Source organism: Streptomyces sp. NPDC058812, from assembly GCF_042744565.1.
GTDB classification, from domain to species: domain Bacteria; phylum Actinomycetota; class Actinomycetes; order Streptomycetales; family Streptomycetaceae; genus Streptomyces; species Streptomyces thinghirensis.
On record NZ_JBHYOB010000003.1, the window covers coordinates 24,496 to 81,917 of the forward strand.

Annotated in this window: 47 protein-coding genes, 1 tRNA gene and 1 pseudogene (1 of these 49 running past the window's edge); 23 read left to right on the plus strand and 26 right to left on the minus strand. The window is 71.7% G+C overall.

Translation table 11 applies throughout. From position 1 onward, the window contains the following. Positions 1–262: 262 nt before the first annotated feature. From ACFW48_RS07020 to ACFW48_RS07040, 5 genes are all read left to right on the plus strand, one after another. On the plus strand, positions 263–1,516 hold the full coding sequence (locus tag ACFW48_RS07020; RefSeq protein ID WP_386311169.1) for an LCP family protein: 1,254 nt from the start codon (positions 263–265) through the stop codon (positions 1,514–1,516). A 271-nt stretch (positions 1,517–1,787) separates the two neighbouring features. Further along, entirely contained in the window at positions 1,788–3,584 is a 1,797-nt protein-coding gene (locus ACFW48_RS07025; RefSeq protein WP_386311170.1) for an LCP family protein, read from the plus strand. Between the two features lie 197 nt (positions 3,585–3,781). After that, the gene (locus ACFW48_RS07030) at positions 3,782–5,482 is read left to right on the plus strand and encodes an LCP family protein (protein WP_386311171.1); all 1,701 of its coding nucleotides are present in this window, start codon (positions 3,782–3,784) and stop codon (positions 5,480–5,482) included. A gap of 205 nt (positions 5,483–5,687) precedes the next feature. Then, a complete protein-coding gene (locus ACFW48_RS07035) occupies positions 5,688–7,421 on the plus strand; it encodes an LCP family protein (RefSeq protein ID WP_386311173.1) in 1,734 nt (577 codons plus the stop codon). A 77-nt stretch (positions 7,422–7,498) separates the two neighbouring features. Next, complete coding sequence (locus ACFW48_RS07040) at positions 7,499–9,121, plus strand: LCP family protein (protein WP_386311175.1); 1,623 nt, start codon at positions 7,499–7,501, stop codon at positions 9,119–9,121. Between the two features lie 18 nt (positions 9,122–9,139). Here the strand turns inward: ACFW48_RS07040 and ACFW48_RS07045 are convergent, their stop codons facing one another. Next, complete coding sequence (locus ACFW48_RS07045) at positions 9,140–10,192, minus strand: glycosyltransferase family 2 protein (RefSeq protein WP_386311177.1); 1,053 nt, start codon at positions 10,190–10,192, stop codon at positions 9,140–9,142. 273 nt (positions 10,193–10,465) lie between these two features. Between ACFW48_RS07045 and ACFW48_RS07050 the strand changes: the two genes are divergently transcribed. Then, complete coding sequence (locus tag ACFW48_RS07050; RefSeq protein ID WP_386311178.1) at positions 10,466–11,842, plus strand: LCP family protein; 1,377 nt, start codon at positions 10,466–10,468, stop codon at positions 11,840–11,842. A 22-nt stretch (positions 11,843–11,864) separates the two neighbouring features. Here the strand turns inward: ACFW48_RS07050 and ACFW48_RS07055 are convergent, their stop codons facing one another. Further along, a complete protein-coding gene (locus ACFW48_RS07055; RefSeq protein WP_386311179.1) occupies positions 11,865–13,151 on the minus strand; it encodes an LCP family protein in 1,287 nt (428 codons plus the stop codon). Between the two features lie 119 nt (positions 13,152–13,270). On the opposite strand from ACFW48_RS07055, the gene ACFW48_RS07060 reads away from it, so the two are divergent. Then, positions 13,271–13,837, plus strand: a complete 567-nt coding sequence (locus ACFW48_RS07060) for an acyl-CoA thioesterase (RefSeq protein ID WP_386311181.1) — start codon at positions 13,271–13,273, stop codon at positions 13,835–13,837. Between the two features lie 32 nt (positions 13,838–13,869). Here the strand turns inward: ACFW48_RS07060 and ACFW48_RS07065 are convergent, their stop codons facing one another. Then, complete coding sequence (locus ACFW48_RS07065; RefSeq protein ID WP_386311183.1) at positions 13,870–15,027, minus strand: acyl-CoA dehydrogenase; 1,158 nt, start codon at positions 15,025–15,027, stop codon at positions 13,870–13,872. A 181-nt stretch (positions 15,028–15,208) separates the two neighbouring features. Between ACFW48_RS07065 and ACFW48_RS07070 the strand changes: the two genes are divergently transcribed. Next, on the plus strand, positions 15,209–16,552 hold the full coding sequence (locus ACFW48_RS07070) for a UDP-glucose dehydrogenase family protein (RefSeq protein ID WP_386311185.1): 1,344 nt from the start codon (positions 15,209–15,211) through the stop codon (positions 16,550–16,552). A 113-nt stretch (positions 16,553–16,665) separates the two neighbouring features. Here ACFW48_RS07070 and ACFW48_RS07075 read toward each other — a convergent pair whose 3' ends face one another. Next, the gene (locus ACFW48_RS07075; protein ID WP_386311187.1) at positions 16,666–17,172 is read right to left on the minus strand and encodes a CGNR zinc finger domain-containing protein; all 507 of its coding nucleotides are present in this window, start codon (positions 17,170–17,172) and stop codon (positions 16,666–16,668) included. Between the two features lie 99 nt (positions 17,173–17,271). On the opposite strand from ACFW48_RS07075, the gene ACFW48_RS07080 reads away from it, so the two are divergent. Both ACFW48_RS07080 and ACFW48_RS07085 read left to right on the plus strand, forming a co-directional pair. Then, positions 17,272–17,643, plus strand: a complete 372-nt coding sequence (locus ACFW48_RS07080) for a VOC family protein (protein ID WP_386311189.1) — start codon at positions 17,272–17,274, stop codon at positions 17,641–17,643. A 35-nt stretch (positions 17,644–17,678) separates the two neighbouring features. Beyond that, complete coding sequence (locus ACFW48_RS07085; RefSeq protein WP_386311191.1) at positions 17,679–18,071, plus strand: VOC family protein; 393 nt, start codon at positions 17,679–17,681, stop codon at positions 18,069–18,071. Positions 18,072–18,100: 29 nt separating this feature from the next. Here the strand turns inward: ACFW48_RS07085 and ACFW48_RS07090 are convergent, their stop codons facing one another. Both ACFW48_RS07090 and ACFW48_RS07095 read right to left on the minus strand, forming a co-directional pair. Beyond that, complete coding sequence (locus tag ACFW48_RS07090; RefSeq protein WP_386311193.1) at positions 18,101–19,231, minus strand: dipeptidase; 1,131 nt, start codon at positions 19,229–19,231, stop codon at positions 18,101–18,103. A gap of 92 nt (positions 19,232–19,323) precedes the next feature. Continuing rightward, the gene (locus tag ACFW48_RS07095; protein ID WP_386311194.1) at positions 19,324–19,683 is read right to left on the minus strand and encodes a MerR family transcriptional regulator; all 360 of its coding nucleotides are present in this window, start codon (positions 19,681–19,683) and stop codon (positions 19,324–19,326) included. 126 nt (positions 19,684–19,809) lie between these two features. On the opposite strand from ACFW48_RS07095, the gene ACFW48_RS07100 reads away from it, so the two are divergent. Then, positions 19,810–20,883 carry an alkene reductase gene (locus tag ACFW48_RS07100; RefSeq protein ID WP_386311196.1) on the plus strand — a complete coding sequence of 358 codons (1,074 nt, stop codon included), beginning with the start codon at positions 19,810–19,812 and terminating at the stop codon, positions 20,881–20,883. On the opposite strand, the gene ACFW48_RS07105 is transcribed toward ACFW48_RS07100, so the two are convergent. The 3 genes from ACFW48_RS07105 to ACFW48_RS07115 are packed head-to-tail and all read right to left on the minus strand — an operon-like array spanning position 20,832 to position 23,691. Next, positions 20,832–22,010: a dipeptidase gene (locus tag ACFW48_RS07105; protein WP_386311198.1), complete on the minus strand. Its 1,179-nt coding sequence runs from the start codon at positions 22,008–22,010 to the stop codon at positions 20,832–20,834. The two genes, ACFW48_RS07100 and ACFW48_RS07105, sit on opposite strands and share 52 nt — an antisense overlap. 5 nt (positions 22,011–22,015) lie before the next feature. After that, positions 22,016–22,555, minus strand: a complete 540-nt coding sequence (gene purE, locus ACFW48_RS07110) for a 5-(carboxyamino)imidazole ribonucleotide mutase (RefSeq protein WP_386311200.1) — start codon at positions 22,553–22,555, stop codon at positions 22,016–22,018. Further along, on the minus strand, positions 22,552–23,691 hold the full coding sequence (locus tag ACFW48_RS07115; RefSeq protein ID WP_386311202.1) for a 5-(carboxyamino)imidazole ribonucleotide synthase: 1,140 nt from the start codon (positions 23,689–23,691) through the stop codon (positions 22,552–22,554). The genes purE and ACFW48_RS07115 overlap by 4 nt, the downstream gene beginning before the upstream one ends. 166 nt (positions 23,692–23,857) lie before the next feature. Here ACFW48_RS07115 and ACFW48_RS07120 point away from each other — a divergent pair, with 166 nt between their 5' ends. Then, entirely contained in the window at positions 23,858–24,439 is a 582-nt protein-coding gene (locus tag ACFW48_RS07120) for a GtrA family protein (RefSeq protein WP_386311204.1), read from the plus strand. Positions 24,440–24,468: 29 nt separating this feature from the next. Here ACFW48_RS07120 and ACFW48_RS07125 read toward each other — a convergent pair whose 3' ends face one another. Both ACFW48_RS07125 and ACFW48_RS07130 read right to left on the minus strand, forming a co-directional pair. Continuing rightward, positions 24,469–25,761 carry an ATP-binding protein gene (locus tag ACFW48_RS07125; protein ID WP_386311206.1) on the minus strand — a complete coding sequence of 431 codons (1,293 nt, stop codon included), beginning with the start codon at positions 25,759–25,761 and terminating at the stop codon, positions 24,469–24,471. A 31-nt stretch (positions 25,762–25,792) separates the two neighbouring features. Beyond that, complete coding sequence (locus tag ACFW48_RS07130) at positions 25,793–26,470, minus strand: response regulator transcription factor (protein ID WP_386311208.1); 678 nt, start codon at positions 26,468–26,470, stop codon at positions 25,793–25,795. A 555-nt stretch (positions 26,471–27,025) separates the two neighbouring features. Here ACFW48_RS07130 and ACFW48_RS07135 point away from each other — a divergent pair. After that, the gene (locus tag ACFW48_RS07135; protein ID WP_386311210.1) at positions 27,026–28,522 is read left to right on the plus strand and encodes an MFS transporter; all 1,497 of its coding nucleotides are present in this window, start codon (positions 27,026–27,028) and stop codon (positions 28,520–28,522) included. 720 nt (positions 28,523–29,242) lie between these two features. Here ACFW48_RS07135 and ACFW48_RS07140 read toward each other — a convergent pair. Both ACFW48_RS07140 and ACFW48_RS07145 read right to left on the minus strand, forming a co-directional pair. After that, positions 29,243–29,917 (minus strand): ATP-binding protein, encoded by a 675-nt coding sequence (locus ACFW48_RS07140; protein ID WP_386311212.1) that lies wholly within the window; start codon positions 29,915–29,917, stop codon positions 29,243–29,245. A 189-nt stretch (positions 29,918–30,106) separates the two neighbouring features. Next, on the minus strand, positions 30,107–30,484 hold the full coding sequence (locus ACFW48_RS07145) for an STAS domain-containing protein (RefSeq protein ID WP_386311214.1): 378 nt from the start codon (positions 30,482–30,484) through the stop codon (positions 30,107–30,109). 252 nt (positions 30,485–30,736) lie between these two features. Here ACFW48_RS07145 and ACFW48_RS07150 point away from each other — a divergent pair, with 252 nt between their 5' ends. Together ACFW48_RS07150 and ACFW48_RS07155 are read left to right on the plus strand one after the other, a co-directional pair. Continuing rightward, positions 30,737–31,651 (plus strand): RNA polymerase sigma factor SigF, encoded by a 915-nt coding sequence (locus tag ACFW48_RS07150; protein ID WP_386311216.1) that lies wholly within the window; start codon positions 30,737–30,739, stop codon positions 31,649–31,651. A 248-nt stretch (positions 31,652–31,899) separates the two neighbouring features. Next, a pseudogene (locus ACFW48_RS07155) lies at positions 31,900–33,454 on the plus strand (ricin-type beta-trefoil lectin domain protein). Positions 33,455–33,515: 61 nt separating this feature from the next. On the opposite strand, the gene hutI reads toward ACFW48_RS07155, so the two are convergent. Genes hutI through hutU form a run of 4 tightly spaced genes read right to left on the minus strand, consistent with a single transcriptional unit; the run spans position 33,516 to position 38,990 of the window. Beyond that, complete coding sequence (hutI, locus tag ACFW48_RS07160; RefSeq protein ID WP_386311217.1) at positions 33,516–34,691, minus strand: imidazolonepropionase; 1,176 nt, start codon at positions 34,689–34,691, stop codon at positions 33,516–33,518. A 50-nt stretch (positions 34,692–34,741) separates the two neighbouring features. Next, positions 34,742–36,091, minus strand: a complete 1,350-nt coding sequence (locus ACFW48_RS07165) for a formimidoylglutamate deiminase (RefSeq protein ID WP_386311218.1) — start codon at positions 36,089–36,091, stop codon at positions 34,742–34,744. Next, positions 36,088–37,311, minus strand: coding sequence for an allantoate amidohydrolase (locus ACFW48_RS07170; RefSeq protein WP_386311219.1), 1,224 nt, complete (start codon positions 37,309–37,311; stop codon positions 36,088–36,090). The genes ACFW48_RS07165 and ACFW48_RS07170 overlap by 4 nt, the downstream gene beginning before the upstream one ends. Then, a complete protein-coding gene (gene hutU / locus ACFW48_RS07175; protein ID WP_386311220.1) occupies positions 37,308–38,990 on the minus strand; it encodes a urocanate hydratase in 1,683 nt (560 codons plus the stop codon). The genes ACFW48_RS07170 and hutU overlap by 4 nt, the downstream gene beginning before the upstream one ends. Positions 38,991–39,192: 202 nt before the next feature. On the opposite strand from hutU, the gene ACFW48_RS07180 reads away from it, so the two are divergent. Continuing rightward, positions 39,193–40,569, plus strand: coding sequence for a diaminopimelate decarboxylase (locus tag ACFW48_RS07180; protein ID WP_386312056.1), 1,377 nt, complete (start codon positions 39,193–39,195; stop codon positions 40,567–40,569). Positions 40,570–40,646: 77 nt separating this feature from the next. On the opposite strand, the gene ACFW48_RS07185 is transcribed toward ACFW48_RS07180, so the two are convergent. Next, positions 40,647–41,231: a hypothetical protein gene (locus ACFW48_RS07185; RefSeq protein ID WP_386311222.1), complete on the minus strand. Its 585-nt coding sequence runs from the start codon at positions 41,229–41,231 to the stop codon at positions 40,647–40,649. Positions 41,232–41,351: 120 nt separating this feature from the next. Further along, positions 41,352–42,203: a MurR/RpiR family transcriptional regulator gene (locus ACFW48_RS07190; RefSeq protein ID WP_386311224.1), complete on the minus strand. Its 852-nt coding sequence runs from the start codon at positions 42,201–42,203 to the stop codon at positions 41,352–41,354. A gap of 166 nt (positions 42,204–42,369) precedes the next feature. Between ACFW48_RS07190 and ACFW48_RS07195 the strand changes: the two genes are divergently transcribed. Further along, a complete protein-coding gene (locus ACFW48_RS07195) occupies positions 42,370–42,801 on the plus strand; it encodes a hypothetical protein (RefSeq protein WP_386311226.1) in 432 nt (143 codons plus the stop codon). A gap of 386 nt (positions 42,802–43,187) precedes the next feature. On the opposite strand, the gene ACFW48_RS07200 is transcribed toward ACFW48_RS07195, so the two are convergent. Further along, positions 43,188–44,576, minus strand: a complete 1,389-nt coding sequence (locus tag ACFW48_RS07200) for a cystathionine beta-synthase (RefSeq protein WP_386311227.1) — start codon at positions 44,574–44,576, stop codon at positions 43,188–43,190. Positions 44,577–44,744: 168 nt separating this feature from the next. Between ACFW48_RS07200 and ACFW48_RS07205 the strand changes: the two genes are divergently transcribed. From ACFW48_RS07205 to ACFW48_RS07215, 3 genes are all read left to right on the plus strand, one after another. Further along, complete coding sequence (locus tag ACFW48_RS07205; protein ID WP_386311229.1) at positions 44,745–45,770, plus strand: SGNH/GDSL hydrolase family protein; 1,026 nt, start codon at positions 44,745–44,747, stop codon at positions 45,768–45,770. 240 nt (positions 45,771–46,010) lie between these two features. Continuing rightward, a complete protein-coding gene (locus ACFW48_RS07210) occupies positions 46,011–47,231 on the plus strand; it encodes an acetyl-CoA C-acetyltransferase (RefSeq protein ID WP_310873012.1) in 1,221 nt (406 codons plus the stop codon). Between the two features lie 292 nt (positions 47,232–47,523). Next, a complete protein-coding gene (locus ACFW48_RS07215) occupies positions 47,524–48,324 on the plus strand; it encodes a hypothetical protein (protein ID WP_386311231.1) in 801 nt (266 codons plus the stop codon). A gap of 40 nt (positions 48,325–48,364) precedes the next feature. Here the strand turns inward: ACFW48_RS07215 and ACFW48_RS07220 are convergent, their stop codons facing one another. Beyond that, entirely contained in the window at positions 48,365–48,676 is a 312-nt protein-coding gene (locus ACFW48_RS07220) for a hypothetical protein (RefSeq protein ID WP_386311233.1), read from the minus strand. A 103-nt stretch (positions 48,677–48,779) separates the two neighbouring features. On the opposite strand from ACFW48_RS07220, the gene ACFW48_RS07225 reads away from it, so the two are divergent. Then, positions 48,780–49,010 (plus strand): DUF4287 domain-containing protein, encoded by a 231-nt coding sequence (locus tag ACFW48_RS07225; RefSeq protein ID WP_055417294.1) that lies wholly within the window; start codon positions 48,780–48,782, stop codon positions 49,008–49,010. An 82-nt stretch (positions 49,011–49,092) separates the two neighbouring features. On the opposite strand, the gene ACFW48_RS07230 is transcribed toward ACFW48_RS07225, so the two are convergent. From ACFW48_RS07230 to ACFW48_RS07240, 3 genes are all read right to left on the minus strand, one after another. Beyond that, positions 49,093–50,013, minus strand: coding sequence for a Bax inhibitor-1/YccA family protein (locus tag ACFW48_RS07230; protein WP_386311235.1), 921 nt, complete (start codon positions 50,011–50,013; stop codon positions 49,093–49,095). Between the two features lie 168 nt (positions 50,014–50,181). Next, entirely contained in the window at positions 50,182–51,357 is a 1,176-nt protein-coding gene (locus ACFW48_RS07235) for a 4-hydroxybenzoate 3-monooxygenase (protein WP_386311237.1), read from the minus strand. 158 nt (positions 51,358–51,515) lie between these two features. After that, a tRNA-Leu gene (locus ACFW48_RS07240) sits at positions 51,516–51,598 on the minus strand. A 405-nt stretch (positions 51,599–52,003) separates the two neighbouring features. On the opposite strand from ACFW48_RS07240, the gene ACFW48_RS07245 reads away from it, so the two are divergent. Both ACFW48_RS07245 and ACFW48_RS07250 read left to right on the plus strand, forming a co-directional pair. Further along, on the plus strand, positions 52,004–52,774 hold the full coding sequence (locus ACFW48_RS07245; protein ID WP_386311239.1) for an ABC transporter ATP-binding protein: 771 nt from the start codon (positions 52,004–52,006) through the stop codon (positions 52,772–52,774). A gap of 65 nt (positions 52,775–52,839) precedes the next feature. Beyond that, complete coding sequence (locus ACFW48_RS07250) at positions 52,840–55,368, plus strand: ABC transporter permease (RefSeq protein ID WP_386311241.1); 2,529 nt, start codon at positions 52,840–52,842, stop codon at positions 55,366–55,368. A 63-nt stretch (positions 55,369–55,431) separates the two neighbouring features. Here ACFW48_RS07250 and ACFW48_RS07255 read toward each other — a convergent pair whose 3' ends face one another. Together ACFW48_RS07255 and ACFW48_RS07260 are read right to left on the minus strand one after the other, a co-directional pair. Continuing rightward, the gene (locus ACFW48_RS07255; protein WP_386311243.1) at positions 55,432–56,733 is read right to left on the minus strand and encodes a class I SAM-dependent methyltransferase; all 1,302 of its coding nucleotides are present in this window, start codon (positions 56,731–56,733) and stop codon (positions 55,432–55,434) included. Between the two features lie 246 nt (positions 56,734–56,979). Beyond that, positions 56,980–57,422 carry the end of an NAD(P)/FAD-dependent oxidoreductase gene (locus tag ACFW48_RS07260; RefSeq protein WP_386311245.1) on the minus strand. Its footprint extends 976 nt past the window's final position, so 443 of the gene's 1,419 nt are visible here — the last part of the coding sequence; the start codon falls outside the window, past its right edge; it ends in the stop codon at positions 56,980–56,982.

Here is a 57,422-nt window from a genome sequence, read left to right on the forward strand (position 1 = left end):
GTACCCCTGGGCGTCGAGGCGAGCGCGTGCCCGTGAGGGGGATGAGGCGTACCCGTGGACGTCGAGGCGGGCGCGCACCCGTGACCGTCCGAGCGAGCGCGTGCCCGTGAGCGGGCGGGGCGAGCGCGTACCCCTGGACGTCGAGGCGAGCGGGTGTCCCTGGCCGTCCGAGCGAGCGCGTACCCGTGAGCGGCCCTGGGCGTCGGGGCGGGCGTGCCCCGTTCGGCTCAGGCCCGCTCCGCCTCTGGCGCTCGCTCGGGTCATGGTCGTAGGAGCGCACGTGTGCGGGACGGAGGGAGACGTGAGCGATGACGACGCAGGCGCGCCCTTCGACGGGGGCGGTGGCAAGGGGGGCCCGACGTCCGGGGCGGGGGCGTCCGCGACCGGGGACGGGCTGCGGCGGCGGCGGCGCAGGCGGCTGCTGGGGCGTTCCGGGATCGTGGTCGCCGTGCTGGCCGTCGGAGCCGTGGGGGTCGGATGGGCGGTGTACGCCAAGCTGGACGGCAACATCACGTCGGACGAGGCGGCGGCGGCCGAACTGGCCCGGTACGAGAAGGAGCGGCCCACCTCGCTGGTCCGCGGCGCCCAGAACGTGTTGCTGATCGGGTCGGACTCGCGGTCCGGTGACGGCAACGAGCGCTACGGGCGGGACGACGGGACCGAGCGGTCGGACACCACGATCCTGCTGCACCTGGCCGCGGGCCGGGACAGCGCCACCGCAGTCTCCCTCCCCCGCGACCTGATGGTGGACGTGCCCGACTGCCGCCGCCCCGACGGGTCACGCACCGAGCCCGTCTTGGCGCAGTTCAACTACGCCTACGAGGTAGGCGGTTCGGCGTGCTCGATCCGTACGGTCGAGAAGCTGACCGGTGTTCGGATCGACCACCACGTGGTCGTCGACTTCCAGGGTTTCAAGGAGCTGGTCGACGCGCTCGACGGCGTCGAGGTGTGCCTGCGGAAACCGGTCGACGACGAGGACGCCAAGCTGAAACTGCCCGCCGGCCGGGTCACGCTCGACGGGGAGCAGGCACTCGGCTACGTCCGCGCCCGCAAGTCGCTCGGTGACGGCAGCGACACCGATCGGATGGACCGGCAGCAGCGTTTCCTGGGGGCGCTCGTCAACAAGGCGCAGAGCAATCACGTACTGCTGAATCCGGTGAAGTTGTATCCCGTTCTGGACGCGGCCACGTCGTCCCTCACGACGGATCCGGACCTGGCGAGTCTGCGTGGTTTGTACGACCTCGTTCGGGGACTGCGCGGCATTCCCACCGAACGCGTGCAATTCCTGACCGTCCCCCGGGAGTCGTACGCGGGCGACGCCAATCGCGACCAACTCGCGGAGCCCGACGCCGAGAAGCTGTTCACCCGCCTGCGGACGGACGAACCCGTGGCGATCGCGGCGGCGGCCGAGCCGGACGCGCCGGCCGGTTCCGGGAACCCCCGCGAACCCGGCGGCGGTGATTCCCCGGCACCGACGTTCAGCGGGAACACCGCCGCGGAGGACATCTGCGAGTAAAGCGCATTCCAAGACGACGCAAGGTGGGCGCGAGGCGGGACGCGGTCGGCACGAAAGAGTGGACAATTGTCCAATAAATGCGCCGGATTGCCCAGTTGTAAGATTCGTGGAATGTGACACTGCCGTCGCCTCGCACCGAATCGGGCGGTTAATGTGAGCGCTCCGGTGTGCCCGGCCACGAGGTTCTGCCCGAGGCCGCGTACCGAGTGAGCGAGACCGTGCGCCTTGAGGGGAAGGCGCCGCGTGGCCCCGACGGAGGATTCGGACAACCGTGGACGCGCAAAGCCGTGGGCGGGCGGAGAACATCGACCCCGCAGACCAGTGGGTACTCAATCCGGACACCGGCGAATACGAACTGCGACTGAGCCCTTCCGCACCGCAGTCGACGGTCCCGGGCCCCCGAACCGCCGCGCCCGGCGGAACCCGCGGTTCCCGCGCTCCCGGCGGATCACGCGCACCCGGCGGGTCACGCGGCCGCGGCGCACAGGCGTCGGCGGCCGCTCCCTCGTCCGCCCCGGACCGTGAGGTCCCCCCTCCCCGCAGACGCCGTGCCGCGCCCGAGGAGCCGCCGCCCGGACGGCGCGGTCGCCGGCGGCCCGCCAAGAAGAAGTCGAAGGGCAAGAAGGTCCTGCTGTGGACCGGCGGCACCACGGCGTTCGTCGTGCTCGCCGTCGGCACGGCCGGATACCTCTACCTGGAGCACCTCAACGACAACATCAAGTCCGTCGCCGACGACGGCGCGAGCACCGGTGGCTTCCAGAAGGACAGGGCGATCAACATCCTGCTGATCGGCACCGACAAGCGCACCGGCGCCGGCAACGAGGGCTACGGCGACACGGGCAGCGCGGGCCACGCCGACACCACGATCCTGCTGCACGTCGCCAAGGACCGCTCCAACGCGACCGCGCTCAGCATCCCCCGCGACCTGATCGTCGACATCCCCGACTGTCCGACCACGCAGGAGGACGGGTCCACGAAGGTCATCCCCGGCTCCACCGGCGTCCGTTTCAACTCGAGCCTCGGCCAGAGCGGCCGTACGCCCAGTTGCACCATGCGGACCGTCACCGAACTGACCGGGGTCACGCCCGACAACTTCATGGTCGCCGACTTCAACGCCGTCAAGACGCTCACCACGGCGGTCGACGGAGTCGAGGTGTGCCTGGCGAAGGACATCGACGACCCCGACTCGCACCTGAAGCTGCCCGCGGGCGAGCACACGATCGAGGGCGAGCAGGCGCTGGCCTTCGTGCGCACCCGGCACTCCGTGGGCTTCGGCGGCGACCTGAGCCGCATCGAGATCCAGCAGCAGTTCCTCAGCGCCCTGATGCGCAAGCTCAAGTCCAACGACACGCTCACCAGCCCGTCGAAAATGGTGAAACTGGCCGAGGCGGCGACCGAGGCGCTGACCGTCGACTCCAAGCTGGACAGCATCGGCAAGTTGAAGGACCTCGGGCTGGAGCTGGGCAAGCTCGACACCAAGAACCTGACCTTCGCCACGGTGCCGGTGAAGGACAACCCGGCCGAGAAGGTCAAGGCGACCGTCGTCCTCCAGGAGGAGCCCGCCCAGCAGGTCTTCGACATGCTCAGGAACGACGTCTCCTTCACCGAGGTCAAGAAGAAGGAGTCGGAGAAGGAGAAGAAGGAGAAGGCCGCCGTCGCCGCCCGGCTGGAGGGCGAGAAGTCCGACCCCTCCGAGATCCGCGTCCGCGTCCTCAACGGCGGCGCCTCCGGCGGCAGCGCCCAGCGGGAGCTGGCCTACCTCCAGACCGAGGCCGGCGTCACCAAGTCCGAGAACGCGGGCAACGCCGACGCGCAGCTCGCCAAGACCACCCTCGAATACGCCCCCGACCAGGCCGATCAGGCCCGCGCCCTCGCCGAGATCCTCGGCCTGTCCGGCGCCGCCATGAAGCCCGGCGAGAGCGTCACCAACGCCCAGGGCCTGCCCACCATGACCCTCACCCTCGGCAAGGACTTCAAGGGCGCCGGGGTCAAACTCGACGCCGCCTCCGCCAAGGCGCCCGAAGAGGTCCAGAAGTCCACGGCGGACAAGGTCGAGTGCGCGAAGTGACCTGACGGGCTCCACGTGCGTCTGACAGTACGACAGTCCATCGGCGCGCCCGGGAGACGGCTGGGACGGAAGCAGCCCTCCGGGACGCGAGCAATTCGTCGGGACCGCCGTACAGCCAACGAGGGGGCCCGTACGTCCAACTGTGCGAACGGGCAGTGCGCAGCGGGGCGTTCGCGGGTCCGCGGGTGGGGAGAGGCATGACGCAGAGTGTGCACGGGGAGGGGACACGACCGGGCGCCGTCCGGCGCGCCCGGGGCGCCCGGGGCGCCCGGGACGGGGGTGGCGGGAGTGGCGCGGGCCCGGGCGGCCAGGGAGGCCCGGGCGGCGGGAACGGCAGGCGGTCCGGGCGGCGGCGGGCCGGACGCCGGCACCGCGCGCTCCGATGGTCCGCGACGACCCTCGCGGTGCTGATACTCGGGACGGCCGGCGCCGGATACCTCTACTACGAGCACCTGAACGGCAACATCGAGAAGGGCGAGCGCAGCAGCGGCGACTCCAAGGCGCACAAGGCCGAGCCGAACGCGGCCGGACAGACGCCGCTGAACATCCTGCTGGTCGGCTCCGACAGCCGCGCCTCCGACGCCAACGTGTCGCTGGGCGGCGGCAAGAACAACCGCGACAACCCGCCGCTGGGCGACGTGCAGATGCTCATCCACCTGGCCGCGGACCGCAAGAGCGCCGCGGTCGTGAGCATCCCCCGCGACACCCGGGTCGACATCCCCGAGTGCACCGATCCGGACAGCGGCGAGAAGTACCCGGCGACCAACACGATCATCAACGAGTCGCTGGGCCGCGGCGGCGCCGGCTGCACCCTGGCCACCTGGGAGAACCTCACCGGCGTCTACATCGACCACTGGATGACGATCGACTTCGCGGGCGTGGTGTCGATGGCGGACGCCGTCGGCGGGGTCGAGGTCTGTGTGAACCAGAACGTGTGGGACCGCCCGCTGCCCGGCGTGCCCGGCGGCTCGGGACTGAAGATGGAGGCCGGTCGGAAGAAGGTGCAGGGCGAGCAGGCGCTCCAGTGGCTGCGCACCCGGCACGCCTGGGGCAGCGACCTGCTGCGGGCCCGGGCCCAGCACATGTACATGAACTCGATGATCCGCACCCTGAAGGGGCAGAACGTCTTCACCGACACGGGCAGGCTGATGGACCTGGCCGAGGCGGCGACGAAGTCCCTGACGGTCTCCGAGGAGATCGGCACGGTCAAGAAGCTCTACGACCTGGGCATGCAGCTCAAGACGGTGCCGACGGACCGCATCACCATGACGACGATGCCCACCGTTCAGGACTCGCGGAACGCGAACCACCTGCTCCCGGCCGGCGACGACGCGGAGCGGGTGTGGGCGATGCTCCGCGACGACGTGTCCTTCGACGACAAGGGCGCCAAGGGCGGCGGCAAGGACGCCGCCGCCGGGGAGGACGCCGGAGAGGGCAGCGGGAAGGACTCCGGCGAGAAGCCCTCCGAGGGCTTGGCCGCCCCCGACTCCGAGATCGGCGTCACCGTCCAGAACGCCACCCGCTCCGCCACCCTCGGTCCGGTCGGCGGCCGTGCGGGCGCGGTCGCCCAGGCGCTGGTGCGCAAGGGCTTCGGCAAGGCGACGAAGGACACCTCGGCCGCGCTGTCCGAGGAAAGGACCGTGGTCCGTTATCCGAGCGCCGAGTTGGCGGGCGACGCCCGGCGCGTCGCCGAGTCACTGGGAATTCCGGCGAGCGCGGTGCGGAAGTCGGCCGACGTGTCCGGGATCACGCTCGTCGTGGGAGCGGACTGGCGCTCCGGCACGTCATACCCGGAACAGAAGACGCCCGAGGCCGGAGACCTGCCGGACACCAGCGACGCCATCAACGGCTCGGACACCAGCAAGTGCATGGACGTGTACAAGCCGTACCGATGGTAGGAGTTCCGGAAAATAGGAGGGAATGCCCTGTTGTAGGGGCGTCGAATGTGGCACCGGTGTCGTTCGACACCGAACTGGACGGATAGTGTGAGCGCTCCAGTGCCCCCGCCGCGAGGTCCGCCCTGGCGTCGTGCACATGTTGACCCTTTATCGTGCGCCTTCCGGCAGAAGGTGCCGCGTGGCCCCGACGGAGGATTGGGAGACCGTGGACGCGCAAGGACGTGGGCGGGCAGATGACGTCGATCCCGCAGATCAGTGGGTACTGAATCCGCGCACCGGTGAATACGAACTGCGACTGCCCCCTTCCGCACCGCAGTCGTCCGTGCCGGGCGCCCGCAGGCCCGCCCCCCGTGACACCGATGCCTCCTCCGCCGGCGGCGGCACCGCCCGTTCGGCACGGCGTACGGCCGCGCCGGGCCGGGAGGTCCCGCCCCAGCGGCGGCGCCGTCCGGCGCCCGAGGAGCCGGGGCGGCGCGGACGCCGGCCGGCGAAGAAGTCGAAGGGCAAGAAGGCCCTGCTGTGGGTCGGCGGCTCCACCGCGTTCGTCGTCCTCGTGGCCGGCGTCGGCGGCTACGTCTACCTCAAGCACCTCGAGGGCAACGTCTCGACGACGGACGTCGGCAACGCCGGAAGCAGCAGCTTCAGCAAGGACGAGGCCTTCAACATCCTCATCATCGGCACCGACAAACGCACCGGAGCCGGCAACGAGGGCTACGGCGACGCCGGCAGCGTCGGCCACGCGGACACCACGATCCTGCTGCACGTCGCCAAGGACCGCTCCAACGCGACCGCGCTCAGCATCCCCCGCGACCTGATCGTCGACATCCCCGACTGCGAGACCACGCAGGAGGACGGCTCGTCGGAGATCGTCCCCGGTGAGCAGGGCGTCCGCTTCAACCGGAGCCTCGGCGAGGGCGGCCGGAACGCGGGCTGCACGATGCGCACCGTCAAGGAGGCGACCGGCATCAAGCCGGACCACTTCATGATGGCCGACTTCAACGCGGTCAAGACGCTCACCACCGCCGTCGACGGCGTCGACGTCTGCGTGGAGAACGCCGTCGACGACCCGAAGTCCCACCTCAAGCTGCCCGCGGGCGAGTCCAGGGTCGAGGGCGAGCAGGCCCTCGCCTTCGTCCGTACCCGGCACGCCTTCGGCAACGAGGGCGACCTGGACCGCATCAAGGTGCAGCAGCAGTTCCTGGGCTCGCTCATGCGGAAGATGTCCTCCAGCGACACTCTCACCAGTCCCACGAAGCTGGTGAAGCTCGCCGAGGCCGCCACCAAGGCGCTGACCGTGGACGAGCCCATCGGCAACGTGGGCACGCTCAAGGACATCGCCCTGGAGCTGAAGAAGGTGCCGACGAAGAACATCACGTTCCTGACGGTGCCGGTGATCGACAACCCCGCCGAGAAGGTCAAGGCGACGGTCGTCCCCAATCCGTCGGAGGCGCCCCAGATCTTCGACATGATCAGGAACGACATCTCCTTCACCGAGGTCAAGAAGCAGGAGAAGAAGGAGAAGGCCGCCGTCGCCGCCCGGCTCGAGGGCGAGAAGTCCGACCCCGCCGAGGTGCGCGTCCGCGTCATGAACGGCGGCGCCCCGGCCGGCAGCGCCCAGAAGGAGCTCCAGTACCTCCAGACGGAGGCGGGCGTCACCAAGTCCGAGAACGCGGGCAACGCCGACGCGGAGGTCGCCAAGACCACCCTCGAATACGCCCCCGACCAGGCGGCCCAGGCCCGCGCCCTCGCCGAGATCCTCGGCCTGTCCGGCGCCGCCATGAAGCCCGGCGAGAGCGTCACCAACGCCCAGGGCCTGCCCACCATGACCCTCACCCTCGGCAAGGACTTCAAGGGCGCCGGAGTCAAACTCGACGCCGCCTCCCTCAAGACGCCGGACGTGGAGAAGTCCACAGCCGACCAGAAGCAGTGCGCCAGTTGACCTGACGGGCCTGCCGTACGTCTCACAGGACGGCGACGGGCCCGCGCGGTGGCGCGGGGGTGGGGAGGGACGCGGACATGACGCGGAGCAGTGTGCGGGGGGAGGACACGCGACAGGGCGCACCGGACGCCCCCGAGCGTGCCGAGGCGGACGGGAAGGCGGAGAGCGAGGAAGGCGACGGCGGCGCCGAGGCGGGCAGACGCCGGCCCCGCAGGGGACGCCGGGTGCTGCGCTGGACGGCGGTGACGCTCGCCGTGCTCATGGCCGGTACGGCCGGCGCCGGTTACCTCTACTACGAGCACCTCAACGACAACATCAAGAAGGACCCCCTGAACCTGGGCGACAACAAGGTCGCCGCCCCGACGCCGAACGCGGCCGGGCAGACCCCGCTGAACATCCTCGTCATCGGATCGGACGCGCGGGACAGCGAGGCGAACCAGCAACTCGGCGGCGCCCGCGAGACGTTCGGCTCCACGCCGCTGGCGGACGTGCAGATGCTGGTGCACCTGTCCGCCGACCGCAGCAACATGTCGGTCGTCAGCATGCCGCGCGACACCCTCGTGAAGATCCCCAAGTGCACCGACCCGGACGACGGGAAGGTCTACCCGGCGAGCGAGGGCCGGGTGATGACCAACCGGAGCCTCGGACACGGCGGCCCCGGCTGCACGGTGGCCACCTGGCAGGAGCTGACCGGCATCCACATCGACCACTTCGTGATGGTCGACTTCGCGGGCGTGGTGTCGATGGCGGACGCCGTCGGCGGCGTCCCGGTCTGCGTGGACGCCAACATCCACTCGCGCGACGGTCAGGGCCACGGCTCCGGCCTGAAGCTGGAGAAGGGCACGCACCCGGTCAAGGGCGAGCAGGCCCTGCAGTGGCTGCGCACCCGCTACGGCTTCGAGGACGGCAGCGACCTCGCGCGGGCCAAGGCCCAGCACATGTACCTGAACTCGATGGTCCGGACGCTGCGCGAGAACGCCACCCTGAGCAGCCCGAACAAGCTGCGCAGGCTGGCCGAGGAGGCCACCCGGGCGCTCACGGTCGACCCGGGCCTCGACACCGTCAAGAAGCTGTACGACCTCAGCGACGAGCTGCGCGAGGTGAAGCCGGAGCGCATCACCATGACCACGATGCCCAACCGGTACGTGGGCGCCCGCGTGGAGCCGACCGAGGACGCGGAGCAGCTGTTCCGGCTGGTGCGCGAGGACATCGCGCTGGACGGCAAGGACGCGAAGAAGAAGGCGGCCGACGAGGAGGCGGCGGACGTCTCGGACGACCCGGCCGCCGCCGACGACGAGATCGCGGTCCAAGTGCGCAACGGCACCCGCACGGACCGCCTCGGCGTGGCCCGCGGGCGCGCGAACACGGTCGCCGGGCTGCTGGTGGAGCAGGGCTTCGCCAAGGCCGTCGCGGACCCGTCGGTACTGCCGAGCGAGGACCGTACGGTCGTCCGCTACCCGAGCGCCGACCTGGAGGGCGACGCACAGCGGGTCGCCAAGGCCCTGGGGATTCCGGTGGGTTCGGTGCAGCGGTCGACCGACGTCTCGGGTGTCACGCTCGTCGTGGGCGCCGACTGGCGCGAGGGGACGACGTACAGGGCGCCCGCGTCCGACGACCGGACCCCGGAGTCGGCCGAGGCCCTCAACGGCGCGGACGAGAGCGCCTGCATGCACGTGAACCCGGCGTTCACCTGGTCCTGAGCCTGATCCGGCCCGGCGTCACCTGGTCCCGGCGGCGTCGGTGTCGGCGGCCGGCCGCACCGCCGGGCGCCGTGAGGCGATGACCCGCTTGGCCAGCGACCGCGGGCTGGTCAGGAAGCCCCAGCCCCAGGACATGTGCATGGTCGCCAGCGCCACCGGGATCTGCGCCCGCGCCTTCAGCCCCAGGCCCCTGCCCGCCGGGACCGAGCCGGCGGCGATCGCGACCAGGTAACCGCCGGGGATCACGAAGCCCCACGGGGTCAGCGCCGCGCCCACCACGACGCCGGCCGCGATGGCGCACACGGCCGTCGGCGGGGCGAGGTAGCGCAGGTTGATGGAGCCGGAGTGGTAGCGGGCGACGACGTGCCGCCAGCGGCCGTAGTCCTTGTACTGCTTGGCCAGCGCCCGCACGCTCGGACGCGGGCGGTAGGACACCTTCAGCTCCGGCGAGAACCAGATCAGGCCGCCGGCCTCGCGGATACGGAAGTTCAGCTCCCAGTCCTGGGCGCGGATGAACTCCTCGTTGTAGCCGCCCTGCCGCTCCAGCGCCTCGCGGCGGAACACCCCCAGGAACACGGTCTCGGCGGGGCCCGCCTGGCCGCCCGTGTGGAAGGCGGCGTTGCCCACGCCGATCTTCGACGTCATCGCGGCGGCGACGGCGTCCTCCCAGGCGTTCTCACCCTCGGCGTGCATGATGCCGCCGACGTTCTGCGCGCCGGTCTCCTCAAGGAGCCGTACGGCCGTGGCGATGTAGTTCGGCGAGAGCATGCCGTGGCCGTCGACGCGGACGACGACCGGATGGCGGGAGGCCTTGATCGCGGCGTTCAGCGCGGCGGGCGTACGGCCGGTGGGATTCGGCACGGTGTGCACGCGCGGATCCTCGGCGACGAGCTCTGCGGCGATCTCGTCCGTACGGTCCGCGGAGGGACCGAGGGCGATCACGACCTCCATCTCGCCGGCGTACTCCTGGGCGAGGATGGCGCGGACTGAGCCGCGCAGATGCCGCTCCTCGTTGAGGACGGGCATGATCACGGAAACGGCGGGCAGCCGCACGTCGGACTTGGCGTTCATCGGTGCTCACGTTACCGCGAACGGGGGACACGGGTGCGCGCCGCGGGGGTCACAGCCCCGGGCAGCAGATCGTATGGGCCTACGGTGCTCACGGATCCCACGTCCGGCCGCACGGCCCGTCCCCGCGGAGGTGTCACCTTGCCCACGCCGCCCCGCTCCCCCCGGGTCCCGGCCTCGTCCCCCCGTGGCGGCCCGCCACCGCAGCGCGGCGGCCCGCGTCCGTCCCGCCGCCCGCCGAGGCCCCCCGTACGGCGGAAGAAGCCGCGCTGGGCCATGCGGGCGGTGACCGCCCTGTCCGTGGTGGTGCTCGCCTCCGCCGGAATCGGGCACGCGGTGCTCTCCGGCCTGGACTCGGACATCTCGCGGGTCGACGCCTTCAAGGACATGAAGAACCGGCCGCGGGCGGGCGACGGCATGAACGTCCTGCTGGTCGGCACCGACGGCCGCGACCGGATCAGCGAGGAGGAACGGCAGAAGTACCGCCTCGGCGGCGCGCCCTGCCACTGCACCGACACGATCATGATCGTGCACATCTCGGAGGACCGGGAGCGCGCGAGCGTGGTCAGCCTGCCGCGCGACTCCTACGCCGAGACGCCCGACCACACCGACCGCACCACCGGAGAGCACCACAAGGGGCACCCCCTCAAGCTGAACGCGGCCTACGCGGAGGGCGGCCCGCAGCTGACCATCCGCACCGTGGAGAGCATGACCCGCGTGAAGATCGACCACTACCTGGAGGTCGACTTCACCAGCTTCATGAAGACGGTGGACGTCCTCGGCGGTGTGCAGATCTGCACCGTCCAGCCGCTCAAGGACAGCTACACCGGGCTCGACCTGCCGGCCGGCACCCACGAGCTGACGGGCGGGCAGGCGCTGCAGTACGTCCGCGCCCGCCACCTCGACGGGGCCTCGGACCTCAGCCGGATGAAGCGCCAGCAGCGCTTCCTGGCCGCCCTGATCGACCGGGCGACCTCCTCGGGGCTCCTGCTGAACCCGCTGAAGTTCCGCGACGTCACCCAGGCGGTGCTGGGCTCGGTGCGGGCCGACGAGGGCTTCGGCACCGACGAGCTGCTGGCGCTCGGGCGGGCTATGCGGAACTTCTCGCCGTCCTCGTCCGAGTTCACCACCGTGCCGATCGGGCAGATGGGCTACGCCGTCAAGGGCGTCGGTTCGACCCTGAAGTGGGACCCGGCCAAGTCCGAGCGGATCTTCGACGCCCTGCGCGAGGACGAGCCGCTGGCCGCCCCCAAGCCGAAGCCGAAGGGTCCGGCGCCGGTCCGGGTCCCGGTGGACCCGAAGCAGATCCGGGTCCAGGTGGAGAACGGCACGCACACCCGGGGACTCGGCAAGCGGGTCGACGACGCGCTGGCCGCGACCGGGTTCCGCACCACCCGGGCACCCCGGAACGCCACCGACCGCGCGGTCGAGCGGACCGTCGTCGCCTTCGACCCCCGCTGGGACCGCTCGGCGAAGTCGCTGGCCGCCGCCCTGCCCGGCAGCGAGCTGCGGCCGGTCAAGGGCCAGGGACCGACGCTGAAGGTGGTCGCGGGCGCCGACTTCAAGGAGGTCGTGAAGGTGAAGCCGGCGGACCCGCCGCAGGAGTCCGGCACGGTGGTGCGGGGCGACGAGGTGGTGTGCGGGAAGAAGTGACCCGCTGGGGGCCCCTCCGGCCTCAGTTGCCGGAGACGGTGACCTTCTCGTCGTTCTTCAGCTGCTCGACCAGCTTCTTCACCTTGGCGTCGTCCCACTTGAGGTTTCCGCCGACGCTGCCCGAGACCGGCATGTTCATCGACGTGCCGTCGCCGCCGCTGACGCTCTTCATCGCCCAGAACATGCTCGCCAGGTCGAACAGGCCCATGTCCTTGTCGACGATGAGGGAGTCCAGGCCGGCGCCCATGGTCGGGTACAGCTTGAACGGGTTGAGGACGGTCGACGGGGTGGCCACCTGGCTCGCCAGCGCCGACAGGAACTTCTGCTGGTTCTTGGTGCGGTCCAGGTCGGAGCCGGCCAGCGCGTACCGGGTACGGACGAAGGCGAGGGCGTCCTGGCCGTCCAGGGTCTGCTTGCCCTTCTTCAAGTCGGCGCCGGACTTGGGGTCCTTGATGTCCTGCGGGATGTCCATCTCGACGCCGCCGACCGCGTCCACGATGTTCGCGAAGCCGGCGAAGCCGATCTCCACGTAGTGGTCCAGGCGCAGCCCGGTGTTGTGCTCGATGGTGCGCACCAGCAGCTCGGGGCCGTCCTCCGCGTACGCGGCGTTCAGCTTCACGTGCCGGCCCGTGCCCTTGTACGTCTTGCCGGACTCGGAGCCGACGAAGCTCGGGATCTCCACGTCCGAGTCACGGGGCAGCGAGATCAGCGTCGAGCCGTTGTCCCCGGTGTGCAGGATCATCATCGAGTCGGTGCGCTTGCCCTCGGCGGAGCCGGTGTGCAGGTCCTTCTTCTGCTCGTCGGTCATGCCCTCGCGGCTGTCGGAGCCGACGATCAGGTAGTTCGTGCCCTCGCCGGCGCCCGGCCGCTCGATGACCTTGGACAGGTCCACCTCGCGGTTGAGCTTGGAGTCGGCCCAGAAGTACGTGCCGACGGTGGTGACGACCAGCGCGGTCACCAGCGTGATCGCGGTCCACTTGATCCGGCGGCGCCAGTCCGGCGCGGGCCGGCCCGGGCCTCGGCCGCCGGGGCCGGGGCCTCGGCCGCCGGGGCTGCCGTAGACCTGGCCGGTGTTGTAGCCGCTGTCGTACTGGTCCTGGCCGCCGTAGCCCTGGCCGTCGACGTACGACGGCTGCTGCGGCACCCCGGCGCCGTACGGCGGGGCCGACGGGCCCGGGCCGGGCGGCGGCGCCGCGCCGCGGCGGACCTGCCGCATCACGCGCGCGCTCTCGGGCCGTGCGCTCGCGCTGCCGCGTCCGTACCGGCCGGCGCGGTTGTCACCGGACCATCCCTCGGGCCAATCATTCATGGGCACCAGTGTGCAGGTCCGCGCTACGGGCCATACAAGGGTCGTCGGAAAATCAGGTCAGTGCTGTTGCGAAGCTGACACAAATTACTCGGATGTCGTCCCGGCATAAGGTGGAGGCCATGACAGACCAGGCAGAACAGGCCTCGGCCGCGCAGTCGGCGACTCCGGAGATCCCGGGCAAGCCGACCTCGGCGTCCCGCACCACCCTCAGCCACATCATGACCCACAGCGACACCAACCTCCTGGGCACGGTGCACGGCGGAGTGATCATGAAGCTCGTCGACGACGCGGCGGGCGCCGTGGCCGGACGGCACTCCGGCGGCCCCGCCGTCACCGCGTCGATGGACGAGATGGCCTTCCTCGAACCGGTCCGCGTCGGCGACCTCGTCCATGTGAAGGCCCAGGTCAACTGGACCGGCCGCTCCTCCATAGAGGTCGGCGTCCGGGTCCTGGCCGAACGCTGGAACGAGTCCACCCCCGCCACCCAGGTCGGCTCGGCGTACCTGGTCTTCGCCGCGGTCGACGCGGACGGCAAGCCGCGCACGGTCCCGCCGGTCCTCCCGGAGACCGAGAAGGACAAGCGCCGCTACCAGGAGGCCCAGATCCGCCGCACCCACCGCCTGGCCCGCCGCCGCGCGATCATGGAGCTGCGGGAGCGGCGGGTGGCGGAGGGGTTCGACGACTGAGCGCCGGGCCGGCGGCGTGAGCCGTGTGCCGGCTACGGCAGGTTGCGGGCCATCACGATCCGCTGGACCTGGTTGGTGCCCTCGTAGATCTGCGTGATCTTCGCGTCGCGCATCATGCGCTCCACCGGGTAGTCACGGGTGTAGCCGTAGCCGCCGAGGAGCTGGACCGCGTCCGTGGTGACCTCCATGGCCACGTCGGAGGCGAAGCACTTGGCGGCGGCGCCCTGGAAGGTGAGGTCGCTGTCGCCGCGCTGGGACTTTGCCGCCGCGGCGTACGTCAGCTGACGGGCCGCCTCGATCTTCATGGCCATGTCGGCGAGCATGAACTGGATGCCCTGGAAGTCGGCGATCGGCTTGCCGAACTGCTTGCGCTCCTGGACGTAGCCCTTGGCGTAGTCGAGGGCGCCCTGGGCGATGCCGAGGGCCTGGGCGGCGATGGTGATGCGGGTGTGGTCCAGCGTCTTCATCGCGGTGGCGAAGCCGGTGCCCTCCTCGCCGATCATGCGGTCGGCGGGGATGCGGACGTTGTCGAGGTAGACCTCGCGCGTGGGCGAGCCCTTGATGCCGAGCTTCTTCTCCGGGGCGCCGAAGGAGACGCCCTCGTCGGACTTCTCGACGACGAAGGCGGAGATGCCCTTGGAGCGCTTGGCGGGGTCGGTGACGGCCATCACCGTGTAGTACTCGGACTCGCCGGCGTTGGTGATCCAGCGCTTGACGCCGTTGAGGACCCAGAAGTCGCCGTCGCGGACGGCCTTGGTCTTCATGCCGGCCGCGTCGGAGCCCGCGTCGGGCTCGGAGAGGCAGTAGGAGAACATGCCGTCGCCCTTGGCGAGCGGGGTCATGTACTTCTTCTTCAGCTCCTCGGAGCCGGAGAGGATCACCGGCAGGGAGCCGAGCTTGTTCACCGCCGGGATGAGGGAGGACGACGCGCAGACGCGGGCGACCTCCTCGATGACGATCACCGTGGCGAGGGCGTCGGCGCCCGCGCCGCCGTACTCCTCGGGGACGTGCACCGCGTGCAGGTCGTTCGCGGTCAGGGCGTCGAGGGCCTCCCGCGGGAAGCGGGCCTCCTCGTCCACCGCTGCGGCGTGCGGCGCGATCTTCGCCTCGGCCAGCGCGCGGACGGCGTCCCGGAGCATGTCGTGCTCCTCGGACGGGCGGTACAGGTCGAAGTCAGCCGATCCGGCCAAGGTCTCTCACGCTCCAAAACGCTGTGATGCTGGGCACGCTAACTACCGTTAAGTAACCCAAATTTTAGAGCCCTCTCCGCGTCCGTGGATAGGTGAGCTTGACGACAGCCGACCGGGGGGCCTCCCCGGTGTCCCGGATATGCTCGGGCGCGCACCTCCGCCGTACACCTCTGGAGCACCCATGGCCCTCAAGATCACCGTGATCGGCACCGGCTATCTCGGCGCGACCCACGCGGCGGCCATGGCCGAGCTGGGGTTCGAGGTGCTGGGCCTGGACGTGGTGCCCGAGAAGATCGAGATGCTCCAGCGCGGCCAGGTCCCGATGTACGAGCCGGGGCTGGAGGAACTGCTGGGCAAGCACGTCGCCGGGATCGAGGGCTCCAGCGGGCGGCTGCGCTTCACCACCGACTTCGCCGAGGTCGCCGCCTTCGGCGACGTGCACTTCCTGTGCGTGAACACGCCGCAGAAGCATGGCGAGTACGCCTGTGACATGTCGTACGTCGAGTCGGCGCTGGCCTCGCTCGCGCCGCATCTGACCGGTCCCGCGCTCGTCGTCGGCAAGTCGACCGTGCCCGTGGGCTCCGCCGACCGGCTGGCCCGCTACCTCGCCGAGCACGCGCCGGCCGGTGACGGCGCCGAGCTGGCCTGGAACCCGGAGTTCCTGCGCGAGGGCTTCGCCGTGCAGGACACGCTGCACCCCGACCGGATCGTGGTGGGCGTGCGCAGCGAGCGGGCGGAGAAGCTGCTGCGCGAGGTGTACGCGACGCCGGTGGCGGAGGGCTCGCCCTTCGTCGTCACCGACTTCCCGACGGCCGAGCTGGTGAAGACCTCCGCGAACTCCTTCCTCGCCACCAAGATCTCCTTCATCAACGCGATGGCCGAGGTGTGCGAGGCCGCCGACGGTGACGTCGCGAAGCTGGCGGAGGCGATCGGGTACGACGACCGGATCGGGAAGAAGTTCCTGCGGGCCGGGATCGGCTTCGGCGGCGGCTGTCTGCCGAAGGACATCCGGGCGTTCATGGCGCGCGCCGGTGAGCTGGGCGCCGACCAGGCGCTCACCTTCCTGCGCGAGATCGACTCGATCAACATGCGCCAGCGTGGCCAGATGGTGGAGCTGACCCGGCAGGCGCTGGGCGGCGGCCCCTTCCTCGGCAAGCGGGTCGCGGTGCTGGGTGCCACCTTCAAGCCCGACTCGGACGACGTACGGGACTCGCCCGCGCTGAACGTCGCCGGGCAGGTCCACCTCCAGGGCGCCCAGGTGACGGTGTACGACCCCAAGGGCATGGAGAACGCCCGGCGGCTGTTCCCGACGCTCGGCTACGCCGACTCCGCGCTGGAGGCGGTGCGGGGCGCCGACGTCGTCCTGCACCTGACGGAGTGGCGGGAGTTCCGCGAGCTGGACCCGGGCGCGCTGGGCGAGGCCGTGACGGCCCGGGTGATCCTGGACGGGCGCAACGCCCTGGACCCGCAGGCCTGGCGGAAGGCCGGCTGGACGTACCGGGCGATGGGCCGTCCGACCGCGTAGCCCGTACCCGGTGAACGGGTGACGCCGGTTCGGCCGAGGCTCAGTCGGCCGAACCGGCGTCTTCCGCATTCTGCATCACGGGGCGGCCCGGCGGCCGGTGAAGCCCCTGTGGATCACGCCTCCTTGGCCCGGTACCGGCGCATCTTGGCGCGCGCCCCGCACACCTGCATCGAGCACCAGCGGCCGCGTCCGGCCGGGCTGCGGTCGTAGTACGCCCAGTGGCAGTCGGCGGCCTCGCAGGCCTTCAGCCGGATCCAGGTGCCCGCGACCAGCGCCTCGGCGACGGCGGTGGCGACACGGGCGATCAACGAACCGTCCCGGGCCGGGGCCAGTGCGGCGGAGCCGTCGGCCGCGTCGACCGTCACCACCAGCGGGGCCCCGGCGAGCAGCTCGCCGAGCGGGGTCACCGTGCGGTGCGGCGGATGGCCGGCGTGGGCGAGCAGGGTCGCGCGCAGGGACTCGCGCAGCTCGCGGGCCCCGGGGACGTCGTCCTCCGTCAGGCCGAACCGCGCCCGGCCCTCCGGTGTGTCCAGCGAGTCGGCGCCCGTCTCGATGTCCAGCGTGTTCACCAGGGTCTCGACCAGGTCCAGGCCGCCCGGTGCGGGCGATCTCTCACTCATGCTTGCGACGTTACCGCCAATAAGGCAGCATGCAGTAACCGTTACTGGTTACCCGCGCCTTGCCGGTAACCGAAGTACGCGGACTTCAAGGAGGAAGTCATGGCTGTCGCCGAACTGGGCGTCGTCGTCCTGGACTGTCCCGACCCCCGAGCACTGGCCCGCTTCTACGCCGACGTCCTCGGCGGCACCGTCGAGGACAAGAGCGACGACCAGTACGAGTGGGTCGACCTGAACCTGCCCGGCGGGCAGACGCTGGCCTTCCAGGGCTCCCCCGGCTACGTACCGCCGAAGTGGCCCGGGCCCGACGGCGCGCAGCAGTTCCACCTCGACCTCGACGTGAAGGACCTGGACGCGGCGGAGAAGGCCGTGCTGGAGCTGGGCGCGAGGCCGCTGGACGCGGAGGACCGGGCCCGGACCTTCCGGGTTTACGCGGACCCGGCCGGGCACCCGTTCTGCCTCTGCGCCTGCTGAGCGAGACCCAGACCGCCCACACCGGAAGGTTCCCCATGGCACCCGTGGCACGTTTGCGTTCCGTCGTCGTCGACTGTCCCGAGCCCCGTGAACTGGCCCGCTTCTACGCGCAGGTCGGCGGCGGCACCCCCGAGGAGCAGGACCCCGACTGGGTGGTGCTCCAGGTGCCCGGCGGGCCGCGGCTGTCCTTCCAGCGGGCGCCGGGGCTCACCGCGCCGGAGTGGCCGCGCGCCGACCGCAACGCCCAGCAGTTCCACCTCGACTTCGACGGCGGGGCGACCTGGGAGGAGATGGACGCGGCGCACGAGAAGGTGCTCGCGCTGGGCGCCCGGCCGCTGGACCTGGAGGACCGGGAGAAGAAGGACTTCATGGTGTACGCCGACCCGGCGGGGCATCCGTTCTGCCTGTGCCGGATCGAGCACGCGTGACGGTCGCACGTGACGGTCACGCGTGACGGTCATCCGTCGAGTTCGGCGATCGTCGCCGTCGAAGGCTCCCGGCGTAGCTGTGCCGCGCGGGCGGTGAACGCCGCTCCCCGCAGTACGCGCTGCACGTTGCCCCAGGTCAGCAGGGCCACGTCCGACTCGGCCCAGCCGCGTCGCAGCAGCTCGGCGATGAGCCGGGGGTAGCAGGAGGCGTCACCTAGCTCCAGCGGATGGGCGGTGCCGGCGTCGTAGGTGCCGGACAGGCCGACGCTCTCCGGGCCGGCCACCGTGCGGACGTGGTCCAGGTGGTCGGCGACGTCCCGGACGGTCGGGCCGGTCTGCTCGGCGGTCAGCGGCACCATGCACAGGCCCCCGGCCGCGCCCAGCTCGACGAGCAGGTCGTCGGGGAGGTTGGCGGGGTGCGGTCGCAGGGCGCGGGCGGCGGAGCGGGTGCACAGCGCCGGCGCCTTGGAGACGGCGAAGGTACGGCGGATGGTCTCGGCGGAGGCGCCGGAGAGGTCGGTGACGACACCGAGCCGGTTCATCTCGCGGACGACCTCCTCGCCGAACCGGGTCAGCCCCGTCTCGTTCGCCCAGGTCGCCCCGGTCAGCGTGATCACGCGCAGGCCGAGGGCGTGCAGGGAACGCAGGATGCCGAGGCAGTCCCCGAGGGCGGCGGCGCCGGCGGGGCCGGGCAGCACGGCGACCCGGCCGCAGTTGCGGGCGTCGATGGCCTGCCCGGCGTCGTACGCCAGGCGCAGCCCCTCCGGATGGGCCCGGACGACCATCTTGACCAGGTCCAGCTGCTCCATGGTGGCGCCGACGGCCCGGTCCCCGTCGATGGCGTCGGGCAGGTGCAGCGACCAGAACAACGCCCCCACATGGCCTTGGCGGAGCCGGGGCACGTCCGTGTCGACGGCGCTCTCGCCGAGCTCCAGGTCGTACCAGGGCAGGTGCTTGAGCGCCCAGGGCAGGCCGCTGTAGCCGTCGGCGACGGGGTGGGCGGCCAGCACGGCGTGCGCCCGGGTGAGCGGCTCGTCGTCGGGGTCGGACACGGGCGCGTAGGGCTCCGGCGGGAAGGCCTCCGCGGCAGGCGGCACGGGCAGGTCGACGAGTCCGCCGGCCTCGGTGCTGGTGTGCAGGTCGTCCTGGAGGTCTGCCATGGCGGGCTCCGTACGGTCGTCGTGCGTTACCGTCACCGTCGCACGGAGCGGAAAGGGCTTCCTGGTGGGTGGGGCGTTCGGGGGTAAGGCGGTCAGCCCCGGGCCGCCGCGTCGATCACCTCGTCCAGGGTGTCCCGGGAGCGGAGCAGATCGGCGATGGTGCGGTCGATGCGGGCACGTTCGGCGGTGAGGTCGGCGATGAGACGGGGGGTGGCCACGACCGAGGGCCCGCCGTCCGTGTCCCGCATGCACGGCAGCAACTGCGCGATCCTGCTGCTGTGCAGCCCCGCCGCGAACAGCTCCTGGATGCGCACGACCCGGTCGACGGCCGCCTCCGCGTACTCGCGGTGCCCGCCGGGCGTGCGCTCGGCCGCGAGCAGCCCCTGCTTCTCGTAGTAGCGCAGCGAGCGTTCGCTGACGCCCGTACGGCGGGCGAGTTCGCCGATCCGCATACGGTCACCTCCGGGACTTGATTCTGACACTGATGTCAGGTTCTACCGTACCGGCATGTCGAACTCAACAGACCTCTTCGTCTCCGCCCCCCCCTCGGCCCGCTCACCCTCCCCAACCGTCTGGTGATGGCCCCGCTGACCCGCAACCGCGCCGAGACCGACGGCACCCCGACCCCGCTCATGGCCACCTACTACGCCCAGCGCGCCTCCGCCGGACTGATCGTCGCCGAGGCCGCGACACCGAACGCGGTCGGGCAGACGTACCCGAACATCGCCGCCGTCCACAGCGCGCGGCACGTGGCGGGCTGGCGGCAGGTCACCGACGCGGTACGGGAGGCGGGCGGGCGGATGTTCCTCCAGCTCCAGCACGGCGGCCGGGTCGGGCATCCGGCGACCAGCGGGCTGACGCCCGTCGCGCCCTCGCCGGTGCCGCTGCCCGAGACCATCTTCACGCCGCAGGGGCACCGTCCGGCCGTCGTCCCGAGGGAGATGAGCGAGGAGGACATCCGCACCACCGTCGCCGACTTCGCACGTGCCGCCCGCAACGCGCTCGACGCCGGGTTCGAGGGCGTGGAGGTGCACTCCGCCAACGGCCACCTCCTGCACCAGTTCCTGGCCGCCAACACCAACCGCCGCGCCGATGGCTACGGCGGCTCGGTCGCCGCGCGGATCCGCTTCACGGCCGAGGTGGTCGAGGCGGTGGCCGCCGAGATCGGCGCCGAGCGGGTGGGCCTGCGGGTCTCCCCCGGCAACACCGTCAACGGCATCGCGGAGGGCGAGACCGAGGAGATCTACCCGGCGCTCACCGAGCGGCTCGGCGGGCTCGGGCTCACGTATCTGCACCTGGTGCACGCCGACCCGGACGCGCCGGTGTTCCGGAAGATCCGCGCCGGCTGGCCCGGGGTGCTGATCGCCAACCCGGTGCTGGGCGAGGAACTCTCCACGGACACCGTGCGCCGCGCCTCCGAGCGGCTGCTGGCCGCCGGGGCCGACCTGATCGCCCTGGGCCGGCCGTTCCTCGCCAACCCCGACCTGGTGGAGCGGCTGCGGCTCGGCGCGCCGCTGAACCCGGTACGGGACCGGTACTTCATGTACGTGGGCGGGGCGACCGGCTACACCGACTACCCCGCCCTCGGTGACGGGACCGTTCAGCCGTCCAGTGCTTCGAGCGTGGCGTTGGACGGCCCCCGCGTCGCCTGAAGCCCCCGGGCCACGTCCTCCGCGGCGCCCAGCACCCGGACCGCGTTCTTCCAGGTCAGCTTGGCCAGGTCGGCCTGGGACCAGCCGCGGTCGAGCAGCTCGGCGATCAGGTTCGGGTAGCCGGACACGTCGCTGAGGCCGTCGGGCGTGAAGGCCGTGCCGTCGTAGTCACCGCCGATGCCGAGGTGGTCGACGCCGGCGACCTCGCGCATGTGGTCGAGGTGGTCGGCGACCGTGGACACCGTGGCGACCGGGCGCGGGGTGCCCTCCTCGAAGGCGCGGTGGATCTTCATCGCCTCCGCGCTGGTGTCCAGGTGGTGGAAGCCGTGCGCCCGCATGTTGTCGTCGGCGGCGGCCGTCCAGTCCACGGCCGCCTGGAGCACGAACTTCGGCACGAACGTCACCATCGCCATGCCGCCGCCCGCCGCCATCCGCTCCAGCACGTCGTCCGGGATGTTGCGCGGGTGGTCGCAGACGGCACGCGCGGAGGAGTGGGAGAAGATCACCGGTGCCGTGGAGGTGTCCAGCGCGTCGCGCATCGTCGTGGCCGCCACGTGCGAGAGGTCGACCAGCATGCCCTCGCGGTTCATCTCCCGCACGACCTCGCGGCCGAAGGCCGACAGGCCGCCGACGGCGGGCTCGTCGGTCGCCGAGTCCGCCCACGCCACGTTGTCGTTGTGGGTGAGGGTCATGTAGCGCACGCCGAGCGCGTACAGCGCGCGGAGCGTGGCGAGCGAGTTGTCGATGGAGTGGCCGCCCTCGGCGCCCATCAGCGAGGCGATGCGGCCCTCGGCGCGGGCGGCCTCCATGTCGGCGGCGGTCAGCGCGGCGCGCAGCTCCCCGGGGTGGCGGTCGATCAGCCGCCGTACGCAGTCGATCTGCTCCAGCGTCGCGGTCACCGCGCCCGGCAGGTCCGAGCGGACGTACACCGACCAGTACTGCGCGCCGACGCCGCCCGAGCGCAGCCGGGCGAGGTCGGTGTGCAGGTGGGCGGACTGGTCGGCGGCGATGTCGCGGGCGTCGAGGTCGTAGCGGACCTGTTCGCGCAGCGCCCAGGGCAGGTCGTTGTGGCCGTCGACGACGGGGAACTCGCGCAGCAGCTCGCGGGCCTGGTCGAGGGAGGTCACGGGCCTCACTTCCCGAAGCCGAAGGCCGCGGAGCCCTCGACCTTGGTGCGCAGCCGCTTGCCCTTCTCGGTGGCCTGGTCGTTGAGGTCCTGCTGGAACTCGCGCATGCGGCCCAGCAGCTCCTCGTCGTGGGCGGCGAGCATCCGAGCGGCCAGGAGACCCGCGTTGCGGGCGCCGCCGACCGAGACGGTGGCGACGGGGACACCCGCCGGCATCTGCACGATGGACAGGAGGCTGTCCATGCCGTCCAGGTACTTCAGCGGCACCGGCACGCCGATGACGGGCAGCGGGGTGACCGAGGCGAGCATGCCGGGCAGGTGGGCGGCGCCCCCGGCCCCGGCGATGACCGCCTTCAGCCCGCGTCCGGCGGCCTGCTCGCCGTACGCGATCATCTCGTGCGGCATGCGGTGCGCCGAGACGACGTCGACCTCGTAGGGGATCTCGAACTCGTCGAGCGCCTTGGCGGCGGCCTCCATCACGGGCCAGTCGGAGTCCGACCCCATGACGATGCCCACGACCGGACTCACCGGGCTTACCGGGTTCATTCGGTGATCGTCCCTCTCAGGTAGCCGGCAGCGTGACGGGCGCGCTCCAGCACGTCGTCCAGGTCGTCGCCGTAGGTGTTGACGTGACCCACCTTGCGGCCGGGCTTCACGTCCTTGCCGTACATGTGGATCTTCAGCTGGGGGTCGCGGGCCATGCAGTGCAGGTACGCGGAGTACATGTCCGGGTAGTCGCCGCCGAGGACGTTGACCATGACCGTCCACTTGGCGCGCGGGCGCGGGTCGCCGAGGGGGAGGTCGAGGACCGCGCGGACGTGGTTGGCGAACTGGGACGTGATCGCGCCGTCCATCGTCCAGTGGCCGGAGTTGTGCGGGCGCATCGCCAGTTCGTTGACGAGGACGCGGCCGTCGCGGGTCTGGAACAGCTCGACGGCGAGGTGGCCGACGACGTCCAGTTCCTTGGCGATGCTGAGCGCCATCTCCTCGGCCCGGAGCGCCAGCGTCCCGTCGAGGTCGGGGGCGGGCGCGATCACCGTGTCGCAGACGCCCTTCACCTGCTGGGACTCGACGACGGGGTACGCCACCGCCTGGCCGTGCGGGGAGCGGACCACGTTGGCGGCCAGCTCGCGGACGAAGTCGACCTTCTCCTCCGCCAGCACGGGCACACCGGCCCGGAACGGCTCGGCGGCCTCCTCGACGGAGTCCACGACCCATACGCCCTTGCCGTCGTAGCCGCCGCGGACCGTCTTGAGGACGACCGGGAAGCCGTCGCCCTCGTCCGCGAAGGCGGCCACGTCGGCCGGATCGCGCACGATCCGGTGCCGCGGGCAGGGCACGCCGATCGCGTCGAGCTTCGCGCGCATCACGCCCTTGTCCTGGGCGTGCACGAGCGCGTCCGGCCCTGGGCGCACGGGGATGCCGTCCGCCTCCAGGGCCCTGAGATGCTCGGTCGGCACGTGCTCGTGATCGAAGGTGATCACGTCACAGCCGCGCGCGAACTCGCGCAGCGTGTCCAGATCGCGATAGTCGCCGATGACGACTTCGTTCACGACCTGCGCCGCAGAGTCCTGAGGGGTGTCACTGAGGAGCTTGAACCTGATGCCCAACGGGATGCCAGACTCGTGTGTCATACGAGCGAGCTGGCCACCGCCGACCATGCCGACTACGGGGAACGTCACACCCCTAGCGTATCGGCCGCGCGAGGCCCACCTGTTTACCGGCCGTTTCCCCGGGGGTACGGCCCCTCTTTCCCATCGCCCGGCGTCCGTCCGCAGGAAGATCGCGCGTCCGGGTGGTTAGCATGAACGGATTGACGCCAACCGATGGACGGGGGCCTGCACGACCATGGGACATGGTTCCTCGGGTGCTCACACGGCTCCCCCCACGCCCCCGGTACCCCCGGCACCCCGTGGCGCGGTGCGGGAGCGGATCGGCCGGCTGGCCCGTGAGGTCGTGAAGTTCGGCGCGGTGGGCGGCGCGGGGGTCCTGGTCAACCTGCTCGTCTTCAACCTGGTGCGGCACGTGACCGACCTCGCGGTGGTGCGGGCAAGCATCATCGCGACCGTCGTCGCGATCGTCTTCAACTACCTGGGCTTCCGCTACTTCACCTACCGGGACCGCGACAAGGGCCGCCGGACCCGCGAGATGTCGCTGTTCCTGGTGTTCAGCGCGGTCGGGCTGGTGATCGAGAACGGCGTGCTCTACACGGCGACGTACGGCTTCGGCTGGGACAGCCCGCTGCAGAGCAACATCTTCAAGTTCCTCGGCATCGGCATCGGCACGCTGTTCCGCTTCTGGTCGTACCGCTCCTGGGTCTTCCGGACGCTGCCGGCCCGCGAGCCGGTGACGCGGGCGGAGACCTTCCTGGAGCACGAGCAGCCGACGGCGGTGCGCACCACGGACGGCACCCCCGCGGCCCACCGCTGACGGCGGCCGGTGCCTGCCCGCGCGGTCGCCTAGCGAACCGTCTGCCCCGAGTCCCCCGAGTCCCCCGAGGCCCCCGACGACTTCTTCGGCGGCGGTGTGCGTGACAGGAACAGGCCGAACACCGGAGGACGGCCCTGGAGGAGCTCCAGCCGGCCGCCGTCCGCCTCGGCCAGGTCGCGGGCGACGGCCAGGCCGATACCCGTCGAGTTCCGCCCGCTGATCGCGCGCTCGAAGATCCGCGCCCCCAGGTCGCCCGGGACGCCGGCCCCCTCGTCGGTGACCTCGACCACCGCCTGGTTGCCCGTCACCCGGGTCCGCAGGGCCACCGTGCCGCCGCCGTGCATCAGTGAGTTCTCGATCAGCGCGGCCAGCACCTGGGCCACCGCGCCCGGGGTGCCCACGGCCGTCAGATGCCGTTTGCCGGAACTGACGATCGCCCGCCCCTCGCTGCGGTAGGCGGGGCGCCACTCCGCGATCTGCTGCTGGATGATGTCGTCCAGCTCGAAGGTGACGGCGGAGCCGCTGCGCGGGTCGCGGGAGTTCGTCAGCAGCCGGTCCACGACGTCCGTCAGCCGCTCCACCTGCGACAGCGCGATCGCCGCCTCGTCCTTCACCGTCTCCAGTTCGTCGGTGAGGGTGATCTCCTCCAGCCGCATGGACAGCGCGGTCAGCGGGGTGCGCAGTTGGTGGGAGGCGTCGGCGGCCAGGCGGCGCTCGGCGGTGAGCATCCGGGCGATGCGCTCGGCGGAGGAGTCCAGCACGTCCGCGACCCGGTCCAGCTCGGGGACGCCGTAGCGCTTGTGCCTCGGGCGCGGGTCGCCGGAGCCGAGGCGTTCGGCGGTCTCGGCGAGGTCGGTGAGCGGGGAGGCGAGGCGGTTGGCCTGCCGAATCGCCAGCAGCACCGCGGCGATCACCGCGAGCAGCGCCACCAGACCGATGATCAGCAGGGTCCGGCCGACCTCACGGGTCACCGAGGAACTCGGCTCCTCGACGAGGACCGTCTCGCCCTCCTCGCCGGTGGCCCTGCCCCGGATGACCTCACCGGTCGGCCGGCTGCCGACCTCGATGACCGGCCTGCCGGGGATGCGGATCTCGGCGTACCGGGCGTCCCGTACCTGCTCCCGGAGGAACTTGGCGTCGACGGACCCGGCGCCGAGCAGCCGACTGTCCACGATGCTGGCCAGCCGCACCGCCTCCAGGTCGACCCGCTCCTGGGCGGAGCTGCTGATCGTCCGGGTCTCGACGATCACGAGGGAGACGCCGAACACGGCGATCACGACGAGCACCACGGCGAGCGTGGACTGGATCAGTCGACGGCGCATGTCCTCTTACCCGGGCAGGCCCTGCGGGCGCTCAGTTCTTCTCGAAACGGAAGCCGACGCCGCGCACGGTGGCGATGTAGCGGGGGTTCGCCGCGTCGTCCCCCAGCTTCTTGCGGAGCCAGGAGATGTGCATGTCGAGGGTCTTGGTCGACGACCACCAGGTGGTGTCCCAGACCTCGCGCATCAGCTGGTCGCGGGTGACGACCCGGCCGGCGTCGCGCACCAGCACCCGCAGCAGGTCGAACTCCTTGGCGGTGAGCTGGAGCTCCTCCTCACCCATCCAGGCCCGGTGCGACTCGACGTCGATGCGCACACCGTGCGTGGCGGCCGGCTGCGGGGCCTCGACGGCACCGCGCCGCAGCAGGGCGCGGACCCGGGCGAGCAGCTCGGCGAGGCGGAAGGGCTTGGTGACGTAGTCGTCGGCGCCCGCGTCCAGACCGACGACGGTGTCCACCTCGTCGGCGCGCGCGGTCAGGATCAGGATCGGCACTGCGTGGCCCTCGGACCGCAGCCGGCGGGCGACCTCCAGCCCGTCCATGCCCGGCAGGCCCAGGTCCAGCACGACCAGATCGATGCCGCCCTGCAGCCCGGCGTCGAGTGCGGTGGGTCCGTCCTCACGCACCTCGACCTCGTACCCTTCCCGGCGCAGTGCGCGGGCCAGCGGCTCCGAGATGGACGCGTCGTCCTCGGCGAGCAGTACACGGGTCATGAGCTGATGGTAGTCCGCTCGGAGCAGCGCCCGGGGCGTGATCGCCCCGAGGGTCTCTTACCTACGGACAAGCCGGGCACCCGCCGCGTGACCTGCCCGCCCGACCCCCCGTCGGCCCGCCACCGGCCCTCTGTGCGAACCTGCGGCTGTGGGGTGTCATCCTGAGATGGACCTTCGAAAGATCGTTCGCGGTTCCTTCATTACCTGTGATCCGCGTCTCAAGTCCTTCCATACCGGGCGGTGTCCTGCCGTATGGTGAATCAGCGCCTGTAGCACCCAGGGGACCTTTGGCGACAGTTCGACGCTGAGGGTCTCTTTTGTGTGCGGGTCGGCCCCCACGGCCGGCCTCGAAAGGAATGACCTGTGGCCGGGCCTCACCGCGTGCACTGACGTGCGCAGAGGCGTGGATCCCGGTGGCTGCCGTCCACCGCTTCGCAATCCGGAGCGGAATCCCCCTCAAGGCGTGGGGCGGGCGGGTGACGGCCGCCGGTGCCGGCCGCCCCCCACCGGGCGCGCATCGCCTCGTGAGCGCGTCCCGACCAGCAAGGATCGACCATGGCGTCCAGCCTGACGAAGGACTCGGTCTCCCCGGGCACCCCCGGATCCGAGAAGACCTTCTTCGGCCACCCCCGCGGACTGGCCACTCTCTTCATGACCGAGATGTGGGAGCGTTTCTCCTACTACGGCATGAGGGCTCTGCTCCCGCTGTACCTGGTGGCCCCCGGCGGTCTCGGCATGAACGCCGGCACCGCGACCGCGATCTACTCGGTGTACCTCTCGCTGGTGTACCTGCTCACGATGCCGGGCGGCTGGTTCGGCGACCGTGTCTGGGGCCCCCGCAAGACCGTCGCCGTCGCCGGCGGTGTGATCATGCTCGGCCACCTCACGCTGGCACTGCCGTCCTCCGGCACGTTCTTCGCGGGCCTGGGGCTGGTCGCCATCGGCTCGGGTCTGCTGAAGGCCAACATCTCCACGATGGTCGGCCAGCTCTACAGCGGCCCCGACGACCCGCGCCGCGACGGTGGCTTCACCGTCTTCTACATGGGCATCAACCTGGGTGCCTTCGCGGCGCCGCTGATCATCGGCACCATCGGCGAGAACGTCAACTGGCACCTCGGCTTCGCGCTCGCCGCGGTCGGCATGGGCCTGGGCGTGGTCCAGTTCCTGCTCGGCAGCCGCCACCTGGCTCCGCACTCCAGCGTGGTCCCGAAGCCGCTGTCGGTGGAGGAGAAGACCTCCACCCTGCGCAAGGCCGCGTTCTGGGCCGCGCTCGCCGTCGTCTTCTACGCGATCGTCGGCTTCTCCGGCAACTACACGCTGAACTGGATCCTGGTCCCGCTGACCCTGCTCGGCGTGATCATCCCGGTGCTGGTGCTGACCCGCATCAAGCGCGACAAGGACCTGGACCGCTCCGAGCAGTCGAAGATGTCCGCGTACATCTGGTTCTTCGTCGCCGCGGCCGTCTTCTGGATGATCTACGACCAGGGCGGTTCGACGCTGGCGATCTTCGCCGACTCCTCGACCAACACCAGCGTTCTGGGCTGGGACTTCCCGGTCTCCTGGTTCCAGTCGGTCAACCCGGTCATCATCATGGCCCTGGCTCCGGTCTTCGCCACGGTGTGGCTGGCGCTCGCCCGGCGCGGCAAGGAACCGAGCACGATCGTCAAGTTCTCCTTCGGTCTGGTCCTGGTCGGCGCGTCCTTCTTCCTCTTCCTGGCCCCGCTGGCCATCGCGGACGGCGGTCACAAGGCGGCCGCGCTGTGGCTGGTGGCGATCTACTTCGTCCAGACCTGCGGTGAGCTGATGCTCTCCCCGGTCGGCCTGTCGGTCACCACGAAGATGGCGCCCGTGAAGTACGCCTCGCAGATGATGGGCGTCTGGTTCCTGGCCGTCACCGCCGGTGACGCCACGACCGGCCTGCTCTCCATCGCCGGCGTCAACCTCAACAAGACGGGCATCGTGGCCGCGGAAGCCACGCTCGCCGTGGTCGCCGGTATCGCGATCTGGATGTACCGCAAGCGCGTGAAGGAACTCATGGGCGACGTCCGCTGAGCCCTGCCGGCCTGGCGGCTCCTGCCTGCGGAGGGTCATCGCATCCCGGTGGATGCGGTGGCCCTCCGGGCGTTTCGGGGGTCCGGTGCGGGGCGTGGGTGGGGTGCGGTGTGTGCGGTTGCGTGGGTGGGGGTGCAGGTGTGCGTGGGGCCCGTGGGTGGGGTGGCGTGGGTGCGGATGAGGCGTGGGGTCTCTGAGGGGCGCCCGTGGAGGGGTTTTGGTCCGTGCCCGGGGCCCGGGCACGGAGGCGGGGGCGGCGGCCGGGTCCGGTTCCGCGCCCGGCGGGTGCCAGGTGCCTACCGGCGCGGAGCGCGGGGCTGCGCGGAGCGCGGGGCTGCGCGGAGCGCGGGGCTGCGCGGGACGCGGGGCACAAGACCACGCAGGAGCGTGAGACTGCACGGGGCACAGGGCTACGGGCGACGGGCGCTTGAGGCAGCGCCGGGCGCGGGCCACCGGGCGGCGGGCGCTTGAGGCTGGGCGGGGCACAGGGCGTCGGCGCAGAAGCTTGAGGCGGCGCCGGGCGCGGGGCGACGCAGGGGCTTGAGGCCGCACAGGGCGCAGGACGGCACAGGACCCGGTTCTTGTAGGGGTGCAGGGGACGCAGTCCCCGCCGGGGTCTGGGGCGGAGCCCCAGGGACGTCGACCTACCGGCCCACCGAGTCGGGTGGGCGGGTGGGAAAAGGCATGGGAAAAGCGCCGCAGGCCACCGCACCGCAGGGCCTACGCCGGCGCCCCCAGCTCGGCCCACACCCGCTTGCCCGCGACGCCGGGCGTACGCACCACGCCCCAGTCCAGGCACAGCCGCTGCACGATGAACATGCCGTGGCCACCAGGACGCCCCGCCCGGTGCGGGGTCCGCGGCGCCGGCTGACCCGTACCCCGGTCGGAGACCTCCAGCCGGATCACCTTCTTCTCACAGGTGATCCACAGCTCGTCCGGCCCCTCGGCGTGCAGACACGCGTTGGTGACCAGCTCGGACACCACGAGGAGCACGTCCTCGGCGGCGGCCCGCTGGTCCGCGGTGGCGGAGGGCAGCCAGCCCCAGGCGTACAGCGCCTGGCGGGTGAAGTCACGGGCGAGCGGGACCACCCCGCTCTGGTCGTCGAAGCTCAGCCTGCGTCCCTGCCGCCCACCGCCCCCCGCGGACGCGGTCCCCTCCCCGACCGGAGACGGAGACGAGGAAGAAGACGGGGCCGAGGCAGCAGACGGGGACGACGGCACGGACGCCCCGATCACGGCGGCCTGCCCCGCGGACACGCCCCCCTCGGACTCCCCGGTCCCGGGCACGCCCCCCTCGGACGCCCCGGTCCCAGGCACGCCCCCCTCGGACGCCCCGGAAGCGCCGCTGGGCTCCGGACCGCGGTCGCCCGGCGAGTAGGGCCGGGTGGTGCTCATCAGCGCTTCACCTCACCGATTCACCAGTTCACGTTTCAAAGTCGTACGTCGTACACAGTCAGCTCAGGGTGTCTCCTGCCCGACCGGACCGTCCGAACACCCCTGTATTCGGCACGAAACACGGAACGGGGCGAAAACGCCTGCCCCAGGCAGCGCACGAGACCCGCCACCGGCCGGACAAGGGCCGGTTCAGCCGGACTCGTCGGCCAGGGCGGCCTCAAGGGTGTCATGGAGGGTGAAGACCGCTTCGGCCCCCGTGATCTCGAACACGCGAGCCACCACGGGCTGCATGGCCACCAGATGCACACCGCCCCCCGCGGCCTCCGCCTTCAACCGCGCGCCGAGCAGGACGTTGAGCCCCGTGGAGTCGCAGAACTCCAGACGCGAACAGTCGACGACAAGCCGGTTGAATCCCTTGGCGAGACAGTCCTCCAGCGGCTCGCGCAACAGCTCGGCGGTGTGGTGATCCAACTCACCCGCCGGTGTCACGACGGCACTGGGGCCCTCTTCCCGCACCTCCACCAGAAGCCGGCCCGACTGGGCACTGCCGACCGTCCCGCGGTCCATGCCGTTTCTCTCTCCCGAGGTCGTGACTGCTTACTGACGCCCCCGAACACTACGCCTTCCCACCGCACTCCGACACCCGAACAACCGCACACAAACGGACATACCCGCACAGAACACACTTGCGGTGGGCTCGGTAAACCCGGTAGGGCTAGTAGGACACGTAAACCGACACGGCCGGCTTTGGAGGCGCCGCACACCGCAGTGCACGTAATTGGCTTCGGCAGCCGTATGCCGAGAACGATGGAGGACATCATGTCACCCCGGCTCGACGGATCGCGTACCCAAGAAGCGACGTCGACACTCCCTCCGGAACATCTGGATCCCATCGAGCACCATGACGCGGTCGTCGACCACGACGGCGCACTCGCCGGGCTTCCGGACATCCCCGCCTACGACGAGGTTGCTCCGGCGGACGCCCGGGCCCTGTCCAAGACCCTCTTCGAGCGGCTGGAGTCGCTGGAGGAAGGCACCCACGAGCACGCGTACGTACGCAACACGCTCGTCGAGCTCAACCTCGCCCTGGTCAAGTTCGCGGCCTCCCGCTTCCGCTCCCGCAGCGAGCCGATGGAGGACATCATCCAGGTCGGCACGATCGGCCTGATCAAGGCGATCGACCGCTTCGAGATGTCCCGCGGTGTGGAGTTCCCCACGTTCGCGATGCCGACCATCATCGGCGAGATCAAGCGCTTCTTCCGCGACACCTCGTGGTCCGTGCGCGTCCCGCGCCGCCTCCAGGAACTGCGGCTCGACCTGGCCAAGGCCGGCGACGAGTTGGCTCAGCGCCTCGACCGCGCCCCCACGGTGAGCGAACTGGCCGAGCACCTCGGCCTGTCCAAGGACGAGGTCGTCGAGGGCATGGCGGCGTCCAACGCCTACACCGCCTCCTCGCTGGACGCCCAGCCGGAGGAGGACGACGCGGAGGGCGCGCTGGCCGACCGCATCGGCTACGAGGACCACGGGCTCGAGGGCATCGAGTACGTCGAGTCGCTGAAGCCGCTGATCGCCGAACTCCCGTCCCGGGACCGCAAGATCCTCTCGCTCCGCTTCGTCGCGGGCATGACCCAGTCGGAGATCGGCGAGGAACTCGGCATCTCCCAGATGCATGTCTCGCGCCTGCTGTCGCGCACACTCGTACGGCTGCGCAAGGGGCTCACGGTCGAGGAGTAGTCCTCACCGGGTGACGCTTGCCCTCCAGGGGGGCGGTCCGAAGTCGGGCCGCCCCCCTTCGGGTTGTGCGTGCCGCTCGCGGTACGGGCCATCGCGCGGCGCCCGGAGCCGCCGCCGGAACAGCCGCCGGTTACCCACGGAAAGCTCTTTCCTCGCGGGCCCCGTTCCACCACTATGAGGCACCCCACAAACTGGCCGGTACGTCAGGACCGGCACCGTGGAGTCGCGGGGTACGGGGAGGCGGACGGATGGCTCGGGGCGACGGGACCGCCGGTGGTGCCCAGGCCGGGGACGAGATGTACGCCGGCACGTCCGACGCGCGGCTGACCGCACTGCTGCGCGCCGAGACCCCCACCGCCTATCCGGCGCTCCAGGAACTCCGCGCACGGCATCAGCCTTCGGTACTCGCCTACGCCCGCCTGTGCACGGCCGGCGAGTCCACGGCACGGCAACTGGCCGCACTCACCTTCGCACTGGCGGCCCGTCGGGCTGCCCGCGGCACCGACGCCGGGGGGCCGTGGCGGCATCAACTCCTGCTCCTGGCCGGTGAGACCGCCGCCGAGTGGGCGGCCGACGAACGCTCCGCCGGACTCGACGCCGGTCTGCTCCTCGTGGTGAACACGGCGGGCACGGGCTGCCCGGTCCCGCCCATGCTCGCGGCCTTCCGTTCCCTGCCGCCCCGCGCCCAGGGCATGATCTGGTACGGGTGGTGGACCGGGAGCCCGCCGACCGGACGGCCGCGCTGCTCGGCCTCGGCCGCCAGGACGTCACGTACGGCACACAGCCCGCGCTCCAGGCACTGGCGCGGGCCTGTCTGCGGTCCCGGCTGGCCGCCTCCGAGGACCGGCGCTGTGTGGACTTCCGGCGCCTCATCGAGGAGTCGGTACGGCCCGACACACCCCGGAACAGCGCCGACCTGCACGCCCACATGGCGCGCTGCCCGCACTGCACGGCCGCGTACGAGGAGTTGTGCACCCTGCGGGACACCCCGCGCACGGCCCTGGCCGAGGGCCTGCTGCCGTGGGCGGGCACGGCGTACGCGGCGCGGGAGGCGGACGAGCCGGGCGGCGTCGCCTCGCTCGCGATGTCCGGGACCTGGCCGCCGTCGCGCCGCTTCGCGCTGGCCTCGGCGGCCCTGGGCGTGGCTCTCGCGCCGCTCCTCTTCCTGATCTGTCGCCGGACGACACGCCGTCCCGGCCGACGGCGAACGCGTCGTCACGTCCCCCCGCCGGACCACCGCCGGTGACGGTGACGGCGACCGTCCCGGCGACGCCGTCCTCCCCCACGCCGTCGCCGTCGCCCTCCGCCTCGTCGAAGTCCCCCTCGCCGAAGCCGAGTCCGACGCCCTCGCGCACCGCACGGCCCTCGCCGACGCCGTCCACGCCGTCGTACCGGGCGCCGGGTGGCACGTACGCCCAGGTGGTGAACGTCGCCTCGGGCCGTTGCCTGGACATCGACGGCGGCCTGGAGAAGGGCACGGACGTCGTCACGGCGCCCTGCACCTCGTCCCACACCCAGCTGTGGCGGGTCGACGCCGGTCGCGGGGTGGTCCAGTCGTACGCCGACGAGGACTACTGCCTGGACAGCCGCGGCTCCGTGGACGAGGGCGTCGGCATCTGGGAGTGCGACTCGGTCGACGGACGCAACGGCCAGAACCTCCGCTTCTCGGTGGACGCGCGCGGTGTGATCCGCCCCGGCATCGCCCCGGACCGCGCGGTGACCCCGGGCGGGGGCGACGCGGCGGTCCTCGTCGGGGCGGGGGCGGGGCGGACGGACCAGCGGTGGCGCGCCGGGGCCTCCTGAGCGGTTCGGGCGGGGGTCCGGGGGGGCCGGGCGGGGGCCCGGGCGTGGATCCGGGCGGCGGTCAGACCACGCGTACGCCGCGCCGCCAGACCCCGCTGACCAGCGGGACGCCGGGCCGGTAGGCCAGGTGGACGTGGCTCGGGGCGTCGAGGAGGGTCAGGTCGGCGTACGCGCCCGGGGTGAGACGGCCGATGTCGTCGCGGCGCAGGGCGGCCGCGCCGCCCGCGGTGGCCGACCAGACCGCCTCGTCGGGGGACATCCCCATGTCCCGTACGGCGAGGGCGACGCAGAAGGGCACGGAGGACGTGAAGGACGAGCCGGGGTTGCAGTCGGTGGACAGCGCGACCGTGGCGCCGGCGTCGATGAGGCGCCGGGCGTCCGGCCACTCGGCGCGGGTGGAGAACTCGGCGCCGGGGAGCAGGGTGGCGACCGTGCGGCTGCCGGCGAGGGCGTCCACGTCGGCGTCGGTGAGGTGGGTGCAGTGGTCGGCGCTGGCGGCGTCGAGTTCGACCGCGAGCTGGACGCCGGGGCCGTAGGAGAGCTGGTTGGCGTGGATGCGCGGGTGCAGGCCCTTGGCCTTGCCGGCGGTGAGGATGGCGCGGGCCTGGTCGCCGTCGAAGGCGCCCTTCTCGCAGAACACGTCGATCCACCGGGCGTGCGGGGCGCAGGCGTCGAGCATCTCGCCGGTGACGAGGGCGACGTAGGCGGCCGGGTCGTCGGCGAGTTCGGGCGCGACGATGTGGGCGCCCAGGAAGGTGACCTCGTCGGTGTGGCGGGCGGCGACGCGCAGGGCGCGGGACTCGTCGGCGGTGGTCAGGCCGTAACCGGACTTGGTCTCGAAGGTGGTGGTGCCCTGGCGCAGGGCCTCTTCGAGGTAACGGGTGAGGCCCGCCTCCAGTTCCGCGTCGCTCGCGGCGCGGGTCGCGGCGACGGTGGTGCGGATGCCGCCGGCGCTGTAGGGGCGGCCGGACATGCGGGCGTTGAACTCCTCGGTGCGGTCGCCCGCGAAGAGGAGGTGGGAGTGGGAGTCGACGAAGCCGGGGAGGACCGCCCGGCCGCCGGCGTCGACCCGGTTGTCAGTGGCGGGTGCTTTGCTTGATTCACCGGTCCACGCGACGCGGTCGCCGTCGATGACGACGGCCGCGTCCCGGACCAGTCCGAGGGGGGAGTTGTCACCGAGGGAGGGGTCGTTGGTGACGAGTGCGGCGATGTTGGTGATGACGGTGCTGCTGCTCATGATGTCCGTGACGTCCTCGTGGGGGCGGGAGCGGGGGCGGGTGTTCGTCGCTATGCGCGCAGGGCTTCCACGGCCCGCGCGAGGGTCCGCGGCACATCGGGTACGAGGGTGTGCGCCCCGTCGCGTACGACATGCCGTCCGCCCACGATCGTGTGCCGTACGTCCGCGGCCGTCGCGGCGAATACGGCCGTCTCGGCGCCGAGCCTGGGCAGCGGCCCCGCCGTTCTGACGGAGTCGAGGGCGAGGGTGGTGAGGTCGGCGCGGGCGCCGGCCTCGATGGTCCCGGCGTCGTCCCAGCCGAGGGCGGCGTGGCCGTCGGCGGTGGCGGCGCGCAGCAGGGCGGCGGCGGTCCAGTGGCCACGGGTGCGGGTGCGCAGGCGCTCGTTCAGCTCCATCGCGCGGGCTTCTTCGAGCAGGTCGACGACGGCGTGGCTGTCGGAGCCGAGGGAGAGCGGGGAGCCCGCTCGCTGGAGGGCGGCGGCGGGGCCGATGCCGTCGGCGAGGTCGCGTTCCGTGGTGGGGCACATGCAGGTGCCGGTGCGGCTGCCGCCGAGCAGGGCGATGTCCTCGTCGGTGAGGTGGGTGTTGTGGACGCCGGTGGTGCGGGGTCCGAGCACGCCGTGGTCGGCGAGGAGCCGGGTGGGGGTGCGGCCGTGCGTTTCGCGGCAGGCGTCGTTCTCGGCGGTCTGCTCGGACAGGTGCACATGCAGCGGGGCCCGCCTCTCCTCGGTCCAGCGCGCCACGGTCGCCAACTGGCCGGCGGGCACGGCCCGTACGGAGTGGATCGCCGCCCCGATCCGTGCGTGATCCCGTTCCTTGAGAACTGAACAGCGTTCCGCCCAGGCGTCCGCCGTCCCGTCGGAGAAGCGGCGCTGGTGGTTGTTCGGGGGCTGCCCGAAGCCGGCGGACAGGTAGCAGGTGTCGAGGAGGGTGATGCGGATGCCGGCCTCGGAGGCGGCCTCGATCAGGGCCTCGCCCATCGCGTTGGGTTCGGCGTAGGGGGTGCCGCCGGGGGCGTGGTGGACGTAGTGGAACTCGCCGACGGTGGTGATGCCGGCGAGCGCCATCTCGGCGTACACCGCGCGGGCGAGGTCGTGGTACGTCTCCGGGGTCAGCCGGTCGGCGACGGAGTACATGACCTCGCGCCAGGTCCAGAAGGTGCCGGAGCCGACCTGGACGGTGCCGCGCAGGGCGCGGTGGAAGGCGTGCGAGTGGGCGTTCGCCAGGCCCGGGAGGGTCAGTCCGCGCAGGATCTCGGCGCCGGGGGGCGGGGCGGGGACGCCCTGGCGGACGGCGGTGATGCGGCCGGCGTGCACATCGAGGGCGACGCCCGGCTCGACGTGGGTGCCGAGCCAGGCGTGCTCCAGCCAGTACGTCCGGGTCCGCTCGGTGGGGGTCACGTGCAGGCCAGCCCTTCCAGTACGTCGGCGAGTGCGCTCACCCCGGCCACGCAGTCGTCCTCGGCGGCGTACTCGGCCGGGGAGTGCGAGACGCCGGTGGGGTTGCGCACGAACAGCATGGCGGTCGGGATGCGTCCGGAGAGGATTCCGGCGTCGTGTCCGGCGCCGGTGCCGAGGACGGGCACCTTGAGACCCGTCTCCGTGTCGCTGCCGAGGATGCGGGCGAGTTCGTCGCGCAGGACGTGGTCGAACTCGACGACGGGGGTGAAGGACTCGCGCACGACGTCGAGGTCGACGCCGTGGGCGGCGGCGTACTCACGAGCGGCCTTCTCCACCCCGCCGACCACGGTGTCCAGGCTTTCCTGGTCGGCGGCGCGGGAGTCGAGCCAGCCGCGTACGAGGGACGGGATGGCGTTGACGCCGTTGGGCTCGACGGCGATCTTGCCGAAGGTGGCGACGGCACCGGCGAGTTCCGCCTCGCGGCGAGCGGCGAGCACGGTCTCGGCGTAGGACAGCATGGGGTCGCGCCGGTCGGCGAGGCGGGTGGTGCCGGCGTGGTTGGCCTCGCCCCGGAAGTCGAACCGCCAGCGTCCGTGCGGCCAGATGGCGGACGCGATGCCGATCCGGTCGCCGGACAGGTCGAGGGCGCGGCCCTGTTCGACGTGGAGTTCGACGAAGGCACCGATGCGGGCCAGCCGCTCGGGGTCGGGGCCGAGGGTGGCCGGGTCGTGTCCGGCGGCCTCCATGGCCCGCGGGAGCGTGATGCCGTCGCCGTCGGTGAGGCGGTGGGCCTGCTCGACGGTGAGCGCGCCCGCGGTGAGCCGGGAGCCGACGCAGGCGAGGCCGAAGCGGGCGCCCTCCTCGTCGCCGAAGTTGACGATGCCCAGCGGCCTGGTGAACCGCGCTCCCCTGCCGCGCAGTTCGTCCAGGGCCGCGAAGGCGGAGACGACACCGAGAGGCCCGTCGAAGGCGCCGCCGTCGGGCACGGAGTCGAGGTGGGATCCGGTGACGACGGCGTTCCCGGCGGCGGGGTCACCGAGCCAGGCCCACTGGTTGCCGTTGCGGTCGGTCTCGTAGGTCAGCCCACGTGCCTCGGCCTGCTCCCGGAACCAGGCCCGGCAGTCGGTGTCGGCGCCGGTCCAGGCGTAGCGGCGGTAGCCGCCGGAGGCGGAGCTGCGGCCGACCGGCAGCAGCTCCGCCCACATGCTGTGGAAGCTCACGCGTCGTCACCCTCGCGCGCCTCGTCACCCTCGCGCATGGGCACCCGCACGTCCCGCTCCCCGGCGACCGATTCGGCGATGTCGTACCCGGCGTCGACGTGCCGGATGACGCCCATGCCGGGGTCGTTGGTGAGGACCCGGCGGATCTTCTCGCCGGCCAGCGCGGTGCCGTCGGCGACCGTGACCTGCCCGGCGTGGATGGAGCGGCCCATGCCGACGCCGCCGCCGTGGTGCAGGGAGACCCAGGAGGCGCCGGAGGCGACGTTGACCATGGCGTTGAGCAGCGGCCAGTCGGCGATGGCGTCGGAGCCGTCGAGCATGGCCTCGGTCTCGCGGTACGGGGAGGCGACGGAACCGCAGTCGAGGTGGTCGCGGCCGATGACGATCGGGGCGGACAGTTCACCGCTCGCGACCATGTCGTTGAACCGCTCACCGGCCTTGTCGCGCTCGCCGTAGCCGAGCCAGCAGATCCGGGCGGGCAGGCCCTGGAAGTGGACCCGCTCCCCCGCCATCTTGATCCAGCGGGCCAGCGACTCGTTCTCCGGGAAGAGGTCGAGGATCGCCTTGTCGGTCTTGGCGATGTCGGCGGGGTCGCCGGACAGGGCGGCCCAGCGGAAGGGGCCCTTGCCCTCGCAGAAGAGGGGGCGGATGTAGGCGGGGACGAAGCCGGGGAAGGCGAAGGCCCGGTCGTATCCGGCGAGCTGGGCCTCGCCGCGGATGGAGTTGCCGTAGTCGAAGACCTCGGCGCCTGCGTCCTGGAAGCCGACCATGGCCTCGACGTGCCGGGCCATGGACTCGCGGGCGCGAGTGGTGAAGCCGGCCGGGTCCTTGGCGGCGGCGTCGGCCATGTCCTCGAAGGCGATCCCGGTGGGCAGGTAGGCCAGGGGGTCGTGGGCCGAGGTCTGGTCGGTGACGATGTCGATCGGGGCGCCCATGGCGAGCAGCTGCGGGACCAGCTCGGCGGCGTTGCCGAGGACGCCGATGGACAGCGGCTTGCGCCGGTCCCGGGCCTCGGTGGCCAGCTGGAGGGCGTGGTCGAGGGAGTCGGCCCTGACGTCGAGGTAGCGGTGCTCGATGCGGCGGTCGATGGCGCGCGGGTCGCAGTCGATGCAGATCGCGACGCCGTCGTTCATGGTGACGGCGAGCGGCTGGGCGCCGCCCATGCCGCCGAGGCCGGCGGTGAGGGTGATGGTCCCGGCGAGGGTGCCGCCGAACTTCTTGGCGGCGACGGCGGCGAAGGTCTCGTACGTGCCCTGGAGGATGCCCTGGGTGCCGATGTAGATCCAGGAGCCGGCCGTCATCTGCCCGTACATGGTCAGGCCGAGGGCCTCCAGGCGGCGGAACTCCTCCCAGTTCGCCCAGTCGCCCACCAGGTTGGAGTTGGCGATGAGGACGCGCGGGGCCCACTCGTGGGTCTGCATGACACCGACCGGGCGGCCCGACTGGACGAGCATCGTCTCGTCCTGCTTGAGGGTCCGCAGCGTACGGACCATGGCGTCGAAGGACCGCCAGTCGCGTGCCGCCTTGCCCGTCCCGCCGTAGACGACGAGCTTGTCGGGATGCTCGGCGACCTCCGGGTCGAGGTTGTTCTGCAGCATCCGCAGAGCGGCCTCCTGCTGCCAACCCAGGGCACTCGGCGTCGTACCGCGTGGCGCTCGGACAGGGCGGGGTCCGGACATGGTCTGCCTCCTGGTGGCTTGCTCCCGGCGGATTGTTACTGCGGATATTCATATCCTCGCTTCGTGAATAGAACTAGTCAATACGTCCGTGTCCCGCCACGAACGCGTCGCGGGTGTTTGGCTGGATACGTGGGGCAGGCAGCGGCATGGGTCGGCGGGCAATGAGGGGACGGAAGATCGCGTGAGTGACGACGGCACGGGCATGAGCGGTGGTCTCGGCGGCACCGACGCGGAGCGGGCGGCACGGCGGGACGAGGCGGTGCGGGCGGCCGTGGAGCAGGGGCTGCTCGGAGCGGACGCCCCGATCATCGGGCTGCTGGACGTCGCCGGGATACGGGAATCGGCGGCGGCGCTGCGGGCCGCGTTCGAGGCGGTGACGGCGCCCGGGACGCCCGCGCTGCACGCCTTCGCGGTGAAGGCGACCCCACTGGTCCCGGTGCTGCGGCTGCTGCACGAGGAGGGCATCGGCGCGGAGGTCGCGAGCCCGGGTGAACTGGCGCTGGCACGGGCGGCGGGTGTGCCGCCGGAGCGGACGGTGCTGGACTCGCCCGCCAAGACGCCGGGCGAGCTGCGCGAGGCGCTCGCGCTGGGCATCGCGGTCAACGCCGACAATCCGCAGGAGCTGGAGCGCCTCGACGGTCTGATGGCCGAGGGGGCGAGCCGCTCCACGAGCCGCTCCCCGCTCGGCATCCGGGTCAACCCGCAGGTCGGCGGGGGTTCCATCGAGGCGCTGTCGACGGCGACGGCGACCTCGAAGTTCGGGGTGGCGCTGCGCGACGAGGGGGCGCGCGAGTGGGTGGTGCGGGCGTATCTGGACCGGCCGTGGCTGACCCGCCTGCACGCGCACACCGGGTCGCAGGGCATCCCGTTGGCGCTGATGACCGAGGGCGTGGCCGAGACGTACGCGCTCGCCGAGGAGATCAACGAGCGGGCCGGGCGCCGGCAGGTCGACACGCTCGACATCGGCGGCGGGCTACCGGTGAACTTCGCGTCGGACGAGACGACACCGACGTACGCCGAGTACGCGCGCGTGCTGCGCGAGGCGGTGCCGGGACTGTTCGACGGGCGGTACGGGCTGGTCACCGAGTTCGGGCGGTCGCTGCTGGCCAAGCACGGCACGGTGGTGGCGCGCGTGGAGTACGCCAAGAGCGCCGGGGGGCGGCCGGTCGCGGTGACGCACGCGGGCGTGCAGGTCGCCACGCGGACGGTGTACGCGCCGGGGGCGTGGCCGCTGCGGATCGCCGCGTACGACGGCAAGGGGCTGCCGAAGGAGGGGCCCGCCGTGGTGCAGGACGTGGCCGGGCCGGCGTGCTTCGCGGGGGACCTGCTGGCGACGGGGCGTGCGCTGCCGCTGCTGGAGCAGGGGGACTACGCGGCGGCGCTGGACACGGGGGCGTATTACTTCGCGCATCACTACGCGTACAACTCGCTCGCGCGTCCGGGGGTGTACGGGTTCGGGGCGGACGGTTCCGGGGGTGTCGCCTTCGCGACCGTCCGAGAGGCCCAGTCGGTGGCGGAGATAGTGGCGGAGGCGGGCGGGGCGCACGCGGACGCGTTGACGTATCCGTCCGAGTCATGACGCGGCCGAGGTGACGCCCTAGGGGCGCGGGGAACTGCGCGACCAGCCACGACGCACCGGCACCGGCACCCTCCGCATCACACCGGCGCCGCCGTCTTCCGCCTCGCCCCGCCCGGCGCGGCGTCGCCCGCCGCGATGCCTGTGCTGCGGTACGCACGGACGGCCTTGCCCGCCGGGCGGCCGGTGCCGCGGGCGAGCCAGTCCACGCGGACCCACAGCAGGGCCTCGCCGGCCTGTTCGCGGCGGCCGATCCAGGCGGACTTCAGCCACAGGCCGACGCCGCAGCCGGCCATCAGCAGTCCGGCGGCGGCGGGGACGGCGAAGGCGCTGCCCAGGGCGGCGAGGAAGGCGAGGAGCAGCCACCAGCGGTGGCCCCGGCGCCAGTTGCGCAGGGTCACCGCGCGGTCCTGGAGCACGTCGTGCTTGCCCGCGCGGCCGGCCGAGCGGGCCAGGGCGGTGTACCGCCTGCGGCGCACGGACGCGACGACCGCCGCCGCGACGACGAACAGCGCGGCGCCCGCCAGGACGCCGATCCGGCGTCCGGTCAGCCCCGGCACCAGCACCCCGATGCCCGCCGCGAGTACGCCCAGCCACCACAGCGGTGCCGCCCCCGCCCGTACGACGACGGCGACCCGAGCCAGCCCCTGTCCTCCGCGCGCCACGTCCGGCCTCCTGTCCCGTTCTGCTGCCCGCAATGCCTGTGAAGGGTGTGAGGCGAGGCAGGTTAACGGGAGAAGCTGAGACGAATCTGAGAAACGGGCCGTCGGTGCCGGCGCCCCGCGTCAGTCCACGAAGAGCCCCCGCACCGCCGCCTTCGTGTCGAACTCCTCCAGCCGGGCCTGGGCGTCCGGCAGGTCGTCGCACATGGCCTCCAGCAGCACCCGGCCGAGCAGCATCGGCGCGCAGGCGGTGTCGAAGGCGAGGCCGGTACCGACCGCGGCGGGCAGCAGCAGGTCGGAGACCTTGGCGACCGGCGCGAAGGCGGAGTCGGCGACGGTCACCACCGTGAGCCCCGCCTCCTTGGCGTGGGCGAGCGTGTCGACGACCTCGCGCGGATGGCGGGGCAGGGCGAAGCAGAGCAGGGCCGTCGCGCCGGCCCGGACGGCGGCGTCGATGCGGTCGTGGAGCATCGTGCCCCCCTCGTTCAGGAGCCGGACGTCCGGGTGGACCTTGGCGGCGAAGTAGGCGAAGCCGTGCGCCTGGGCCGCCGCCGCCCGCAGTCCGAGGACGGGCAGGGGCCTGCTCCCGGCGAGGAGGCGGCCCGCCTCCCGCACCGGCCCGGGGTCCGCGAGCGCCTCCGCCAGATGGCGCAGGTTCTCGATCTCGGCCTCCACGGCCTGCTGGTACTCGTTGCAGGAGCCGGTGTCCGCCGCCGGTTCCGCGGGAGCGACCTCGCGCAGATGGCGGCGCAGCGCCGGGTAGCCGTCGAAGCCGAGGGCGACGGCGAAGCGGGTCACGGACGGCTGGCTGACCCCGGCCAGCTCGGCCAGCTCCACGCTGGACAGGAAGGGCACCTCGGAGGCGCGCCGCACCATGCTGTGCGCGATGCGCCGCTGGGTCGGCGTCAGCCGGTGCCCCTCGAAGAGCGCCTGCAGCCGCACGGCCGGGCTGTCGGTCCCGTTGTTCCCGCTCATGACGTGCTCCCCCTCGCCGCTATTCACTGTCCCCGATTCCTGCATACCGTTATACAGCGAGGCGGCGGCCCGCACGACGCCGAGCGTTCCCCTCCCGGCCGCCCCAGCCACAAGACGGGGGCTAACCCCAGTGCCGCCGACGCTCCGGCTGCCTACCGTGGCAGCCATGACGGGAATGGACGGGCGGGACACCGACCTCAAGAAGGAACTCGACGCCACCCTGCAGACCCGCAGGGAACTCGGCGAGGAGTACGAGTCCGCGCTGGTCGACTCCTTCCTGGAGAAGGTCGACCAGCGCATCGACGGAACGGTCGAGCGCCGGGTGCGCCGGCAGCTCGCCGAGCAGCAGATGGCGGCGGCCCGGGACAGCCGGTCGCCGAGGCCCACGGACTCCTTCGGCGAGCGCTTCGGCTTCGGCATCGTCTCGCTGGTCCTCGCGGTCCCGCTGTCCGCGATCGGCGGCGGCGTGGCCGACCTCCCCGGGCTGCTGGTCGCCTGGGCCGGCATCGTCGGGGTGAACGTCGTCCAGGCCGCCCGGACCAACCCGGGCCTCTTCGGCCGCCGCCGCGCCGACAAGGACGACGCCTGGCAGGACTGAGAAAGACTGCGCGGGGACCGCCGCACCCCCATCGCTGGGGGGCGGGACGACGGCGGTCCCCGCGGGGACGCGCGGTGCCGGGCCTCACGGCCGGGGCGGCGCGTCCGTGGCGTCCATGGAGGTCCGGGAGCCGCTCCGGAAGGTCCTTGACGCCGTTCGGTGCCGGCCGGGACGGGGAGCCGCTCCCGCCCTGCCGACAACCACCACTGTGCCGGACCCGTGTTAAGCGTGTGCTGCGCGAACGTGACGCGCGCGTACCGCTTCCGCGAAGTCCACGGAGATCATCGGGCGCTCCACATCCGGCCGCTCGGCCGCTGGTTCACCCGACGTTCACCCCGGCTTCCCTCAACTTCCCACGGCTCCCCGCAACTTCCCGCGGCTCCCCGCTACTTCCCGCCCTTCGCGAGGAAGGACAGCAGGTCCTGACGGCTCACCACACCGGTCGGCTTGCCCTCGACGAGGACGATCGCCGCGTCCGCGACGCCGAGCACCGACATCAGGTCCGCGACCGGCTCGCCGGAGCCGACCTGCGGCAGCGGGGCCGACACGTGCTTCTCCAGCGGGTCCTCCAGCGACGCGCGCTTGGCGAACAGGGCGTCCAGCAGCTCGCGTTCCACGACCGAGCCGACGACCTCGGCGGCCATCACGTCCGGGTGACCGGCGCCGGGCTTGACGATCGGCATCTGCGAGACGCCGTACTCGCGCAGTACGTCGATGGCCTGGCCGACCGTCTCGTCCGGGTGCATGTGGACGAGGGAGGGGATGTGGCCGCCCTCCTTGTGGTTCAGGACGTCGGCGACGCGCGCGCTGGGACCGGCGTCCTCCAGGAAGCCGTAGTCGGCCATCCACTCGTCGTTGAAGATCTTGCTGAGGTACCCGCGCCCGCTGTCCGGGAGGAGTACGACGACCACGTCGTCCTCACCGAGCCGCTCGGCCACCTCCAGCGCCGCGACGACCGCCATGCCGCAGGAGCCGCCCACCAGCAGGCCCTCCTCCTTGGCGAGGCGGCGGGTCATCTGGAAGGAGTCCTTGTCGGACACGGCGACGATCTCGTCGGCGACGTTCCGGTCGTACGCCGTCGGCCAGAAGTCCTCGCCGACGCCCTCGACGAGGTAGGGGCGCCCCGAGCCGCCGGAGTACACCGAGCCCTCGGGGTCGGCGCCGACCACCTTGACCGCGCCGTCGCTGATCTCCTTCAGGTACCGACCGGTGCCGGAGATGGTGCCTCCGGTGCCGACGCCGGTGACGAAGTGGGTGATCTTCCCCTCCGTCTGCTCCCACAGCTCGGGACCGGTCGAGTGGTAGTGGGAGAGCGGGTTGTGCGGGTTGGAGTACTGGTCCGGCTTCCAGGCGCCCGGCGTCTCGCGGACCAGCCGGTCGGAGACGTTGTAGTAGGAGTCCGGGTGCTCGGGGTCGACCGCCGTCGGGCAGACGACCACCTCGGCGCCGTACGCGCGCAGCACGTTGATCTTGTCGGTGGACACCTTGTCAGGGCAGACGAAGATGCACTTGTAGCCCTTCTGCTGGGCCACGATCGCGAGGCCCACGCCCGTGTTGCCGCTGGTCGGCTCGACGATCGTGCCGCCCGGCCGCAGGGCTCCGCTCTGCTCGGCGGCCTCGATCATGCGCAGGGCGATGCGGTCCTTCACCGAGCCGCCCGGGTTGAAGTACTCCACCTTGGCCAGGACGGTCGCCCTGATGCCCTTGGTCACGCTGTTGAGCCGCACCAGCGGGGTGTTGCCGACGAGGCTGATCATCGAGTCGTGGAAATGCACCGTGGTCTCCGGATGCTGCAAAAGGTGTGGTCGTTATCGGTTCGGCCAGCCTATGGCCTGCCGGCCCGGCGATGCCCCGTGACGGTCGTTCACTCCCCGTTGAGATTGGGCGACCGTCCGTACGGGGCAAGCAGTGGGTGTACGGGTTGGAGGAGGTGGCGGCGACGTATGACGAGCATGTCGAGGGCGAGGGTGGCCCGGCGGATCGCGGCCGGCGCGGCGTACGGCGGTGGCGGCATCGGGCTGGCCGGCGCGGCCACGGTCGGGCTGCTGCTGGCGGAGGTGCAGCTGGCCAGGCGCCGGGTGGGCATCGGCACACCCGACCGGGTACCGAACGCGCAGGGGCTGTACGGCGGCATTCTGCCGACGGCGGGTGAGCCGCCTCTGCGGCTGATGATGCTGGGCGACTCCACGGCCGCCGGGCAGGGCGTGCACCGGGCCGGGCAGACGCCGGGCGCGCTGCTGGCGTCGGGGCTCGCGGCGGTGGCGGAGCGGCCGGTGGAACTGGGGTCGGTCGCGGCGCCCGGGGCCTGTTCGGACGACCTGGACCGGCAGGTGGCGCTGGTGCTCGCGGATCCGGGCCGGGTGCCCGACATCTGCGTGATCATGATCGGCGCGAACGACGTCACCCACCGGATGCCCGCGACCCGCTCGGTCCGGCACCTGTCGGGGGCGGTACGGCGGCTGCGTACGGCCGGCGCGGAGGTGGTGGTCGGCACCTGCCCGGACCTGGGCACGATCGAGCGGGTGCGGCAACCGCTGCGCTGGCTGGCCCGGCGGACCTCGCGGCAGCTGGCGGCGGCGCAGACGATCGGTGTCGTGGAGCAGGGCGGGCGCACGGTGTCGCTGGGCGACCTGCTGGGCCCGGAGTTCGCGCAGAACCCGCGGGAGCTGTTCGGCCCCGACAACTACCACCCCTCCGCGGAGGGGTACGCGACGGCCGCGATGGCGGTACTGCCGTCGGTGTGCGCCGCGCTGGGCCTGTGGCCGGCCGAGGAGGAGCGCCCCGACGCGCTGCGCCGCGAGGGCTTCCTGCCGGTGGCCCGGGCGGCGGCGGAGGCCGCGTCGGAGGCGGGCACGGAGGTCGCCGCCGCGATGCCTACGGGGCCGCGGGGGCCTTGGGCGCTGCTCAAGCGCAGGCGGCGGCGCCGGGTGACGGAGGCGGAGCCGGCAACGTCGGCGCAACCGAGGTAGGGGCGTGGCACTCACCGGCGCCGGCGGGGTGCCTCCCCCACTCTCGGCTTCGCTCGAGCGGGAGGTACCCCCACCGCCCGCCCGTGCCGCCCCAGCGGCACGACTGCCCGCGGCCACGATGCCAAGCAAGCGCTTAGAAAGTTGCGGTCCATGTCACACACCCAGACCCGTGACCCAGGCCATACGTCCGGGTAACTTCCCAACCAGCCGCCTCATCCCCGCGACGCCACTGGAGCCGTGATGCCCGAAGCCGTGATCGTCTCAGCCACCCGCTCCCCCATCGGCCGCGCCTTCAAGGGCTCCCTCAAGGACCTGCGCCCCGACGACCTCGCCGCCACGATCATCCAGGCCGCTCTCGCCAAGGTTCCCGAGCTGGACCCCAGGGACATCGACGACCTGATGCTCGGCTGCGGTCTGCCCGGCGGTGAGCAGGGCAACAACCTCGGCCGGATCGTCGCCGTCGAGATGGGCATGGACCACCTGCCCGGCTGCACCGTCACCCGGTACTGCTCCTCGTCCCTGCAGACCTCCCGTATGGCCCTGCACGCCATCAAGGCCGGCGAGGGCGACGTCTTCATCTCGGCCGGTGTCGAGATGGTCTCCCGGTTCGCCAAGGGCAACTCCGACAGCCTGCCGGACACCCGCAACCCGCTGTTCGCCGAGGCCGAGGCCCGTACCGCCGAGGTCGCCCAGCAGGAGGGCACCACCTGGCACGACCCGCGCGAGGACGGCCTCGTCCCCGACCCGTACATCGCGATGGGCCAGACCGCCGAGAACCTCGCCCGCGCCAAGGGCATCACCCGGCAGGACATGGACGAGTTCGGCGTCCGCTCGCAGAACCTCGCCGAGGAGGCCATCAAGAACGGCTTCTGGGAGCGCGAGATCACCCCGGTGACCCTCCCCGACGGCACGGTCGTCTCCAAGGACGACGGCCCCCGCGCCGGCGTCACCCTGGAGGGTGTCCAGGGCCTCAAGCCCGTCTTCCGCCCCGACGGCCTGGTCACCGCCGGCAACTGCTGCCCGCTCAACGACGGCGCCGCCGCACTCGTGATCATGAGCGACACCAAGGCCCGCGAGCTGGGCCTGACCCCGCTCGCCCGCATCGTCTCCACCGGCGTCTCCGGCCTCTCCCCCGAGATCATGGGCCTGGGCCCGGTCGAGGCGAGCAAGCAGGCCCTGTCCCGCGCCGGGCTGACCATCGACGACATCGACCTGGTGGAGATCAACGAGGCGTTCGCCGCGCAGGTCATCCCCTCCTACCGCGACCTCGGCATCCCGCTGGAGAAGCTGAACGTCAACGGCGGCGCCATCGCCGTCGGCCACCCCTTCGGCATGACCGGCGCCCGCATCACCGGCACTCTGATCAACTCCCTCCAGACGCACGACAAGCAGTTCGGCCTGGAGACCATGTGCGTCGGCGGCGGCCAGGGCATGGCCATGGTCATCGAGCGCCTGAGCTGACCGACACGCCGCTGCTGAAAGACGGTCAGTAGCGCCTGGGAGACCCAGCGTGACACCACGGCCCGGAGCCCCGTTCACCCCAGGGTTCTGGGCCGTTTTGTGACCCAATCTCCCCCAGGATGTGACCTACCTCTCCTTTCCCCTTGATTTACGCAGGTCAGACCAGCCCCACCCCTACCTTCCGGGCCCAAAGTCCTGTCCGTTTCGTGACGTTACGCACTGACAGGCGGTTAGTCCTCCCTTCAAGCTGATGTAGGAAGTCGGGGGTCGACTTTGAACCGGGAGTACGTCAGTGAGCGCCATGCCGATCGCCCTGCTGCTCACCACGGCCGCCACCGGCGCCGTGGGCGTCGCCGTCCTGCGCAGCATTCTGGTGCTGCGCCGGCAGGTGGCGGCGCTGCGCACCGAGCTGGCCGAGAGCCGCGCCGCCGCCACGCGTGGCCGCGTGCCCGCCGCCCGCACCACGGCCGACGCCGAGGAGATACGCGCCGCCGTCTCGGAGGCGCTCGCCGAGGAGCGTGAGCGCGAGCTAGCCGAGGCACGGGCCTTCTGGGCCGCCCAGGAGTCCCGGGACGCCTCCGACGCGCCCCTGCTGCTCGGCCTGTCCGACAGTGAGCTGTTCCTGCCCCGCCAGGCGGATTTCGTGGGTCTGGAGCCCGTGGTCGAGCCGGGCGCGGACACCGACGAGCCGTCCCCGAAGGACGCGGGCCCCAGGGAGTCCGCCGAGCTGGCCGCCGCCCGCCGCCGGCACCCCTCGCACCCGGACTTCGTGCCGAACCCGTCGCCGGCCGTGGGCGACCACGAGCGCACCGTCGCCACTCTCGAGGAACTGGCCGAGTCGAGCGTCGCGCTGGCGGACGTCCGCCCGGGCCCGCTGGGCACGCTCGACGTGTACGTCTTCGCCGACGGCACCACGCTGTGCATGACGCCGGGCCACCGCGAGACCGCGGAGCGCCTGGCCGCCGCGCTGGGCGCGGGCAAGACGCCCTACCTCCTCGGCGGCTCGGGGATCTCCGGCGCCTACACGCTGACCTTCGCCTGCGGCGAGGAGAACGTGTACATCCTGGCGGACCGCGTCATCGCGTCCCTCTAGCCACTTCCCGGGCCAGTCACCTCCCGGGCCGCCCGGGACCTCATACCCCGGCCCGCTTGCGGGCCTCCTCCACCAGCCCCACCGCTTCTTCCACCTGGCCCTCGTCGCTCAGCACGAGGGCCAAGTCGTGGGCGGCGACGGCGATCTGGTCGGCGGCGGCGAACATCCCCGCGTCCGGCATCTGCCGCGGCTCCGTCCCCGGTTCCTCCACGAGCTGGGCGCGCCGGGCCAGCTCCCTGGCCAGCTCCAGCGCCTCGGCGGCGGCCCCGCGTTGCAGCCTGCTCTGCGGGGCGGCCCGCAACCGGTCGGCGAAGTCGTCCACGGCACGGGTCAAAGGCGTCGTATCAACCACGGCGCGAGCGTACGCGCCCCTCCGGGACTGTTGCCAACGGGCGAACGCTCAGGCACGGTGACCTGAAGGACCGGCTTACAACCCCTTTCGCCCGGAGGCGCCGATGTCCCAAGTCTTCTCCGAGGAGACCCATCGCAACATGCTCGCCCGCATTCCCCACTGCACCGGTCGTGAGATCTCCGACTGGCTGCGCACCGTCGAGGACGGCCCCTCCCTCTTCCGCTTCGAGGAGAAGGTCAGCTGGCTCCGTCACGAACACGACCTCGCGTACGGCCACGCGAAGGCGATCATCCACGAGTACGACCTGAGAAGGGCCGCGCGCAAGCTGCGCTGAGCGCGCGCCGCCGCCACGACGACGAAGGGCCCCGGGCGCAAGCCCGGGGCCCTTCCTCACCAGCGCCTACGCCTGGTTACTGCTAGTCGCTGCTGTTCAGGATCGCGATCAGTCGCAGGAACTCCAGGTACAGCCACACCAGCGTCAACGTGAGACCGAAGGCGGCGAGCCAGGCCTCCTCGCGCGGGGCGCCGTAGGCCAGACCGTCCTCGACCTGCTTGAAGTCCATGGCCAGGAAGCAGGCGCCGAGGATGATGCCGACGATACCGAAGACGACACCGAGCGTGCCGCTGCGGAAGCCGAGGCCGTCACCGCCGCCGAAGACGGCGAACAGCAGGTTCACCATCATCAGGAAGACGAAGCCGAGCGCGGCCGCCATCACGAAGCCGTAGAAGCGGCGGTTGACGCGGATCCAGCCGGCCTTGTAGGCGATCAGCACACCGGCGAAGACCGCCATCGTGCCGATCACGGCCTGCATGGCCGCGCCGTCGGCGATGCGGTTGTCGACGACGCTGGAAATGACGCCGAGGAAGACACCCTCGAACGCCGCGTACGTCAGGATCAGCGCCGGCGAGGCCTTGCGCTTGAAGGACTGGACGAGCGCCAGGACCATGCCGACCAGCGCGGCACCGATACCGATGCCGATGGAACGGCCGATGTTGGCGTCGTCCACGGGCAGCAGCGCCCACGCGAGCGCGGCCGTCACCACGAGCACGCCGAGCGTGCTCGCCGTACGGATGACGACGTCGTCCATCGTCATCCGGCCGGTGGTGGACGGCGCCTGCGGCGGCGCGCCGTACTGCTGGTCCTGCTGGGCGTACGGGTTCTGCGCGTAGGGGTTGCCGACGGGCTGGGCGTACGGGTTGCCCTGCGTGCCCTGCGCGTACGGGTTGCCCTGGGTGGCGACGGCGGGGCCCCCGGCCTGCGGCGCGGCGTTGAAGCCCGCGTAGCCGTTGTCGCGGCTGAACCCCCGTCGCGAGAAGACCGGGTTTCTGCTCCTCATTGCACTCCTCCATGGCCACACGACGCAGCCTTGGCTCAAGAGTAATAGAACGGCAAAGGAATGACCCTACTGCTTGGGGAGGATCTTTCCCTGCTCCTGGCGGACAACACGCTACGCGGATCGGTGATTCCCCTCACCAGCGGGGCGGGCGCGCGGCCGGGTGCCCGTTCACCCGATCGGGAAACCGGTGTAGGCCTCGGCGAGGTCGGTCTCGGCGGCGCGGGAGGAGGCGATCCGGTCGAGGCGGGCCAGCTGGAGCCGGTTCTCGAAGGGCGTCGCGTCGGGGGCGGGGTGCAGGAGGGTCGTCATGTCGTACGAGAACCGCTCGGCCTGCCAGACGCGGCGCAGGCAGGTCGCGGAGTAGGCGTCGAGGAGTTCGTCGGAACCGGTCCCGGCGCGGTGGGCCAGCGCCCGCGCGAAGGTGACGACGTCCCCGACGGCGAGGTTGAGGCCCTTGGCGCCGGTGGGCGGCACGATGTGCGCGGCGTCGCCGGCCAGGAAGAGGCGGCCGTGCCGCATGGGCTCGTGGACGTAGGAGCGCATGGGGGTGACCGACTTCTGGGTGATCGGACCCCGGTGCAGGACCCAGTCGTCGTCGGTCTCGAAGCGGCGTTCCAGCTCGGACCAGATCTCCTCGTCGCTCCAGCTCTCGGCGTCCGTGTCCGCGGGCACCTGGAGGTAGAGCCGGGAGACGGACGGGGAGCGCATGGAGAGCAGGGCGAAGCCGCGGTCGTGGCGGGCGTAGACCAGTTCGTCGTGCGAGGGGGCGACGTCGGCGAGGATGCCGAGCCAGCCGAAGGGGTACGTCCGCTCGAAGGTGCGGCCCAGCCCGGCCGGGACCGCCGCCCGGGCCACGCCCCAGAAGCCGTCGCAGCCGACGACGTAGTCGCACTCCAGGACGTCCTCGGCACCACCCTGGCGGAAGCGGACGCGCGGACGGTCGGTCTCGGCGCCCTCCACGGCCAGCGCCTCGGCCTCGAACAGCAGCGGGCCGCCCTCCTTGAGCTGGAGGGCGATGAGGTCCTTGCAGACCTCGGTCTGGGCGTAGACCATGACGGACCTGCCGCCGGTGAGCGCCGGGAAGTCCACGCGGTGGCGCCGTTTCGCGAACCGCAGCTCGATGCCGTCGTGGGGCAGCCCCTCGCGGTCCATCCGCTCCCCGGCCCCGGCCGCGCGCAGGACGTCCACGGTGCCCTGCTCCAGGATTCCGGCGCGCTGCCGCCGCTCGACGTAGGCGCGGTCGCGGCTCTCCAGGACGACCGAGTCGATACCGGCGTTGTGGAGCAGCCGGGCGAGGAGGAGTCCGGCGGGGCCGGCCCCGATGATGCCGACGGTGGTGCGCATCGGTCGTTCCCTTCGATTGGCGTCGTTGCCGCGAGGATGTTCGCTGATGTTCGTGTAGTGAAAATTCCTTCACCGATTGCTGGGAGGAGTTTCCGGCCGCGCGCACGCCGCTGTCAACGGTTCGAGGGGAGGTTCCGGAGGATCGACGGCGTCGGAAGTGCCCGGAGCCGGACTTGAACCGGCACGCCCCGAGGGGGCAGCGAGGTTTAAGCTCGCCGTGTCTGCATTCCACCATCCGGGCAGGCCATGGGCTCCGCGTCGAGTGCCCCGAGCCTATCGGGACGCGCCCCTCGAACAGCGGGCGGGCGGACCGATGTTGTCTTATTTTATTGGCGCCTGATAGGGCATCAGCTCCGGGGGCAGGCCTTCCACACCCGTCAACACCCTTGCGTGCGTCGGTCGGCCACGCATGCGGAATGACGGAATTTCACCGTCTCTACAAGGACGCCCGCCCCGTTCTCGCGCCGGCGGCGCCGCGGCGGGCCCGTCAGGGTCGCCCGTCATCCGCAGGTATGACACCGGCCCGCGCCGTCCGACCGTAGTCGCCCCTCGAAACCGGAACAGCGGCTGACTACACGGCGCCCCGCGGCCGGAAGGATGGAGAACGTCCCCGAGCACACGCCGTACCGACAGGAGCGCCCTTCCCGTGACCACCGCACCCATCGCCGACCGGTCCACCGCCGTGGCCGCACGCGCCACGGAGCTTTCCAAGATCTACGGCCAGGGCGAGACCCAGGTGGTCGCCCTGGACCGGGTCTCCGTCGACTTCCGGCAGGCCGAGTTCACCGCGATCATGGGCCCCTCCGGCTCCGGCAAGTCCACGCTGATGCACTGCGTCGCCGGGCTGGACACCTTCTCCTCCGGCTCGGTGCGCATCGGCGACACGGAACTGGGCTCCCTGAAGGACAAGCAGCTGACCAAGCTGCGCCGGGACAAGATCGGCTTCATCTTCCAGGCGTTCAACCTGCTGCCGACGCTCTCCGCGCTGGAGAACATCACCCTCCCGATGGACATCGCGGGCCGCAAGCCGGACAAGCAGTGGCTGGACTCCGTGATCCGGATGATCGGGTTGTCCGACCGGCTCGGCCACCGTCCCTCCCAGCTCTCCGGCGGCCAGCAGCAGCGGGTGGCCGTGGCCCGGGCACTGGCCTCGCGGCCGGAGATCATCTTCGGTGACGAGCCGACCGGGAACCTCGACTCCCGCTCGGGCGCCGAGGTGCTGGGCTTCCTGCGCAACTCGGTGCGGGAGCTGGGGCAGACCGTGGTGATGGTGACCCACGACCCGGTGGCCGCGGCCTACGCGGACCGGGTGGTCTTCCTCGCGGACGGACGCATCGTCGACGAGGTGTACGGGCCGACGGCCGACTCGGTGCTGGACCGCATGAAGCAGTTCGACGCCAAGGGCCGCACCAGCTGACGTCCCGCCGACGTCCGCCGACGTCCCGCCCCGCCTCTCCCCGTAAGTCTGGACAGAGAAGACCCATGTTCCGTACCGCCTTGCGCAACGTATTCGCGCACAAGGCCAGGCTGTTGATGACCGTACTCGCCGTGATGCTCGGCGTGGCGTTCGTGTCGGGCACCCTGGTCTTCACCAACACCATCTCCGACGCCCTGCAGAACAGTTCCGCCAAGGGCTTCGACCAGGTCGACGTCGCCGTGACCACCGAGTACCAGGAGGCCGAGGGCGACAAGGTCGGCGAGGTCCCCGAGCTGACCGAGGCCCTCCTCGACGACAGTGCGAAGGTGCCCGGCGCGGCCTCGGCCATCGGCGTGGTGACCGGGTTCACCGCCGTCGCCGACAAGGACGGCGACCTGATCGGTGACGGCTGGAGCACGCAGGGCGGCAACTACTGGGGCGCGAAGGACCCCCGGTACCCGCTGACCGACGGGCACGCCCCGAAGGGCCCCGGCGAGATCCTCATCGACTCCAGGACCGCCGAGCGCACCGGCTACGGCGTCGGTGACACCGTGCGGATGTCCGTGGACGGCCCGGTCATCACCCCGAAGGTCGTCGGCGTCTTCACCACCGAGGACGGCAACGTCGCGGCCGGCGGCAGCCTCACCCTGTTCGACACGGCGACCGCGCAGAAGCTGTTCGGCAAGGCGGGCACGTACGACGAGATCGACGTCAAGGCGAAGGCCGGTGTCACGCAGGCCGCGCTGAAGGCACAGCTGGACAAGGCGCTGCCGAAGGACCTCGTCGAGACCACCACCGGCAAGGAACTGGCCGACGACCAGGCGGAGACGATCGCCTCGTCGATGAGCGGCATGAAGCAGGGGCTGCTGGTCTTCGCCGGCATCGCGCTGTTCGTCGGCACGTTCATCATCGCCAACACCTTCACGATGCTGGTCGCCCAGCGCACCAAGGAGCTTGCCCTCATGCGGGCGGTCGGCGCCTCCCGCCGGCAGGTCACGCGGTCGGTGCTGATCGAGGCGTTCGTGGTCGGCGTCGTCGCCGCGGTGACCGGCCTGCTCGCGGGCATCGGCATCGGCGCCGGAATGCGCTCCCTGATGGGCTCGATGGGCGCGGTCGTGCCCGACGGTCCGCTGGTGGTCTCGCCCGGCACGATCGTCGCGGCCCTCGCGGTCGGTGTCCTGGTCACCATGCTGGCGGCGTGGCTGCCCGGCCGCCGGGCGGCGAAGATCCCGCCGGTCGCGGCGATGAGCAGCGTGCACGCCACGGCCACGACGAAGTCTCTGGTGCTGCGCAACACGCTGGGCGCGCTGGTCTCGGCCGCCGGTGTCGCGGTCGTCCTCGCGGCGACGACGATGGAGGGCTCCGACGGGCAGGCCCCGATGGGCCTGGGCGCGGTACTGCTGATCATCGGCGTGTTCATCCTGACACCGCTGCTCTCCCGCCCGCTGATCGCCGCCGCGGCGCCGGTGCTGCGCGTGTTCGGCGTCTCGGGCAAGCTCGCCCGGCAGAACTCGGTGCGCAACCCGCGCCGCACCGCCGCCACCGCCTCCGCGCTGATGATCGGCCTCACCCTGATCACCGGCATGACGGTGATGGCGGGCAGCCTGCAGAAGTCGATCGACAAGATGGCGTCGGCGTCGATCGAGGCCGACTACGTGGTCTCCATGGCCAACGGCAACTACCTCAATCCGGACGTCGCCGAGAAGCTGGCCGAGGCCGACGGCATCACCGCCATCAGCCCGCTGCGCAACGCGGAGTCCCGCATCAACGGGGAGACCGAGTACCTCACCGGCGTCAACGGCTCCACGATCGGCGAGCTGACCGACCTGAAGGTCGAGCAGGGCGCCTTCGAGGTCGGCGGCACCGACGTCGTCGTGGACGCCGACACCGCGAAGGACCACGGCTGGAAGGCCGGCTCCGCCTTCACCGCCGCCTACGAGGACGGCGAGAAGCAGCGGCTGAAGGTCGCCGGGGTCTACGAGGGCAACGAGATGATCCGCGGCATCATGGTCGACCTGCCCACCGTCGCCCCGCACCAGTCCGACCCGGTCGACATGCAGGTGATGGTGAAGATGTCCGAGGGGGCCTCATCGGCCGCGAAGGACAGCCTGGTGAAGGCGCTGGACACCAACCCGGCGATCAAGGTCCAGGACAAGCAGGACATCTCCAACGAGATCGCCAAGATGTTCACGCTGATGCTGAACATGCTCTACGGCCTGCTGGCCATGGCGGTGATCGTGGCCGTCCTCGGTGTCATCAACACCCTGGCCATGTCGGTCTTCGAGCGTTCCCAGGAGATCGGGATGCTGCGGGCGATCGGCCTGGACCGCAAGGGCATCAAGCGGATGGTCCGCCTGGAGTCCCTGGTGATCTCCCTGTTCGGCGGTGTGCTCGGCATCGGCCTGGGCGTGTTCTTCGGCTGGGCGGCCGGCGAGCTGATGGGCACGACGATGCCGACGTACGAGCTGGTCCTGCCCTGGGTCCGGATGGGCGTCTTCCTGCTGCTGGCCGCCTTCGTGGGTGTCCTGGCGGCACTGTGGCCGGCCCGCCGGGCGGCGCGCCTGAACATGCTCGACGCCATCAAGGCCGAGTAGCCGCCACGCGTGAACAGGGCCCCGTTCCGTCAGGAGCGGGGCCCTTCGCGATGCGCTCGGAGGTCAGTTCCAGGTACGGGCGCGCAGCGGCATCCCGGAGCCGCCCGGCTCGGGGGTCTTCACGGCGAGGACCTGGTTGACGCCGATGCGGTTGCGCTCGAAGGCGAGCGCCGAGGCGGCCATGTACAGCTGCCAGACACGGGCGCGGCCGGGGCTGACCAGCCGCGTGGCCGCCGCCCAGTCGGACTCCAGGTTGGCGACCCAGCGGCGCAGGGTGAGCGCGTAGTGCTCGCGGATCGACTCCACGTCGCGCACCTCGAACCCGGCGCGCTCCAGCTGCGTGACGGTGGTGCCGACCGGGGCCAGTTCGCCGTCGGGGAAGACGTAGGCGTCGATGAACTCGTCCACGTTGTAGGCGGACTCGTCCCGCCGGGGGCGGCGGGCGATCTGGTGGTTCAGCAGCCGTCCGCCCGGCTCGAGGAGCTTGAACAGGTCGACGGCGTACTCCAGATACCGCTCGGCGCCGACGTGCTCGGCCATACCGATGGACGAGATGGCGTCGTACGGCCCGTCCGCGACGTCCCGGTAGTCCTGGACGCGGATCTCCACCCGGTCGGTGAGCCCCTCGTCGGCGACGCGCTTGCGGGCGAACGCGGCCTGCTCCTGGGAGAGCGTGACGCCGACGACGCTCACGCCGTGCTCGCGGGCCGCGTGGATCGCCATGGAACCCCAGCCGCAGCCGACGTCGAGGAGGCGCTGACCGGGGGTCAGGCCGAGCTTGCGGCAGACCAGTTCGAGCTTGTCGCGCTGGGCGTCCTCCAGGGTGCCGCCCTCGGCCGGGAGGGCCGGCCAGTAGGCGCAGGAGTAGACCATGGACGGGCCGAGGACCAGCTCGTAGAAGTCGTTGCCGACGTCGTAGTGGTGGCTGATGGCGCGTCTGTCGCTGCGCTTGGTGTGCAGGTGACCGCGGCTCCGGCGGACCTCCTCCGGCGGCGGGGCGGGCGGCAGCGGCGGCCCGGCGAGCCTGACCAGGCCGCGTACGGCGGCCCGGACCTCGGGGTCGCGGAGCGCCTCGACGAGGCCGCGGGCGTCCTCGTCGCGCTCCCAGACGAGGCCGGCCATCAGGTCGAGGGCGGTGTAGAGGTCGCCGTCGACGCCCAGGTCCCCGGCCACCCAGGCGCGGGCCAGGCCGAGTTCGCCCGGCTTGAACAGCAGGCGGCGCAGGGCCCTGCGGTTGCGGACGACGAGGGTCGGCGCGCCCGGCGGGCCCGCCTGCGAACCGTCCCAGGCGCGGATGCGCACCGGGAGTGGTGCTCCCAGCAACTGTTCGAAGAGGTTCTGCAGCCGCAGCGCGGCGTCAGCCATGGCGTACCTCCGTGACGAGCGATCCCGGAATGTCCAACACCACGTAAACACCTGGGAGCCCGCCGTACAGTCCCCGGCGCGCGTTACGACTGAGCAAAATACCTGTACACACCACGAGGTTTTTTCGCCCGTCGGCGCAGCGCGAAGCGGGCCGCCCGCACCACGGATGGCGGGCGGCCCACTTCGAGGAGCTACTGCGCTACTGCGCTACTGCGCTACTGCGCTACTGCGGGAGGCGACCGGAGGTCAGGAGGCCTTGGCCTTCTCCTCGGACTTCTCCGACTTCGCGGCCTTGTCGCTCTGGTCGGCGGCCTTCGGCGCGGCGGCCGGCGCCGGCTTGGCGGCCTCGTAGAACTCCTCGCGCGGGGACTCCATCGCGCCGAGGGAGACGACCTCGCGCTTGAGGAACATGCCGAGCGTCCAGTCCGCGAAGACGCGGATCTTCCGGTTGAAGGTCGGCATCGCCATGCCGTGGTAGCCGCGGTGCATGTACCAGGCGAGACGGCCCTTGAGCTTGATCTTCATCTTGCCCATGACGATCATCGCCACGCCCTTGTGCAGGCCGAGGCCCGCCACCGCGCCCTTGTTGGCGTGGCTGTAGTCCTTCTGCGGGAAGCCCCGCATACCGGAGATCACGTTGTCGCCGAGGACCTTGGCCTGGCGCAGCGCGTGCTGGGCGTTCGGCGGGC

Coding starts and splice junctions, on each gene's coding strand:
- ACFW48_RS07020 (WP_386311169.1), top strand. CDS start 263: ATGGTCGTAGGAGCGCACGTGTGCGGGACGGAGGGAGACGTGAGCGAT.
- ACFW48_RS07030 (WP_386311171.1), top strand. CDS start 3,782: ATGACGCAGAGTGTGCACGGGGAGGGGACACGACCGGGCGCCGTCCGG.
- ACFW48_RS07040 (WP_386311175.1), top strand. CDS start 7,499: ATGACGCGGAGCAGTGTGCGGGGGGAGGACACGCGACAGGGCGCACCG.
- ACFW48_RS07045 (WP_386311177.1), bottom strand. CDS start 10,192: ATGAACGCCAAGTCCGACGTGCGGCTGCCCGCCGTTTCCGTGATCATG.
- ACFW48_RS07050 (WP_386311178.1), top strand. CDS start 10,466: ATGCGGGCGGTGACCGCCCTGTCCGTGGTGGTGCTCGCCTCCGCCGGA.
- ACFW48_RS07055 (WP_386311179.1), bottom strand. CDS start 13,151: ATGAATGATTGGCCCGAGGGATGGTCCGGTGACAACCGCGCCGGCCGG.
- ACFW48_RS07060 (WP_386311181.1), top strand. CDS start 13,271: ATGACAGACCAGGCAGAACAGGCCTCGGCCGCGCAGTCGGCGACTCCG.
- ACFW48_RS07070 (WP_386311185.1), top strand. CDS start 15,209: ATGGCCCTCAAGATCACCGTGATCGGCACCGGCTATCTCGGCGCGACC.
- ACFW48_RS07075 (WP_386311187.1), bottom strand. CDS start 17,172: ATGAGTGAGAGATCGCCCGCACCGGGCGGCCTGGACCTGGTCGAGACC.
- ACFW48_RS07080 (WP_386311189.1), top strand. CDS start 17,272: ATGGCTGTCGCCGAACTGGGCGTCGTCGTCCTGGACTGTCCCGACCCC.
- ACFW48_RS07085 (WP_386311191.1), top strand. CDS start 17,679: ATGGCACCCGTGGCACGTTTGCGTTCCGTCGTCGTCGACTGTCCCGAG.
- ACFW48_RS07090 (WP_386311193.1), bottom strand. CDS start 19,231: ATGGCAGACCTCCAGGACGACCTGCACACCAGCACCGAGGCCGGCGGA.
- ACFW48_RS07095 (WP_386311194.1), bottom strand. CDS start 19,683: ATGCGGATCGGCGAACTCGCCCGCCGTACGGGCGTCAGCGAACGCTCG.
- ACFW48_RS07100 (WP_386311196.1), top strand. CDS start 19,810: ATGGCCCCGCTGACCCGCAACCGCGCCGAGACCGACGGCACCCCGACC.
- purE (WP_386311200.1), bottom strand. CDS start 22,555: ATGAACCCGGTAAGCCCGGTGAGTCCGGTCGTGGGCATCGTCATGGGG.
- ACFW48_RS07120 (WP_386311204.1), top strand. CDS start 23,858: ATGGGACATGGTTCCTCGGGTGCTCACACGGCTCCCCCCACGCCCCCG.
- ACFW48_RS07125 (WP_386311206.1), bottom strand. CDS start 25,761: ATGCGCCGTCGACTGATCCAGTCCACGCTCGCCGTGGTGCTCGTCGTG.
- ACFW48_RS07130 (WP_386311208.1), bottom strand. CDS start 26,470: ATGACCCGTGTACTGCTCGCCGAGGACGACGCGTCCATCTCGGAGCCG.
- ACFW48_RS07135 (WP_386311210.1), top strand. CDS start 27,026: ATGGCGTCCAGCCTGACGAAGGACTCGGTCTCCCCGGGCACCCCCGGA.
- ACFW48_RS07140 (WP_386311212.1), bottom strand. CDS start 29,917: ATGAGCACCACCCGGCCCTACTCGCCGGGCGACCGCGGTCCGGAGCCC.
- ACFW48_RS07145 (WP_386311214.1), bottom strand. CDS start 30,484: ATGGACCGCGGGACGGTCGGCAGTGCCCAGTCGGGCCGGCTTCTGGTG.
- ACFW48_RS07150 (WP_386311216.1), top strand. CDS start 30,737: ATGTCACCCCGGCTCGACGGATCGCGTACCCAAGAAGCGACGTCGACA.
- hutI (WP_386311217.1), bottom strand. CDS start 34,691: ATGAGCAGCAGCACCGTCATCACCAACATCGCCGCACTCGTCACCAAC.
- hutU (WP_386311220.1), bottom strand. CDS start 38,990: ATGTCCGGACCCCGCCCTGTCCGAGCGCCACGCGGTACGACGCCGAGT.
- ACFW48_RS07180 (WP_386312056.1), top strand. CDS start 39,193: ATGAGCGGTGGTCTCGGCGGCACCGACGCGGAGCGGGCGGCACGGCGG.
- ACFW48_RS07190 (WP_386311224.1), bottom strand. CDS start 42,203: ATGAGCGGGAACAACGGGACCGACAGCCCGGCCGTGCGGCTGCAGGCG.
- ACFW48_RS07195 (WP_386311226.1), top strand. CDS start 42,370: ATGACGGGAATGGACGGGCGGGACACCGACCTCAAGAAGGAACTCGAC.
- ACFW48_RS07205 (WP_386311229.1), top strand. CDS start 44,745: ATGACGAGCATGTCGAGGGCGAGGGTGGCCCGGCGGATCGCGGCCGGC.
- ACFW48_RS07210 (WP_310873012.1), top strand. CDS start 46,011: ATGCCCGAAGCCGTGATCGTCTCAGCCACCCGCTCCCCCATCGGCCGC.
- ACFW48_RS07225 (WP_055417294.1), top strand. CDS start 48,780: ATGTCCCAAGTCTTCTCCGAGGAGACCCATCGCAACATGCTCGCCCGC.
- ACFW48_RS07230 (WP_386311235.1), bottom strand. CDS start 50,013: ATGAGGAGCAGAAACCCGGTCTTCTCGCGACGGGGGTTCAGCCGCGAC.
- ACFW48_RS07235 (WP_386311237.1), bottom strand. CDS start 51,357: ATGCGCACCACCGTCGGCATCATCGGGGCCGGCCCCGCCGGACTCCTC.
- ACFW48_RS07250 (WP_386311241.1), top strand. CDS start 52,840: ATGTTCCGTACCGCCTTGCGCAACGTATTCGCGCACAAGGCCAGGCTG.
- ACFW48_RS07255 (WP_386311243.1), bottom strand. CDS start 56,733: ATGGCTGACGCCGCGCTGCGGCTGCAGAACCTCTTCGAACAGTTGCTG.